General features: G+C 58.0%; 59 protein-coding genes and 4 tRNA genes (1 of these 63 only partly in view). 17 read left to right on the top strand and 46 right to left on the bottom strand.

Annotation, left to right across the window (positions count from 1 at the left end; translation table 11 throughout):
- The 21 genes from rplF to rpsL form a co-directional block, all read right to left on the bottom strand.
- Window positions 1-112: the 5' portion of a 50S ribosomal protein L6 gene (gene rplF, locus AT6N2_RS00850; protein ID WP_063948598.1), read on the bottom strand. Its footprint begins 422 nt before the window's first position; 112 of the gene's 534 nt are visible here — the first part of the coding sequence; it begins with the start codon at window positions 110-112; the stop codon falls past the left edge of the window.
- Window positions 113-155: 43 nt separating this feature from the next.
- Window positions 156-554: a 30S ribosomal protein S8 gene (rpsH, locus tag AT6N2_RS00845; protein ID WP_003521007.1), complete on the bottom strand. Its 399-nt coding sequence runs from the start codon at window positions 552-554 to the stop codon at window positions 156-158.
- 12 nt (window positions 555-566) lie between these two features.
- Window positions 567-872, bottom strand: coding sequence for a 30S ribosomal protein S14 (rpsN, locus tag AT6N2_RS00840; RefSeq protein ID WP_063948596.1), 306 nt, complete (start codon window positions 870-872; stop codon window positions 567-569).
- Window positions 873-905: 33 nt separating this feature from the next.
- Complete coding sequence (gene rplE / locus AT6N2_RS00835; protein ID WP_003495201.1) at window positions 906-1,460, bottom strand: 50S ribosomal protein L5; 555 nt, start codon at window positions 1,458-1,460, stop codon at window positions 906-908.
- On the bottom strand, window positions 1,453-1,761 hold the full coding sequence (gene rplX, locus AT6N2_RS00830) for a 50S ribosomal protein L24 (protein ID WP_209087688.1): 309 nt from the start codon (window positions 1,759-1,761) through the stop codon (window positions 1,453-1,455). Before rplX ends, rplE begins: the two co-directional genes overlap by 8 nt.
- A gap of 12 nt (window positions 1,762-1,773) precedes the next feature.
- The gene (gene rplN, locus AT6N2_RS00825; protein WP_003495199.1) at window positions 1,774-2,142 is read right to left on the bottom strand and encodes a 50S ribosomal protein L14; all 369 of its coding nucleotides are present in this window, start codon (window positions 2,140-2,142) and stop codon (window positions 1,774-1,776) included.
- A 234-nt stretch (window positions 2,143-2,376) separates the two neighbouring features.
- Entirely contained in the window at window positions 2,377-2,613 is a 237-nt protein-coding gene (gene rpsQ, locus AT6N2_RS00820; protein WP_003495195.1) for a 30S ribosomal protein S17, read from the bottom strand.
- 11 nt (window positions 2,614-2,624) lie between these two features.
- On the bottom strand, window positions 2,625-2,825 hold the full coding sequence (gene rpmC / locus AT6N2_RS00815; protein WP_003495193.1) for a 50S ribosomal protein L29: 201 nt from the start codon (window positions 2,823-2,825) through the stop codon (window positions 2,625-2,627).
- A gap of 12 nt (window positions 2,826-2,837) precedes the next feature.
- Complete coding sequence (rplP, locus tag AT6N2_RS00810; RefSeq protein ID WP_003495190.1) at window positions 2,838-3,251, bottom strand: 50S ribosomal protein L16; 414 nt, start codon at window positions 3,249-3,251, stop codon at window positions 2,838-2,840.
- 38 nt (window positions 3,252-3,289) lie between these two features.
- Window positions 3,290-4,021, bottom strand: a complete 732-nt coding sequence (gene rpsC, locus AT6N2_RS00805; RefSeq protein WP_004442600.1) for a 30S ribosomal protein S3 — start codon at window positions 4,019-4,021, stop codon at window positions 3,290-3,292.
- Window positions 4,021-4,410 carry a 50S ribosomal protein L22 gene (rplV, locus tag AT6N2_RS00800; RefSeq protein ID WP_006313972.1) on the bottom strand — a complete coding sequence of 130 codons (390 nt, stop codon included), beginning with the start codon at window positions 4,408-4,410 and terminating at the stop codon, window positions 4,021-4,023. Before rplV ends, rpsC begins: the two co-directional genes overlap by 1 nt.
- Window positions 4,411-4,412: 2 nt before the next feature.
- Complete coding sequence (gene rpsS, locus AT6N2_RS00795) at window positions 4,413-4,691, bottom strand: 30S ribosomal protein S19 (protein ID WP_003507772.1); 279 nt, start codon at window positions 4,689-4,691, stop codon at window positions 4,413-4,415.
- Between the two features lie 15 nt (window positions 4,692-4,706).
- Window positions 4,707-5,543: a 50S ribosomal protein L2 gene (gene rplB / locus AT6N2_RS00790; RefSeq protein ID WP_063948594.1), complete on the bottom strand. Its 837-nt coding sequence runs from the start codon at window positions 5,541-5,543 to the stop codon at window positions 4,707-4,709.
- A gap of 43 nt (window positions 5,544-5,586) precedes the next feature.
- Window positions 5,587-5,880 carry a 50S ribosomal protein L23 gene (locus AT6N2_RS00785; protein ID WP_063948592.1) on the bottom strand — a complete coding sequence of 98 codons (294 nt, stop codon included), beginning with the start codon at window positions 5,878-5,880 and terminating at the stop codon, window positions 5,587-5,589.
- Window positions 5,877-6,497 (bottom strand): 50S ribosomal protein L4, encoded by a 621-nt coding sequence (gene rplD / locus AT6N2_RS00780; RefSeq protein ID WP_063948590.1) that lies wholly within the window; start codon window positions 6,495-6,497, stop codon window positions 5,877-5,879. The genes AT6N2_RS00785 and rplD overlap by 4 nt, the downstream gene beginning before the upstream one ends.
- 12 nt (window positions 6,498-6,509) lie before the next feature.
- Window positions 6,510-7,151: a 50S ribosomal protein L3 gene (rplC, locus tag AT6N2_RS00775; RefSeq protein WP_003507769.1), complete on the bottom strand. Its 642-nt coding sequence runs from the start codon at window positions 7,149-7,151 to the stop codon at window positions 6,510-6,512.
- A 204-nt stretch (window positions 7,152-7,355) separates the two neighbouring features.
- Window positions 7,356-7,664 (bottom strand): 30S ribosomal protein S10, encoded by a 309-nt coding sequence (gene rpsJ, locus AT6N2_RS00770; protein WP_003507767.1) that lies wholly within the window; start codon window positions 7,662-7,664, stop codon window positions 7,356-7,358.
- 312 nt (window positions 7,665-7,976) lie between these two features.
- Complete coding sequence (gene tuf / locus AT6N2_RS00765) at window positions 7,977-9,152, bottom strand: elongation factor Tu (RefSeq protein WP_063948570.1); 1,176 nt, start codon at window positions 9,150-9,152, stop codon at window positions 7,977-7,979.
- Between the two features lie 65 nt (window positions 9,153-9,217).
- The gene (gene fusA / locus AT6N2_RS00760) at window positions 9,218-11,317 is read right to left on the bottom strand and encodes an elongation factor G (protein WP_063948588.1); all 2,100 of its coding nucleotides are present in this window, start codon (window positions 11,315-11,317) and stop codon (window positions 9,218-9,220) included.
- 34 nt (window positions 11,318-11,351) lie between these two features.
- Window positions 11,352-11,822 (bottom strand): 30S ribosomal protein S7, encoded by a 471-nt coding sequence (gene rpsG / locus AT6N2_RS00755; RefSeq protein WP_063948586.1) that lies wholly within the window; start codon window positions 11,820-11,822, stop codon window positions 11,352-11,354.
- A 75-nt stretch (window positions 11,823-11,897) separates the two neighbouring features.
- Window positions 11,898-12,269, bottom strand: a complete 372-nt coding sequence (gene rpsL, locus AT6N2_RS00750) for a 30S ribosomal protein S12 (RefSeq protein ID WP_003507760.1) — start codon at window positions 12,267-12,269, stop codon at window positions 11,898-11,900.
- 526 nt (window positions 12,270-12,795) lie between these two features.
- On the opposite strand from rpsL, the gene AT6N2_RS00745 reads away from it, so the two are divergent.
- The 3 genes from AT6N2_RS00745 (at window position 12,796) to AT6N2_RS00735 (ending at window position 14,633) form a co-directional block, all read left to right on the top strand.
- Window positions 12,796-13,089: a transcriptional regulator gene (locus tag AT6N2_RS00745; protein WP_144579308.1), complete on the top strand. Its 294-nt coding sequence runs from the start codon at window positions 12,796-12,798 to the stop codon at window positions 13,087-13,089.
- 11 nt (window positions 13,090-13,100) lie between these two features.
- Window positions 13,101-13,451: a VOC family protein gene (locus AT6N2_RS00740; protein ID WP_209087686.1), complete on the top strand. Its 351-nt coding sequence runs from the start codon at window positions 13,101-13,103 to the stop codon at window positions 13,449-13,451.
- A 96-nt stretch (window positions 13,452-13,547) separates the two neighbouring features.
- A complete protein-coding gene (locus tag AT6N2_RS00735) occupies window positions 13,548-14,633 on the top strand; it encodes a helix-turn-helix transcriptional regulator (protein WP_209087684.1) in 1,086 nt (361 codons plus the stop codon).
- A gap of 138 nt (window positions 14,634-14,771) precedes the next feature.
- Here AT6N2_RS00735 and rpoC read toward each other — a convergent pair whose 3' ends face one another.
- From rpoC to tuf (AT6N2_RS00680), 11 genes are all read right to left on the bottom strand, one after another.
- Entirely contained in the window at window positions 14,772-18,980 is a 4,209-nt protein-coding gene (rpoC, locus tag AT6N2_RS00730; protein WP_004442633.1) for a DNA-directed RNA polymerase subunit beta', read from the bottom strand.
- A gap of 181 nt (window positions 18,981-19,161) precedes the next feature.
- Complete coding sequence (gene rpoB, locus AT6N2_RS00725; protein ID WP_209087682.1) at window positions 19,162-23,298, bottom strand: DNA-directed RNA polymerase subunit beta; 4,137 nt, start codon at window positions 23,296-23,298, stop codon at window positions 19,162-19,164.
- A 262-nt stretch (window positions 23,299-23,560) separates the two neighbouring features.
- Window positions 23,561-23,938 carry a 50S ribosomal protein L7/L12 gene (rplL, locus tag AT6N2_RS00720; RefSeq protein WP_004442635.1) on the bottom strand — a complete coding sequence of 126 codons (378 nt, stop codon included), beginning with the start codon at window positions 23,936-23,938 and terminating at the stop codon, window positions 23,561-23,563.
- A 59-nt stretch (window positions 23,939-23,997) separates the two neighbouring features.
- Window positions 23,998-24,516, bottom strand: a complete 519-nt coding sequence (rplJ, locus tag AT6N2_RS00715; protein WP_063948576.1) for a 50S ribosomal protein L10 — start codon at window positions 24,514-24,516, stop codon at window positions 23,998-24,000.
- A 356-nt stretch (window positions 24,517-24,872) separates the two neighbouring features.
- Window positions 24,873-25,568, bottom strand: a complete 696-nt coding sequence (rplA, locus tag AT6N2_RS00710; protein WP_063948574.1) for a 50S ribosomal protein L1 — start codon at window positions 25,566-25,568, stop codon at window positions 24,873-24,875.
- 2 nt (window positions 25,569-25,570) lie between these two features.
- Window positions 25,571-26,002, bottom strand: coding sequence for a 50S ribosomal protein L11 (gene rplK / locus AT6N2_RS00705; protein WP_027677153.1), 432 nt, complete (start codon window positions 26,000-26,002; stop codon window positions 25,571-25,573).
- Window positions 26,003-26,146: 144 nt separating this feature from the next.
- A complete protein-coding gene (gene nusG / locus AT6N2_RS00700; protein WP_209087680.1) occupies window positions 26,147-26,677 on the bottom strand; it encodes a transcription termination/antitermination protein NusG in 531 nt (176 codons plus the stop codon).
- A gap of 44 nt (window positions 26,678-26,721) precedes the next feature.
- Window positions 26,722-26,922 carry a preprotein translocase subunit SecE gene (secE, locus tag AT6N2_RS00695; protein WP_003523719.1) on the bottom strand — a complete coding sequence of 67 codons (201 nt, stop codon included), beginning with the start codon at window positions 26,920-26,922 and terminating at the stop codon, window positions 26,722-26,724.
- 183 nt (window positions 26,923-27,105) lie between these two features.
- Window positions 27,106-27,181 (bottom strand) — tRNA-Trp (locus AT6N2_RS00690).
- Between the two features lie 148 nt (window positions 27,182-27,329).
- On the bottom strand, window positions 27,330-28,136 hold the full coding sequence (locus AT6N2_RS00685; protein WP_209087678.1) for a glycosyltransferase family 2 protein: 807 nt from the start codon (window positions 28,134-28,136) through the stop codon (window positions 27,330-27,332).
- A 339-nt stretch (window positions 28,137-28,475) separates the two neighbouring features.
- Window positions 28,476-29,651, bottom strand: coding sequence for an elongation factor Tu (gene tuf, locus AT6N2_RS00680; RefSeq protein WP_063948570.1), 1,176 nt, complete (start codon window positions 29,649-29,651; stop codon window positions 28,476-28,478).
- Between the two features lie 393 nt (window positions 29,652-30,044).
- Here tuf (AT6N2_RS00680) and AT6N2_RS00675 point away from each other — a divergent pair, with 393 nt between their 5' ends.
- Window positions 30,045-30,677, top strand: a complete 633-nt coding sequence (locus AT6N2_RS00675; protein WP_209087676.1) for a TerC family protein — start codon at window positions 30,045-30,047, stop codon at window positions 30,675-30,677.
- Window positions 30,678-31,142: 465 nt separating this feature from the next.
- Here the strand turns inward: AT6N2_RS00675 and AT6N2_RS00670 are convergent, their stop codons facing one another.
- Window positions 31,143-31,511: an MliC family protein gene (locus AT6N2_RS00670; protein ID WP_063948568.1), complete on the bottom strand. Its 369-nt coding sequence runs from the start codon at window positions 31,509-31,511 to the stop codon at window positions 31,143-31,145.
- A 582-nt stretch (window positions 31,512-32,093) separates the two neighbouring features.
- Entirely contained in the window at window positions 32,094-32,543 is a 450-nt protein-coding gene (locus tag AT6N2_RS00665; RefSeq protein ID WP_209087674.1) for a hypothetical protein, read from the bottom strand.
- 263 nt (window positions 32,544-32,806) lie between these two features.
- Here AT6N2_RS00665 and AT6N2_RS00660 point away from each other — a divergent pair, with 263 nt between their 5' ends.
- The gene (locus AT6N2_RS00660; RefSeq protein ID WP_063948564.1) at window positions 32,807-33,127 is read left to right on the top strand and encodes a BA14K family protein; all 321 of its coding nucleotides are present in this window, start codon (window positions 32,807-32,809) and stop codon (window positions 33,125-33,127) included.
- A 115-nt stretch (window positions 33,128-33,242) separates the two neighbouring features.
- Window positions 33,243-33,437: a hypothetical protein gene (locus tag AT6N2_RS00655; protein ID WP_209089569.1), complete on the top strand. Its 195-nt coding sequence runs from the start codon at window positions 33,243-33,245 to the stop codon at window positions 33,435-33,437.
- A 116-nt stretch (window positions 33,438-33,553) separates the two neighbouring features.
- On the opposite strand, the gene AT6N2_RS00650 is transcribed toward AT6N2_RS00655, so the two are convergent.
- Together AT6N2_RS00650 and AT6N2_RS00645 are read right to left on the bottom strand one after the other, a co-directional pair.
- Window positions 33,554-33,627, bottom strand: a tRNA-Gly gene (locus AT6N2_RS00650).
- Between the two features lie 25 nt (window positions 33,628-33,652).
- Window positions 33,653-33,737: transfer RNA gene (locus AT6N2_RS00645), tRNA-Tyr, on the bottom strand.
- Window positions 33,738-33,946: 209 nt separating this feature from the next.
- Between AT6N2_RS00645 and AT6N2_RS00640 the strand changes: the two genes are divergently transcribed.
- Window positions 33,947-34,834, top strand: a complete 888-nt coding sequence (locus tag AT6N2_RS00640) for a TrmH family RNA methyltransferase (RefSeq protein WP_209087672.1) — start codon at window positions 33,947-33,949, stop codon at window positions 34,832-34,834.
- Window positions 34,835-34,911: 77 nt separating this feature from the next.
- The gene (locus AT6N2_RS00635) at window positions 34,912-35,304 is read left to right on the top strand and encodes an acyl-CoA thioesterase (RefSeq protein ID WP_063949081.1); all 393 of its coding nucleotides are present in this window, start codon (window positions 34,912-34,914) and stop codon (window positions 35,302-35,304) included.
- 110 nt (window positions 35,305-35,414) lie between these two features.
- On the opposite strand, the gene AT6N2_RS00630 is transcribed toward AT6N2_RS00635, so the two are convergent.
- Window positions 35,415-35,891 carry a nuclear transport factor 2 family protein gene (locus AT6N2_RS00630; protein ID WP_209087670.1) on the bottom strand — a complete coding sequence of 159 codons (477 nt, stop codon included), beginning with the start codon at window positions 35,889-35,891 and terminating at the stop codon, window positions 35,415-35,417.
- A 12-nt stretch (window positions 35,892-35,903) separates the two neighbouring features.
- Window positions 35,904-36,515: an NAD(P)-dependent oxidoreductase gene (locus AT6N2_RS00625; protein ID WP_209087668.1), complete on the bottom strand. Its 612-nt coding sequence runs from the start codon at window positions 36,513-36,515 to the stop codon at window positions 35,904-35,906.
- A gap of 152 nt (window positions 36,516-36,667) precedes the next feature.
- Here AT6N2_RS00625 and AT6N2_RS00620 point away from each other — a divergent pair, with 152 nt between their 5' ends.
- A complete protein-coding gene (locus tag AT6N2_RS00620) occupies window positions 36,668-37,051 on the top strand; it encodes a winged helix-turn-helix transcriptional regulator (protein WP_063948554.1) in 384 nt (127 codons plus the stop codon).
- Window positions 37,052-37,210: 159 nt separating this feature from the next.
- Here AT6N2_RS00620 and AT6N2_RS00615 read toward each other — a convergent pair whose 3' ends face one another.
- On the bottom strand, window positions 37,211-37,672 hold the full coding sequence (locus AT6N2_RS00615; RefSeq protein ID WP_209087666.1) for a GNAT family N-acetyltransferase: 462 nt from the start codon (window positions 37,670-37,672) through the stop codon (window positions 37,211-37,213).
- A gap of 264 nt (window positions 37,673-37,936) precedes the next feature.
- Here AT6N2_RS00615 and uvrB point away from each other — a divergent pair, with 264 nt between their 5' ends.
- From uvrB to AT6N2_RS00590, 5 genes are all read left to right on the top strand, one after another.
- A complete protein-coding gene (uvrB, locus tag AT6N2_RS00610) occupies window positions 37,937-40,897 on the top strand; it encodes an excinuclease ABC subunit UvrB (RefSeq protein WP_209087664.1) in 2,961 nt (986 codons plus the stop codon).
- 58 nt (window positions 40,898-40,955) lie between these two features.
- Entirely contained in the window at window positions 40,956-41,906 is a 951-nt protein-coding gene (locus tag AT6N2_RS00605; protein ID WP_209087662.1) for an alpha/beta hydrolase, read from the top strand.
- 96 nt (window positions 41,907-42,002) lie between these two features.
- Window positions 42,003-43,058, top strand: coding sequence for a DUF4917 family protein (locus tag AT6N2_RS00600; RefSeq protein ID WP_209087660.1), 1,056 nt, complete (start codon window positions 42,003-42,005; stop codon window positions 43,056-43,058).
- 98 nt (window positions 43,059-43,156) lie between these two features.
- Window positions 43,157-43,612, top strand: a complete 456-nt coding sequence (locus AT6N2_RS00595) for a PRC-barrel domain-containing protein (RefSeq protein WP_063948546.1) — start codon at window positions 43,157-43,159, stop codon at window positions 43,610-43,612.
- A gap of 158 nt (window positions 43,613-43,770) precedes the next feature.
- Window positions 43,771-44,376, top strand: coding sequence for a DUF922 domain-containing Zn-dependent protease (locus AT6N2_RS00590; protein ID WP_209087658.1), 606 nt, complete (start codon window positions 43,771-43,773; stop codon window positions 44,374-44,376).
- Between the two features lie 6 nt (window positions 44,377-44,382).
- Here the strand turns inward: AT6N2_RS00590 and AT6N2_RS00585 are convergent, their stop codons facing one another.
- Window positions 44,383-44,985: a J domain-containing protein gene (locus tag AT6N2_RS00585; RefSeq protein WP_209087656.1), complete on the bottom strand. Its 603-nt coding sequence runs from the start codon at window positions 44,983-44,985 to the stop codon at window positions 44,383-44,385.
- Between the two features lie 393 nt (window positions 44,986-45,378).
- On the opposite strand from AT6N2_RS00585, the gene AT6N2_RS00580 reads away from it, so the two are divergent.
- Entirely contained in the window at window positions 45,379-45,732 is a 354-nt protein-coding gene (locus AT6N2_RS00580) for a nuclear transport factor 2 family protein (RefSeq protein ID WP_209087654.1), read from the top strand.
- Window positions 45,733-45,790: 58 nt separating this feature from the next.
- On the opposite strand, the gene AT6N2_RS00575 is transcribed toward AT6N2_RS00580, so the two are convergent.
- Window positions 45,791-46,360, bottom strand: a complete 570-nt coding sequence (locus AT6N2_RS00575) for a hypothetical protein (RefSeq protein ID WP_063949079.1) — start codon at window positions 46,358-46,360, stop codon at window positions 45,791-45,793.
- A gap of 743 nt (window positions 46,361-47,103) precedes the next feature.
- On the opposite strand from AT6N2_RS00575, the gene AT6N2_RS00570 reads away from it, so the two are divergent.
- The gene (locus AT6N2_RS00570) at window positions 47,104-47,793 is read left to right on the top strand and encodes a hypothetical protein (protein WP_209087652.1); all 690 of its coding nucleotides are present in this window, start codon (window positions 47,104-47,106) and stop codon (window positions 47,791-47,793) included.
- Window positions 47,794-47,998: 205 nt separating this feature from the next.
- Here AT6N2_RS00570 and AT6N2_RS00565 read toward each other — a convergent pair.
- Window positions 47,999-48,074 (bottom strand) — tRNA-Thr (locus AT6N2_RS00565).
- A 211-nt stretch (window positions 48,075-48,285) separates the two neighbouring features.
- Here AT6N2_RS00565 and AT6N2_RS00560 point away from each other — a divergent pair.
- Window positions 48,286-50,025, top strand: a complete 1,740-nt coding sequence (locus AT6N2_RS00560) for a GGDEF domain-containing protein (protein ID WP_209087650.1) — start codon at window positions 48,286-48,288, stop codon at window positions 50,023-50,025.
- Window positions 50,026-50,054: 29 nt separating this feature from the next.
- On the opposite strand, the gene AT6N2_RS00555 is transcribed toward AT6N2_RS00560, so the two are convergent.
- The 4 genes from AT6N2_RS00555 to AT6N2_RS00540 form a co-directional block, all read right to left on the bottom strand.
- Window positions 50,055-51,164, bottom strand: a complete 1,110-nt coding sequence (locus AT6N2_RS00555) for an endonuclease/exonuclease/phosphatase family protein (RefSeq protein ID WP_209087647.1) — start codon at window positions 51,162-51,164, stop codon at window positions 50,055-50,057.
- Window positions 51,165-51,238: 74 nt separating this feature from the next.
- Complete coding sequence (locus tag AT6N2_RS00550; RefSeq protein WP_209087645.1) at window positions 51,239-52,267, bottom strand: ABC transporter ATP-binding protein; 1,029 nt, start codon at window positions 52,265-52,267, stop codon at window positions 51,239-51,241.
- A complete protein-coding gene (locus AT6N2_RS00545) occupies window positions 52,255-53,949 on the bottom strand; it encodes an ABC transporter permease (protein ID WP_209087643.1) in 1,695 nt (564 codons plus the stop codon). Before AT6N2_RS00545 ends, AT6N2_RS00550 begins: the two co-directional genes overlap by 13 nt.
- 9 nt (window positions 53,950-53,958) lie before the next feature.
- Entirely contained in the window at window positions 53,959-54,942 is a 984-nt protein-coding gene (locus AT6N2_RS00540) for an ABC transporter substrate-binding protein (RefSeq protein WP_209087641.1), read from the bottom strand.
- Between the last annotated feature and the right edge of the window lie 246 nt (window positions 54,943-55,188).

The following is a 55,188-nucleotide window of genomic DNA, read 5'->3' as shown; positions in this document are numbered from 1 at the left end:
TAGCGACGAAAAACAGTTCACCCTTCGGGCCCTTCGCAGTGACCTTCTGGCCGTCGACATTGGCCGTCACACCTGCGGGAACCGGAACGGGCTTTTTACCGATACGAGACATTATTCAATCCTGTCTGTTCGTTATGGAGATCCTTGCTCGGGTCTTAGAAGACCGAGCAAAGAACCTCACCACCAACGTTCTGTTCGCGAGCCTGGTGATCGGCCATCACGCCCTTCGGGGTCGAAAGGATGGTGATGCCGAGGCCGTTCGCGACCTGCGGAATGGACTTTACCGAGACATAAACCCGGCGGCCCGGCTTGGAAACGCGGCCGATCTCACGGATCACGGACGCGCCTTCGTAGTACTTCAGCTCGATCGTGAACTCGGACTTGCCGTTTTCGAAATCGACCTTGGAATAACCGCGGATGTAGCCTTCAGCCTGCAGCACGTCGAGAACGCGTGCGCGGAGGCTGGAAGCAGGGGTGCTTACCGAAGACTTGCGGCGAGCAGCACCATTGCGGATGCGGGTGAGCATATCACCCAAAGGATCAGTCATGGTCATGTGCCCGTCTCCTTACCAGCTCGACTTGACAATGCCCGGCACCTTGCCGGAATTGCCCAGCTCACGAAGCGCGATACGCGACATCTTGAGCTTGCGATAGAACGCGCGCGGACGGCCCGTTACTTCGCAGCGGTTGCGGATACGCGTCTTCGAGCCGTCACGCGGCAGCGAAGCGAGCTTCAGAGTGGCCTTGAACCGTTCTTCGATCGGAAGGGACTGGTTCATCACGATCGCCTTGAGTGCAGCGCGCTTGGTGGCCTGCTGGGCGACCGACTTGCGGCGGCGCTTGTTCTTTTCAACTGCGCTTGTTTTCGCCATATCGGAGTTCCTTTTCTACGCTCGTCGTTACGGTTAGTGACGGAACGGGAAGTTGAACTCTGTCAGCAGAGCCCGAGCTTCGTCGTCCGACGTCGCCGTCGTGCAAACGATGATGTCCATGCCCCACATCTGATCAACCTTATCGTAGTTGATCTCAGGGAACACAATGTGTTCCTTGATGCCCATGGCGAAGTTGCCACGGCCGTCAAAGCTCTTCGGGTTCAGGCCCCGGAAGTCGCGAACGCGCGGCAGCGCGATGTTGACCAGACGATCAAGGAATTCGTACATGCGGGCGCCACGAAGAGTAACCTTCGCACCGATCGGCATGCCTTCGCGAACCTTGAAACCAGCGATCGAGTTGCGAGCGCGGGTAACGACCGGCTTCTGACCGGCAATCGCAGCCAGGTCACCGGCAGCAATCGTGGGCTTCTTGGAATCGGCGGTTGCTTCGCCAACGCCCATGTTGATCACGATCTTTTCAAGCTTCGGGATCATCATGACGTTTGCGTAGGAGAACTTCTCCTGCATGGCGCCACGGATACGGGAAACGTATTCCGTCTTGAGACGCGGCTCGTACTTATCAGCCATCGATCACTTCTCCCGAACGCTTGGCCACGCGGACCTTCCTGCCATCCACAACCGAGAAGCCAACGCGAGTCGGCTTGCCATCCTTGTCGACGATGGCGATGTTGGAGATGTGCAAGGATGCTTCCTTGTTGATGATGCCGGCTTCCTGAGCCTGGGTCTGGCGCTGGTGACGCTTCACCATGTTCACGCCACGCACAACGGCACGGTCTTCTTTCGGCATTACCTGGATTACTTCGCCGGTACGGCCCTTGTCCTTACCGGTCAATACGACAACCTTGTCGCCTTTACGAATTTTCTGCATCGCAATCGCTCCTTACAGTACTTCCGGAGCCAGCGAGATGATCTTCATGTGGTTCTTGGCGCGAAGTTCGCGCGGAACCGGTCCGAAGATACGGGTGCCGATGGGCTCTTTCTTGTTGTCGATAAGAACGGCTGCGTTGTTATCGAAACGGATGACGCTGCCGTCAGCGCGACGGATGTCCTTGGCGGTGCGCACGACAACCGCCTTCATCACGTCGCCCTTCTTGACGCGGCCGCGCGGAATAGCTTCCTTGATGGAAACGACAATAATGTCGCCAACAGAAGCATATTTGCGCTTCGAGCCGCCCAGCACCTTGATGCACATGACACGACGTGCGCCGGAATTATCCGCCACGTCGAGGTTTGTTTGCATCTGAATCATGTCAGGTCGCCTTCTTGTTGTTACCAGAACGGTTGGGCAAACTCTCCCGAGCGAGCCCCCTGCCCCAGCTTATGAATATCTCTTTTTTTGCGCGGAAAAATCGTGACAGGGTGGTTTCCCGAAGGACCTTCCGTGCGCATCAAAGCAAAAGACGCCCGGGTCACGAGCGTCCTTGCGCTGCTTCATACAGGAATTCGCGCCAAGTGCAAGACACAAGGCGCGATTCTGATGAAATTAAGCCTGGGCGGAAACAACCGTCCAGCGCTTGTCCTTGGAGATCGGTGCGCATTCCTCGATGGAAACGACATCGCCGACCTTATACTGATTGTTTTCGTCGTGTGCCTTGTACTTCTTCGAACGACGAACGGTCTTCTGAAGCAGCGGGTGAGCGAATCGACGCTCAACGCGAACTACGACAGTCTTCTCGTTCTTGTCGGACACAACGACGCCCTGCAGAATGCGTTTCGGCATATTATTCTTCCTTAGGCCTTGGCTTCTGCCGCCTTCTGGCGGGCAATGGTTTTTACGCGGGCGATATCCTTGCGGACTTCGTTGATGCGCGAGGACTTCTCCAGCTGACCAGTTGCCTTCTGGAAGCGCAGGTTGAACTGCTCCTTCTTCAGATCGGCGAGCTTGTCCTTGAGCTGGTCGGCGCTGAGGCCGCGAACTTCATCGGCTTTCATGTGCCTTGCTCCTTACTCTGCGATGCGCTGTACGAAGCGCGTCTTGACCGAGAGCTTGGCAGCGCCGAGACGAAGCGCCTCACGGGCGATCTCCTCGGACACACCGTCGATCTCGAACATCATACGACCGGGCTTGACCTTGCATGCCCAGTAATCGACCGAACCCTTGCCCTTACCCATACGAACTTCGGTCGGCTTTGCCGTAACCGGAACGTCGGGGAATACGCGGATCCACACGCGACCTGCGCGCTTCATGTAACGCGTGATCGCGCGGCGGGCCGCTTCGATCTCGCGTGCATTCACGCGGTTCGGTTCCTGCGACTTCAAGCCGAATTCACCGAATGCCAGGTCAAAGCCGCCCTTGGCGACGCCCTTGATGCGTCCCTTGAACTGCTTACGGTACTTAGTACGCTTTGGCTGCAACATTTTCTTACTTCTCCGAGCTTATCTTTCGCCAGCGTCAATCAAGCGTTTTCGCGACGACGATCGCCACGATCGCCACGCTCACGGCTTGCAGGGCCCTGTGCGTCGCCTTCGAGACCGCGACGCTCAGAGGCCATCGGATCGTGCTCAAGGATTTCGCCCTTGAAGATCCAGACCTTGATGCCGCAGATGCCGAATGCGGTTTCAGCTTCAGCCGTGCCGTAGTCGATGTCCGCACGCAGCGTGTGCAACGGAACGCGACCTTCGCGGTACCATTCGGTACGAGCGATTTCAGCACCGCCGAGACGGCCGCCGCAGGTGATCTTGATGCCTTCGGCGCCAAGACGCATTGCGGACTGAACAGCACGCTTCATCGCACGGCGGAAAGCCACGCGGCGCTCGAGCTGCTGAGCGATCGACTGGGCAACCAGCGTCGCGTCGATTTCCGGCTTGCGCACTTCAACGATGTTGAGGTGCGTTTCGGAGTTGGTCATCTCGGAGAGCTTCTTGCGAAGCTTCTCGATGTCCGCACCCTTCTTGCCGATGATCAGACCCGGACGAGCCGAGTGGATCGTGACGCGGCACTTCTTGTGCGGACGCTCGATAACGACCTTGGCGATACCGGCCTGCTTGAGTTCCTTGATCAGGTAAGCCCGGATCTTGAGGTCTTCGTGCAGCAGCTTGCCGTATTCTGCGGTGTCAGCGTACCAGCGGCTATCCCAGGTACGGTTGATGCCGAGACGGAAGCCGATCGGATTGATTTTCTGACCCATTATGCGGCCTCCCCTTTTTCCTCAACTTCACGAACAACGATCGTGAGGTGAGCGAACGGCTTTTCAATGCGGGAAGCACGACCACGGCCACGAGCGTGGAAACGCTTCATGGTGATGGACTTGCCAACATAGGCCTCGGCGACGACGAGCGCGTCGACGTCGAGGTCGTGGTTGTTTTCCGCATTGGCAATTGCAGATTCCAGCGTCTTCTTGACGGTGCCTGCAATGCGCTTGCGGGAGAATTCGAGCTCGGCGAGAGCGCGATCAACCTTCTTGCCACGGATAAGAGCGGCAACCAGGTTCAGTTTCTGGGGGCTGACGCGGAGCGTACGGGCAATGGCCTGAGCCTCATTGTCCTTCAGCCGGCGTTCGGTCTTAGCCTTCGCCATGATTACTTCCTCTTTGCCTTCTTGTCCGCGCCGTGACCGTAATAGGTACGGGTCGGAGAGAATTCACCGAACTTGTGGCCGACCATGTCTTCGTTGACCGAGACGGGCACATGCTTGCTGCCGTTGTAGACGCCGAACGTCAGACCAACGAACTGCGGCAGGATCGTGGAACGACGGCTCCAGATCTTGATAACTTCGTTACGTCCGCTCTCGCGCACCTTCTCAGCCTTTGTGAGAAGATAGCCGTCAACAAACGGACCTTTCCATACTGAACGAGCCATGAGTGACTACCTCTCTTACTTCTTACGCTGATGGCGCGAGCGCATGATGAACTTGTCGGTCGACTTGTTCGAACGGGTGCGCTTGCCCTTCGTGGGCTTGCCCCACGGAGTAACCGGGTGGCGACCACCCGACGTGCGACCTTCACCACCACCGTGCGGGTGGTCGACCGGGTTCATGACGACGCCGCGAACGTGCGGACGCTTGCCGCGCCAACGGGAACGACCGGCCTTGCCGTCGTTGATGTTGGCGTGGTCCGAGTTCGAAACAGCACCGATCGATGCGAGGCAGGAGCCGTGCACCAGACGCTGTTCGCCCGAGTTGAGACGCAGGATGGCCATGCCGGCATCACGGCCGACGAGCTGGACATACGTGCCGGCGGACCGAGCGATCTGACCGCCCTTGCCCGGCTTCATCTCGACGTTATGGATGATCGAACCGACAGGAATGTACTGAAGCGGCATGGTGTTGCCGGGCTTCACGTCCACTGCCTTCTCGGAGGCGATCACCTTGTCACCAGCAGCGAGACGCTGTGGCGCGAGAATGTAAGCCTGTTCGCCGTCGGCATACGTAACCAGCGCGATGAACGCGGTGCGGTTGGGGTCGTATTCCAGACGTTCAACGGTGCCTTCAACGTCGAACTTGCGACGCTTGAAGTCAACCAGACGGTAGGTCCGCTTGTGACCGCCACCCTGGAAACGGACGGTGATCCGGCCCTGGTTGTTACGGCCACCCTTGGAGCTGAGGCCCTGGGTGAGAGCCTTTACCGGCTTGCCCTTGTAGAGCGAAGCGCGGTCCACGATAACCAGCTGACGCTGGCTTGGCGTGGTCGGATTGAAACTTTTCAATGCCATTTTCTTGTTCCCTTTTGGGTCTTTGCCCGCTTGGGCCTAACCTTTAGAGTCCGGTGGACACGTCGATGGATTGACCTTCGGCGAGCGTGACGACGGCTTTCTTGACGTCCTTCAGCTTACCGGCGAACCCACGGAAACGACGGGTCTTACCCTTGCGGATAAGCGTGTTCACAGCCGTGACTTTGACGCCGAAGAGAGCTTCCACGGCAGCCTTGATTTCAGGCTTGGAAGCATCCTTGGCGACGTTGAATACGACCTGGTTCTGTTCGGATACCAGCGTCGACTTTTCCGTGATCGAAGGAGATACGATCACATCGTAGTGGCGAAGATCCGTCATTTGAACCGCTCCTCCAGAGCCTCTACAGCAGCCTTGGAAAGCACCAGCTTGCCACGGCGCAGGATGTCGTAAACATTGATGCCCTGAACCGGCAGAACGTCCACGTTCGGGATGTTCTGAGCAGCGAGCTTGAAGTTGCCATCAAGTTCGGCGCCACCGATAACGAGAGCGTTGGTCAGGCCAAGCGAAGCGAAGCTGCCCAGCAGAGCCTTGGTCTTTGCTTCGGACGCGACGAGCTGATCGACGATGATCAGATCTTCAGCCTTCAGCTTTGCAGACAGGGCGTGACGCAGAGCGAGCGCACGAACCTTCTTGGGAAGGTCATGAGCGTGGCTGCGAACGACCGGGCCGTGGGCCTTGCCGCCGCCGCGGAACTGCGGTGCGCGAGCCGAATGGTGACGAGCGCGGCCCGTACCCTTCTGCTTGTACATCTTCGCGCCGGTACGGGAAACTTCCGACCGGTTCTTGGACTTGTGGGTTCCCTGCTGCTTCTTTGCAAGCTGCCAGCGAACCATGCGGGCCAGGATGTCCTGGCGGGGGTCGAGGCCGAAGATCTCATCCGACAGAGAAACCTTGCCGGCGTCTTTTCCCTCGAGGGTTTTGACGTTCAATTCCATGATAAGGCTCCCTTACTTCGCAGCCGACTTGACGGCGTCGCGGACGATGATCCAGGAACCCTTCGAGCCGGGAACTGCACCCTTCACGAGGATGAGGCCACGGTCTTCATCGGTCGAAACGACTTCGAGGTTCTGGGTCGTAACGCGCGTCTGGCCCATATGACCAGCCATGCGCTTGCCCTTCCAGACGCGGCCCGGATCCTGGTTGTTACCGGTCGAACCGTGTGCACGGTGCGATACGGAGTTACCGTGCGAAGCGCGGCCACCACCGAAGTTGTGACGCTTCATAGCACCGGCAAAACCTTTACCGATCGTGGTTCCAGTGACGTCGACCAGCTGGCCGGACTGAAAATGATTTGCGGTCAGTGTTGCACCGATATCGATCAGGTTCTCGGGGGAAACCCGGAACTCGACGAGCTTGGCTTTCGGTTCGACATTGGCGGCGGCAAAGTGGCCGCGAAGTGCCTTCGTCGTGTTCTTGACCTTGGACTGGCCGGCACCGAGCTGAACTGCGGTGTAGCCATTCTTGTCTTCCGTGCGCTGGGCAACGACTTGTACGTTATCCAGTCGCAATACTGTTACAGGGATATGTTCACCTGCGTCGTTATAGACGCGTGTCATACCCACTTTCTGTGCAATCACACCTGAACGCATTGGTTCATCCTCTTGCGAGCCTTGAAGGGAAAACCCTCTCTGGCCTTTGTTAAGGAGTGCCCTTCGACATCTCACGATGTTTCCGGTCTCCGGTTTGGAAGTCGTTGGATTGCTCCACGTACCTTCCTTGTTATTGGCCCCCACCCGAAAGTGAGGTCCGGCCTTGTTACTTCAGCCCTCACCTTGGACGGTGCGGGCCGGGTCTTAGAGCTTGATTTCCACGTCAACGCCAGCAGCGAGATCGAGCTTCATCAGAGCATCGACAGTCTGCGGGGTGGGATCAACGATATCGAGAAGACGCTTGTGCGTCCGCATTTCGAACTGTTCACGGCTCTTCTTGTCAACGTGAGGAGAGCGGTTGACAGTAAACTTTTCGATGCGGGTGGGGAGCGGAACCGGGCCGCGAACGCTGGCGCCGGTGCGCTTTGCGGTCGACACGATTTCACGGGTAGAGGCATCGAGGATCCGGTGATCGAACGCCTTGAGGCGGATACGGATATTCTGGCCGTTCATTCGTCTTGTCCTTGTTCTTTGTTATTCGTTTCCGCACGCGGAAACACATGAACTTCTATTGATCGTGGCGCCGCAGATTTTCAAAAATCGAGAGGAATGCGCGTCGCACCCCAATCATTTCGTTAGTCTGTATTGCTAAAAACATCGCGTTTCGCAATCGCTTGCGAATCCAGCGGTGATTGTGAGTGCGCGTTTACGCGCTTTCACCGAATTTTTCAAGTCCTAAAAATGCAACGCCGCCAGGCATTTTATCAAAAGTCCGGCGGCGGTGTTTGTGACACCGCCGCCGGGCCAGAATTCTAAAAGTCGAATTTACTCGACGATCGAAGCGACGATGCCTGCGCCGACGGTACGGCCGCCTTCGCGGATAGCGAAGCGCAGCTTTTCTTCCATCGCGATCGGAACGATCAGCTCGACGTCAACCGTGACGTTGTCGCCAGGCATAACCATTTCCGTGCCTTCAGGAAGCGTCACGATGCCCGTCACGTCCGTGGTACGGAAGTAGAACTGCGGACGGTAGTTCGTGAAGAACGGCGTATGACGGCCGCCTTCTTCCTTCGTCAGGATGTAGGCTTCAGCCTTGAACTTCTTGTGCGGCTTGACCGAACCCGGCTTGCACAGAATCTGACCACGCTCGACGCCGTCACGGTTAACACCGCGAACCAGTGCACCGATGTTGTCGCCAGCCTGGCCCTGGTCGAGCAGCTTGCGGAACATTTCAACGCCGGTAACAGTCGTCTTCGAGGTCGGACGGATGCCGACGATTTCGACTTCTTCGCCAACCTTGACGATACCGCGCTCAACGCGACCCGTCACAACCGTACCACGGCCAGAGATCGAGAACACGTCTTCGATCGGCATCAGGAACGGCTGGTCGATCGGACGCTCAGGCGTCGGGATGTAGGCGTCAACCTGAGCCATCAGCTCGCGGATCGCGTCTTCACCGATCTTCTTGTCGCTGTCTTCAAGAGCAGCAAGCGCCGAACCCTTGACGATCGGAATGTCGTCGCCCGGGAAGTCGTAGGACGACAGAAGTTCGCGAACTTCAAGCTCGACGAGCTCGAGAAGCTCGGCGTCGTCAACCTGGTCCACCTTGTTGAGGAACACGACGATCGCCGGAACGCCAACCTGACGGGCAAGCAGGATGTGCTCGCGGGTCTGCGGCATCGGGCCGTCAGCGGCAGAGCAAACCAGGATCGCGCCGTCCATCTGGGCAGCACCGGTGATCATGTTCTTCACGTAGTCGGCGTGGCCGGGGCAGTCAACGTGCGCGTAGTGACGGTTCGCCGTCTCATACTCAACGTGCGCCGTCGAAATCGTGATACCACGGGCCTTTTCTTCAGGCGCGGCGTCGATCTGGTCATACGCCTTGAATTCGCCGAAGAACTTCGTGATCGCTGCCGTCAGCGACGTCTTGCCATGGTCAACGTGACCGATCGTGCCAATGTTGACGTGCGGCTTATTGCGCTCAAACTTGCTCTTTGCCATTAGTGGCTCTCCATTCTTGTCCCTTGACGGGAATAATCTTCAAAATTCGGTAGGGCGTACCCCGATCACTTCTGACCGGAGTACTTAGCCTGGATTTCCTGCGCCACGTTCGACGGAACCGGCGAATAGTGGTCGAACGTCATCGAGTACTGCGCGCGACCCTGCGACATGGAGCGCAGGTTGTCGACGTACTTGAACATGTTCGCGAGCGGAACATGTGCGTTGATGACAACGGCGATACCACGGCTTTCCTGGCCCTGGATCTGACCACGACGCGAGTTCAGGTCGCCGATAACGTCGCCGACATAGTCTTCCGGCGTGACAACTTCGACCTTCATCATCGGCTCGAGAAGCTGTGCACCAGCCTTCTTAGCGGCTTCACGGAAGCAGGCACGCGATGCGATTTCGAAGGCGAGAACCGACGAGTCAACATCGTGGAATGCACCGTCGAGCAGCGTCGCCTTGACGCCGAGCATCGGGAAGCCAGCGAGCGGACCGGAAGACAGAACGCTTTCGATACCCTTCTGAACGCCCGGGATGTATTCCTTCGGAACAGCACCACCGACGATCTTCGACTCGAACTTGAAGTCTTCGCCTTCGGGGTTCGGTTCGAACAGAAGCTTGACGCGCGCGAACTGGCCGGTACCACCGGACTGCTTCTTGTGCGTGTAGTCTTCTTCGTGCGACTTCGTGATCGTTTCGCGGTAGGCAACCTGCGGAGCACCGACGGTTGCTTCAACCTTGAACTCGCGACGCATACGGTCGACGATGATGTCGAGGTGAAGTTCGCCCATGCCGGCAATGATGGTCTGACCGGATTCGTCGTCGGTCTTGACGCGGAAGGACGGGTCTTCTGCAGCCAGACGGTTGAGCGCGAGGCCCATCTTTTCCTGGTCGCCCTTGGTCTTCGGCTCGATCGCGATCTGGATGACCGGCTCGGGGAATTCCATGCGCTCAAGGATAACCGGCTTCAGCGGATCGCAAAGCGTATCACCCGTGGTGGTTTCCTTCAGACCGGCCAGAGCAACGATGTCGCCTGCATAGGCTTCTTCGATGTCTTCACGGCTGTTGGAGTGCATCTGCAGCATACGGCCGACGCGCTCGCGCTTGTCCTTGACCGTGTTCATGACAGACGTGCCCTTTTCGAGCTTGCCCGAGTAGATGCGTGCGAAGGTGAGCGAACCGACGAAGGGGTCGTTCATGATCTTGAACGCGAGCATGGAAAGCGGCTCGGAGTCGTCAGCGTGACGCTCGATTTCGGCTTCCGTCTTGGCGTCGATGCCCTTGATCGCCGGGATGTCCAGCGGCGAAGGCAGGTAATCGACAACGGCGTCGAGGAGCGGCTGAACGCCCTTGTTCTTGAACGCGGTACCGCAGAACATCGGGTGGAACTTCACGTCGATGGTGCCGCGGCGAACAAGTTCACGAATCTTGTCGTTGTCCGGGTAGTTGCCTTCGAGGTAGGCTTCCATCGCTTCTTCGTCGATCTCGACAACCGTCTCGATCAGCTTTTCGCGATACTCTTCAGCCTTGGCCTTCATGTCCTCGGGGATCTCGACGACGTCCCACTGGGCGCCGAGCGACTCGTCGCGCCATACGAGAGCATTCATCTCGATCAGGTCGATAACGCCCTTGAACTCGGTCTCAGCGCCGATCGGCAGCTGCATGACAACGGCAGTGGCGCCGAGACGGGTCTTGATCATTTCTACCGAGCGGTAGAAGTCAGCACCGGTCTTGTCCATCTTGTTGCAGAAGATCATGCGCGGAACATGATACTTCTCAGCCTGACGCCAGACGGTTTCCGTCTGCGGCTCAACACCGGCGTTGGCGTCGAGCAGCGCAATGGCGCCATCGAGAACGCGCAGCGAACGCTCGACTTCGATGGTGAAGTCAACGTGGCCGGGGGTGTCGATGATGTTGAAGCGGCGGGTCTTGCCGTCACGGCCCTTCCAGAAGGTCGTGGTCGCAGCGGACGTGATGGTGATACCACGCTCCTGCTCCTGCTCCATCCAGTCCATCGTGGCTGCGCCATCGTGAACTTCGCCGATCTTGTGCGACTTACCGGTGTAATAAAGAATACGCTCGGTGGTCGTCGTCTTACCGGCGTCGATATGCGCCATGATACCGAAATTGCGGTAGTCTTCGATTTTATATTCGCGAGCCATAATGGACTGCCTTTCGATATGCGATCGGTTAAGATTACCAGCGGTAATGCGAGAATGCGCGGTTAGCGTCGGCCATCTTGTGCGTGTCTTCACGCTTCTTGACAGCGGAGCCGCGGTTGTTCGCAGCGTCCATGAGTTCGCCGGAAAGGCGATCGACCATGGTCGTTTCGTTGCGCTTGCGAGCGGCAGTGATCAACCAGCGGATTGCGAGGGCCTGGCGACGCTCGGGACGAACATCAACCGGAACCTGGTATGTCGCACCACCAACGCGGCGCGAACGCACTTCAACATGCGGCGCGACGTTGTCGAGGGCCGAATGGAACACGGTCAGCGGTTCCTGCTTCGTCTTGCCCTGAACGACGTCAAACGCGCCGTAAACGATGCTTTCTGCGACCGACTTCTTGCCGTGAAGCATGATGGCGTTCATGAACTTGGTGACGACCAGATCGCCGAACTTCGGGTCCGGGTTGATCTCACGCTTTTCTGCACTATGGCGACGGGACATACTCTTTGTCTCTCAATGTTATTGACGCTATACCACGCGGAGAACCTCGCGCAGCGCCGAATTGTTGTTGCCGAATTACTTCGGACGCTTTGCACCGTACTTCGAACGGCGCTGCTTGCGGTTCTTGACGCCCTGGGTATCGAGAACACCGCGGATGATGTGGTAACGAACGCCCGGCAAGTCCTTCACGCGGCCGCCGCGGATCATGACGACAGAGTGTTCCTGAAGGTTGTGACCTTCGCCAGGAATGTAGCCGATGACTTCGAAGCCGTTGGTGAGGCGGATCTTGGCAACCTTACGCAGAGCCGAGTTCGGCTTCTTCGGGGTCGTCGTGTAAACGCGGGTGCAAACACCACGCTTCTGCGGGTTTTCCTGCAGGGCAGGAACCTTGTTGCGCTTTACCTGTGCCTGGCGAGGCTTGCGGATCAGCTGGTTTACGGTAGGCATATAACCATCCCTTGCAAAAACTACTTTAGCCACCCTCACGGGTGGCGGCTATGCCGTTGCCGGCGACGATGCACGCATATATCCTCATGCGCAAAACGTGGCCCGATCCGGTTTCACGGATGGACCACCAAGAGCAGAGGACACCGGATGAGGCGTCTTGCGTGCAACATTCGTGTCTTCTACGTGCAATGGAGACCCGTTTGAGATGATGTTCGGGAAAAAGCTTACCGAACGGCCAGCACCCACAGAGGCTCCGATGGCGGGCGTACTACTGTTTTAGCCAGCTTTCGTCAAGGGTGAATCCGCATTTTGCGGCCCCAGCCTGGGCCGCCGGGCCTGCCTCCGCGCCATTTCCGCTTCCATCTATCATATGTCGGTGCAGATTGCAGCGATTTTGTCCTCACCGCTTTGGCTTTTCATAAAATCCGTCTATTGATTCCCTATTGGCGGGCCAACCGGCGTCGCCCTGCGCGGGAGCGATTCCATCGGCCCGCATGACCGCAACGAAAGATCAAGGAACCGCGTCATGAACACCCTCCCCGACAACGACAACGGACGCGACGAGCCGATGGTCTTCATCGTGATCGGCAAGGCCTACGAGCACGACAATTCCGACGGCATCGACATCCACGTCATCCTGCGCGCCCCCGACGACGACACGGCCGTGCGGGAAACGCTGAACGCGCTTTCTGAAGAAGGCTTCATCGAAGCCGACCTCGACCAGATCGGCATGCTGACCGAGATCCCGGATGAAGAGCCGCACGCCTCGGCCTATCAGGGCGCGCTCGAAGGCGAAGTCTCCATCATTCGCTTCGCCTGAGGCATAGCGCCATGACGGTCCGGCGCATCGTCGCCAACATAGCGACAACAGAGCCCGCGCGGGCGCAGGCCTTTTATGGCAATATTCTCGACATGCCCGTCCTGATGGACCATGGCTGGATCGTGACCCATGCAGCTTCAGGGGAAGCGACCGCACAGGTGAGCTTCGCGACTGAGGGCGGCTCCGGCACGGCCGTGCCGGACCTTTCCATCGAGGTCGATAATTTCGAGGAAGTCCACGCCCGGCTTATCAATGCCGGATTGCCGATCGAATACGGGCCAGTAACCGAAGGATGGGGCGTGCGCCGCCTGTTTGTGCGCGACCCTTTCGGAAGGCTGGTAAATATATTAAGTCACTTATAGATTATATACATCGCTTAAATAGTATTAATCCTTTATTGATTGAACAAATAGAAGAAGTAAGGCTATAGTAAATCCGCATAGAATGCCGGTGGCGGGTTGAATAATATTTCGGCGAAAGACATTATTGAGCGCATATATGAGGCCGCGCTTTTCCCCGATCGCTGGATCGCGGTCGTCGAAATGATTTGCCGCCATCTGGGTTTCTGGGGAGGTGTTATCACCTGGGGAAAGGGTGAAGAGGAGGTCTTGCTGTGTACCTCCAGCTTTCAGCAGCTCTCCAGGGAATTGGTCGCCGACGGCTGGGATTACCGGAAGGACCGTCTGGCGAAGGCCGCTTTCGAGGGCCCGTCCTCATTCGGGCGGGATTTGGACGTCCTTAACCGCGAGACCTGGGCGGCGCTGCCGGTTAACCGGGACGTCCTTATCCCACGCGCCCTTGGTTACGGCGTCGCCACTCGGATCACGCCACCAGGGCATCCAGAGATCACGATATCATTCGAGCGCGAGTTGGATGCCGGTGTGATCGGGCCCGAAACCATGGCTGTTCTTGCAGATCTGCGCCCCCACATTGCGCGCAGCCTCACGATTGCAGCCGGGCTCCAGCGCCAGAAGGCAGAGGCGATCACTCTTGGCCTCAATGCCATCGGTGCGCCAGCGGCCGTCTTGCAACGGAGCGGGCGCATCGTCGCTGCCAATGCTCTTTTTCGCTCGATAGGGGAATGTCTCTCCCCTCGCAGCAGGGACAGGATCGCCATCACCGACGACAGGGCGAACCGGCTTCTTTATAAGGCGCTCGCAGGACATGATGTAGCCTCCCTTCCCCTCCCCGAGGGCGACGATGGCGCGTGTGTTCTTCACGTCATCCCGCTGCGCAACAGCGTCAGTGATTTCCCTTCGAATGGCCATGCCATCGCATTGGTAGCGCAACCGACCGGCACCATTGCCGACGCCACAGCGCTGCTGAAAGGGCTATACGGCCTGACAAAGGGCGAGGCGCGCATTGCTCTGGAGATCATCAAGGGGCTTTCGCTGCCCTCCGTGGCACGGCAACTGAGTATCTCGCACGAGACGGTGCGCAGCAATGCGAAGTCGATTTACGCGAAGACCGGCAGTACCGGCAAGACGGACCTCATGCGCCGCCTTTCCGTGCTGACCCGTTACAATATTCTGGAGCAGCGTTGACGCGCGAGGACCGACCTCGCCGCGCGCGGTCACATCACCAGTGCCAGTCACGATAATCCACGAAAGCAAAAACGCCCGGATTGCTCCGGGCGTTTCTCAATCTCGGCGGGGCTTCAGAGAGCCCCTGCACTGCCCGCCTTATTCGGCGGCCGGAGCCTGATCCGTCATGTCCTGCAGCATCTGGTTCGCAGAACCTGCACCGGTGCCCTTGCGGCGTTCCTCGAGAATGAGGTCGTCGCGCGAGGTGGCGATGCGGCGGATCTGCGTCATGGTGCCGCCGGTACCGGCCGGGATGAGACGGCCGACGATGACGTTTTCCTTGAGGCCCTGCAGCGTGTCCGTCTTGCCGGCAATCGCAGCTTCCGTGAGAACCTTGGTGGTTTCCTGGAAGGATGCGGCCGAGATGAAGGACGGCGTCTGCAGCGAAGCCTTGGTGATGCCGAGCAGAACCGGCTCGCCATAGGCAGGCTTCTTGCCCTCTTCGATCAGGCGGTCGTTGTTGTCATCGAGCTCGATACGATCAACGTTGTCACCAACGATGTACTGGCTGTCGCCAGCATCGGTGATTTCAACCTTCTGCAGCATCTGGCGAACGATCACCTCAATGTGCTTGTCGTTGATCACAACGCCCTGCAGACGATAGACTTCCTGGATTTCGTTCACGAGGTAGGAAGCCAGAGCCTCCACGCCCTTGATCGCCAGAATGTCGTGCGGCGCCGGGTTACCGTCGAGGATGTATTCACCCTTTTCGATATAGTCGCCTTCCTGAAGGTGGAAGGGCTTGCCCTTCGGGATCAGGTATTCGACCGGCTCGACGCCGTCTTCCGCCGGCTCGATCATCACGCGACGCTTGTTCTTGTAGTCGCGGCCGAGGCGGATCGTACCATCGATCTCAGCGATGATGGCGTGATCCTTCGGACGACGGGCTTCGAACAGTTCCGCAACGCGCGGCAGACCACCGGTGATGTCCTTCGTCTTGGCGCTTTCCAGCGGCGAACGTGCAAGCACGTCACCCTGGGAGACCTTCGCACCCGGCTCGACCGACAGGATGGCGTCGACCGAGAGCTGGAAGCGGGCTTCACCACCACGGGCAAGCTTCGCAACAGCGCCGGACGCGTCCTTGATGACGATCGCAGGCTTCAAGTCCGAACCGCGCGGCGTCGAACGCCAGTCAATGACCTGACGCTTGGTGATGCCGGTGGATTCGTCGGTTGCTTCCAGAACGGAGAGACCATCGACGAGGTCTTCGAAGTGAACGGTACCTTCCACTTCCGTCATCATCGGACGGGTGTAGGGGTCCCACTCTGCAAGACGCTGGCCACGCTTCACCTTGTCGCCATCATCAACGAAGATCTTCGAACCGTAAGCCACACGCTGTGTGGAACGTTCCGCGCCGCGCTCATCCAGGATCGTAACGGACATGTTACGGCCCATGGCGATGAGAACGCCTTCGGAGTTCCGCAGGATGTTGCGGTTCTTGATCTGGATCGTGCCTTCATAAGACGCTTCGAGGAACGACTGGTCGACCACGTTTGCCGTGCCACCAAGGTGGAACGTACGCATGGTGAGCTGCGTGCCCGGTTCACCGATCGACTGAGCGGCGATAACGCCAACGGCTTCGCCCATGTTGACAGGCGTACCGCGTGCAAGGTCACGACCGTAGCAGACGCCGCAGACACCGACCTGCACTTCGCAGGTGAGCGCCGAACGGATGCGAACGGACTGAATGCCAGCCTTCTCGATGGCAGCCACATCGGCTTCGTCGATCAGCGTACCGGCCTTGACGATGTTCTCGCCGGTGACCGGGTTGTCGATGTCGTCGAGAGCCGTACGACCGAGGATACGCGCGCCAAGCGAAGCAACCACCTGACCGGCATCGACGATGGCCGTCATGGTGAGGCCCTTATCGGTGCCGCAATCCCTGGAGTTGACGATGCAGTCCTGCGCGACGTCGACGAGACGACGCGTCAGGTAACCCGAGTTCGCGGTCTTCAGGGCGGTGTCTGCGAGACCCTTACGGGCACCGTGGGTCGAGTTGAAGTACTCGTTAACGGTCAGGCCTTCCTTGAAGTTCGAGATGATCGGCGTCTCGATGATTTCACCCGACGGCTTCGCCATCAGGCCGCGCATGCCGCCCAGCTGACGCATCTGGTTCGGAGAACCACGAGCACCCGAGTGAGACATCATGTAGATGGAGTTCATCGGCTTCTGGCGGCCCGTTTCCGGATCGAACTCAACAGCCTTGATGCGTGCCATCATCTCCTCGGCGACCTTTTCGGTAGCCTTGCCCCAGGCGTCGACAACCTTGTTGTACTTTTCGCCCTGGGTGATGAGACCGTCATTATACTGCTGTTCGTATTCCTTCACGAGAGCTTCGGTGTCGCCAACGATCTTCACCTTGCTGTCAGGAATGACCATGTCGTCCTTGCCGAACGAAATGCCGGCGCGGCAGGCATGGGCAAAGCCGAGCTGCATGATGCGGTCACAGAAGATGACCGTGTCTTTCTGGCCGCAATGACGGTAGACCGTGTCGATCATCTTGGAGATGTTCTTCTTGGTCATTTCCTGGTTGCAGACGTCGAAAGGCACGTTGACGTTCTTCGGCAGAAGTTCGCCAATCAGCATACGGCCGGGGGTCGTCTCATGGATCTTCGAAACCGGCTTGCCATCGGCATCCACGGTCTTGAAGCGACCACGGATCTTGGCATGCAGCGTCACGACCTTGTTTTCAAGCGCGTGATGCAGCTCACCAATGTCGGAGAAGGCCATGCCTTCGCCCGGCTCGTTCTGGTTCATGATCGACAGGTAATACAGGCCGAGAACCATGTCCTGCGAAGGAACGATGATCGGGTGGCCGTTTGCCGGATGCAGGATGTTGTTGGTCGACATCATCAGCACGCGCGCTTCCAGCTGGGCTTCCAGCGAAAGCGGTACGTGAACAGCCATCTGGTCGCCGTCGAAGTCGGCGTTGAAGGCCGTGCAGACGAGCGGGTGCAGCTGGATGGCCTTGCCTTCGACCAGCATGGGTTCGAAGGCCTGGATACCCAGACGGTGCAGCGTCGGTGCACGGTTCAGCAGAACCGGATGTTCGCGGATGACCTCGTCGAGGATATCCCAGACCTCTGGCTTTTCCTTTTCAACCAGCTTCTTGGCCTGCTTGACGGTCGAGGAGTAACCCTTGGCGTCGAGGCGGGCGTAGATGAACGGCTTGAACAGTTCGAGCGCCATCTTCTTCGGCAGGCCGCACTGGTGCAGCTTCAGTTCCGGACCGGTCACGATAACCGAACGGCCGGAATAGTCGACGCGCTTGCCGAGAAGGTTCTGGCGGAAGCGGCCCTGCTTGCCCTTGAGCATGTCGGAGAGCGACTTCAGCGGACGCTTGTTGGCACCCGTGATGACGCGGCCGCGACGGCCGTTGTCGAACAGCGCATCGACGGATTCCTGCAACATACGCTTTTCGTTGCGGATGATGATGCCAGGCGCACGAAGCTCGATCAGGCGCTTCAGACGGTTGTTACGGTTGATGACGCGGCGATAGAGATCGTTGAGGTCGGACGTCGCAAAACGGCCGCCATCCAGCGGAACCAGCGGACGCAGGTCCGGCGGGATCACGGGAACAACCTTCATGATCATCCATTCCGGACGGTTGCCGGATTCCATGAAGTTCTCGACGATCTTCAGGCGCTTCATCAGCTTCTTCTGCTTGAGATCAGACGTGGTCTCAGCAAGTTCGGCACGCAGGTCGCCGGCGATCTTTTCAAGGTTCATCGAAGCCAGCATCTCATAGATGGCTTCAGCGCCGATCATGGCGGTGAACTGGTCTTCGCCGAACTCGTCGACGGCGATCATGTACTCTTCTTCCGACAGAAGCTGGTTCTGCTTCAGCGAAGTGAGGCCGGGCTCGGTGACGATGTAGTTCTCGAAATAGAGAACGCGTTCGACATCCTTCAGCGTCATGTCGAGCAGGGTCGAGATACGCGAAGGAAGCGACTTCAGGAACCAGATGTGGGCAACCGGCGCTGCGAGCTCGATGTGGCCCATGCGCTCACGGCGAACGCGCGACAGCGTGACTTCGACGCCGCACTTTTCGCAGATGATGCCCTTGTACTTCATGCGCTTGTACTTGCCGCACAGGCACTCGTAGTCCTTGATCGGTCCGAAGATGCGCGCGCAGAAAAGACCGTCACGTTCAGGCTTGAACGTACGGTAGTTGATGGTTTCCGGCTTCTTGATCTCGCCGTAGGACCACGACAGGATTTTTTCCGGCGAAGCAATCGAGATCCGGATGGAATCGAAATGCTGCGCAGGCACCTGAGGATTGAAAAGATTCATGACCTCTTGGTTCATGCCTTGTCTCCTTGAGAGGCTAGCTGCTGCCCCTGTTTGCATCTGGACCGGCTTCTTCCCGGGTCGCCGTCCAGAGCTCTAAATACGGATTAACCGCACAATGCGGCGAAAGTGTCCCGAGCCGGCAACGACCGCCCGGGAAACCGGCAGGCGCCCTTGCAGGCGCCCGCCTCTCTCAATTTTATTCCGCCGCGTCGGGCAGCTGGTCTTCCGGCTGGTTCTCGAGCTTCGAGTTTTCCAGCTCGACGGACAGGCCGAGCGACCGCATTTCCTTGACGAGAACGTTGAAGCTCTCGGGGATACCGGCTTCGAAGGTATCGTCACCACGGACGATTGCTTCGTAAACCTTGGTGCGGCCGGCCACGTCGTCCGACTTGACGGTGAGCATTTCCTGCAGCGTGTAAGCCGCGCCGTATGCTTCCAGAGCCCAGACTTCCATTTCCCCGAAGCGCTGACCGCCGAACTGCGCCTTGCCGCCCAGCGGCTGCTGGGTAACGAGCGAGTAAGGGCCGATCGAGCGAGCGTGGATCTTGTCGTCGACAAGGTGGTTCAGCTTGATCATGTACATGTAGCCGACGGTCACCTTACGGTCGAACGGCTCACCGGTACGGCCGTCGTAAAGAACGGACTGACCGGATTCATGCAGACCTGCCTTTTTCAGCATCGCGGCAACGTCAGGCTCATGCGCGCCGTCGAAGACCGGGGTCGCGATGGAAACACCGCGCTTGGCTTCTTCGGCAAGCTTGACGAGCGAGTCGTCGTCGAAACGCTGAACCTCGTCATTCGCTTCAGACGCGTAGATTTCCGTCAGCTCGCTGCGAAGCTCGCTGATGTCCATCGTCTTGCGATACTCTTCGAGCATCTCGCCGATCTTCTTGCCCATGCCTGCGCATGCCCATGCGAGGTGGGTTTCGAGGATCTGGCCGACGTTCATGCGTGAAGGCACGCCGAGCGGATTCAAGCAGATGTCGACATGCGTGCCGTCTTCGAGGAACGGCATGTCTTCGACCGGAACGATACGCGAAACGACGCCCTTGTTACCGTGACGGCCGGCCATCTTGTCGCCCGGCTGGATCTTGCGCTTAACCGCAACGAAGACCTTGACCATCTTCATCACGCCCGGAGGCATTTCATCGCCGCGCTGGACCTTTTCAACCTTGTCCATGAAGCGCTGTTCAAGGCGCGACTTGGACTCGTCGTACTGGCCGCGGAGTGCTTCGATCTCGGCCTGAGCCTTCTCGTCCTCGACGGCGAACATCCACCACTGCGAGCGGGGATATTCGGAGACGACGGCGTTGGAGAGCTCGACGCCCTTCTTGAAGCCCTTCGGACCGGCAATCGAAACCTGGCCACGCAGCATGTCGATCAGACGGCCGTAAACGTTACGGTCGAGGATCGCCTGCTCGTCGTCGCGGTCCTTTGCCAGACGCTCGATCTCTTCGCGCTCGATAGCCATCGCGCGCTCATCCTTCTCCACACCGTGACGGTTGAAGACGCGGACTTCGACGACCGTACCGAACGTGCCCGGAGGCATGCGCATGGAAGTGTCGCGAACGTCGGAAGCCTTTTCACCGAAGATGGCGCGCAGAAGCTTTTCTTCCGGCGTCATCGGGCTTTCGCCCTTCGGCGTGATCTTGCCGACGAGGATGTCGCCCGGCTGAACTTCCGCACCGATGTAAACGATACCGGCTTCGTCGAGGTTCTTCAGCGCTTCTTCCGAAACGTTCGGAATGTCGCGCGTGATTTCTTCCGGACCAAGCTTCGTGTCACGGGCCATCACTTCGAATTCTTCGATGTGGATGGAGGTGAACACGTCGTCGGAAACGATACGTTCCGACATCAGGATCGAGTCTTCGTAGTTGTAGCCGTTCCAGGGCATGAACGCGACAAGCGCGTTGCGGCCGAGAGCCAGGTCACCGAGGTCGGTCGACGGGCCATCCGCGATGATATCACCCTTGGAGATGATGTCGCCGACGGCGACCAGCGGACGCTGGTTGACGCAGGTGTTCTGGTTCGAACGCTGGAACTTCTGCAGACGGTAGATGTCAACGCCGGACTTGCCTGCATCGAGATCTTCCGTAGCGCGGATAACGATACGCGTCGCGTCGACCTGATCGACGACACCGCCGCGGCGAGCCGCGATGGCAGCGCCGGAGTCCCGCGCAACGATCGGTTCCATGCCGGTGCCCACGAAAGGCGCCTCGGCGCGCAGAAGCGGAACAGCCTGACGCTGCATGTTCGAGCCCATGAGAGCGCGGTTGGCGTCGTCGTTTTCCAGGAACGGAATGAGAGCCGCTGCGACCGAAACGAGCTGCTTCGGTGAAACGTCCATCAGGTTGATGTTGTCCCGCGGTGCGAGCATGACTTCGCCCGAGTGACGGCAGACGACGAACTCTTCCGAGAAAGAACCGTCTTCATTAAGCGGCGCGTTGGCCTGCGCGACGTAATACTTCGCCTCTTCCATCGCGGAGAGGTAGATAACGTCATTGGTGACCTTGCCCTCGGTGATCTTGCGGTACGGGCTCTCGATGAAACCGTACTTGTTGACGCGGGCAAAGGTTGCAAGCGAGTTGATCAGACCGATGTTCGGGCCTTCCGGCGTCTCGATCGGGCAAATACGGCCGTAATGGGTCGGGTGAACGTCGCGGACTTCGAAGCCGGCGCGCTCACGGGTCAGACCACCCGGTCCAAGAGCCGAAAGACGGCGCTTGTGGGTGATTTCCGAAAGCGGGTTCACCTGGTCCATGAACTGCGACAGCTGCGAGGAACCGAAGAACTCGCGAACGGCAGCAGCTGCCGGCTTCGCGTTGATCAGGTCCTGCGGCATCACGGTGTCGATTTCGATCGAGGACATACGTTCCTTGATCGCACGTTCCATGCGCAGAAGGCCCAGACGATACTGGTTTTCCATCAGCTCGCCGACCGAACGGACACGGCGGTTGCCGAGGTTGTCGATGTCGTCGATTTCGCCCTTGCCGTCGCGCAGCTCGACCAGCATCTTGACGACCGCGAGGATGTCTTCCTTGCGCAGGGTGCGCACGGTGTCTTCCGCGTCGAGGTCGAGACGCATGTTCATCTTCACGCGGCCAACGGCCGAAAGATCGTAACGCTCTGCATCGAAGAACAGCGAGTTGAACATCGCTTCCGCCGAATCCATGGTCGGCGGCTCACCCGGACGCATGACGCGGTAGATGTCGAACAGCGCTTCCTGACGGTTCTCGTTCTTGTCGGCAGACAGCGTGTTGCGGATATAGGCGCCAACATTGACGTGGTCGATGTTGAGAACCGGGATCTCGTCAAAACCGGACTGCAGGATCAGTCCGAGCGTCTTCTCGTCGATTTCGTCACCAGCTTCGAGGTAGATTTCACCCGTCTCGTAGTTGACGATGTCTTCGGCGAGATAGTTGCCGTACAGGTCTTCGTCGGTCGCCTTCAGCGCCTTGAGGCCCTTTTCGGAGAGCTGGCGGATCACGCGCGGCGTCAGCTTCTTGCCGGCCTCGACGACGACTTCGCCGGTATCGGCGTCGATCATGTCGGTGACGACCTTGGCGTTCTTAAGCGCTTCGGGCTGGAACGGAATGCGCCAGCCGTCGCCGTCGCGCTCATAGGAAGCCTTGGTGTAGAAGGTCGACAGAATGTCTTCGCCGTCCATGCCAAGCGCCATCAGGAGCGAGGTTACGGGCAGCTTGCGGCGGCGGTCGATACGCGCATAGACGATGTCCTTGGCGTCGAATTCGATATCGAGCCAGGAACCGCGATAAGGGATCACGCGCGCAGCGAAGAGCAGCTTGCCGGAAGAGTGGCTCTTGCCCTTGTCGTGGTCGAAGAACACGCCCGGCGAACGGTGCATCTGCGAAACGATGACGCGCTCGGTGCCGTTGACGATGAACGTGCCGTTATTGGTCATGAGTGGCATGTCACCCATGTAAACAGACTGTTCCTTGATGTCCTTGATAGACTTCGCACCCGTATCTTCGTCGATATCGAACACGATGAGGCGCAGCGTTACTTTCAGCGGCGCTGCATAGGTCAGATCGCGCTGACGGCACTCCTCGACGTCGAACTTCGGCGCTTCGAATTCGTAGGATACGAATTCAAGCATGGACGCGCCCGAGAAATCGGTGATCGGGAATACGGATTTGAATACGGCATTCAATCCCTCGTCGGGACGGCCACCCTTGGGCTCGTCAACCATGAGAAACTGGTCATACGAAGCCTTCTGAACCTCGATGAGGTTCGGCATTTCCGCTACTTCTGGAATTTTGCCGAAAAACTTGCGTACGCGCCTGCGACCGTTAAACGAAAGGGTCTGAGCCATCGTCGCTCCTTTAAAATTGCATCCGGGCCTGCAACGGACGGGAACCGATGGCCAGTCGATCCCGTCAAGCAATGGGTATCATCAATCTCGTTCCACATCCCGGATCGATCAGGCCGGATTGCCTAGATGAGCCGGTTCGGAACCATTCTCTTGAAGAACCCATTACCCAAAAGCCGTTTTCAAGCGGCTTTTGGGTAATAAGTTTCAGAAACGATGACGACGGAAAGGGGCATTAAACCCCTTCCCGCCAGCAATCGCAAGATTACTTAACGTCAACCTTGGCGCCTGCGTCTTCAAGCTTCTTCTTGAGATCAGCAGCTTCAGCCTTGGAAACGGCTTCCTTGACCGGCTTCGGAGCGCCTTCAACGAGGTCCTTGGCTTCCTTGAGGCCGAGGCCGGTGATGCCGCGAACTTCCTTGATGACGTTGATCTTGTTGGCGCCAGCGTCAACCAGGATAACGTCGAACTCGGTCTTTTCTTCTTCCGGAGCAGCAGCAGCAGCAGCGCCGCCAGCAGCAGCAACGGCTACCGGAGCAGCAGCGGAAACGCCCCACTTTTCTTCGAGAAGCTTGGACAGTTCTGCAGCTTCCAGAACGGTCAGCGAGGAGAGGTCTTCTACGATCTTTGCGAGATCAGCCATTTTGATAGTTCCTTTTGTTCAGTTCGAACCAGTTTGAATATTTACAGCGAAAAACCGCCTTAAGCGGCTTCGTCCTTCTTGGCGTAAGCCGAGAACACCCGTGCCAGCTGGCTTGCAGGTGCAGCGACAACCGTAGCGACGCGCGTTGCCGGGGCGTTGAGAAGGCCCAGCAGCTTTGCACGCAGCTCGTCGAGCGAAGGCAGGGTCGCAAGCGACTTGACTGCTTCGGCGTTGAGCGTGGTTGCGCCCATGGCGCCGCCCAAAACAACGACCTTGTCGTTGGTCTTGGCGAAATCCATGACGACTTTCGGAGCGATCATCGGGTCAGTGCTGTATGCAATCAGCGTCTGGCCCTTGAAGAGATCTGTCATCCCTTCCGACTCCGTACCCTGAAGAGCGATCTTGGCCAGGCGGTTCTTCGCGACCTTGACGGTGCCTCCGGCAGCGCGCATCTTCGAACGGAAGTCGTTCATCTGCGCAACGGTGACACCAGCATAGTGGGCCACGACAACCGAACCGGAAGCCTTGAAGACTTCGTTCAGCTCCGTGACGAATTCGCGTTTTTCCGCTCTTTCCACTGTCTGTCTCCAGTAGACGGGACCACATGATTGTGAACCCGTCGGGTTTGCCTTTGCCCCAAGGGACCTTTTTACAAAGATCCCGAGCGACGCTCGAGGATCCTGTCCCCCGCTCTGTCGCCGCAAACGGCTTCAGGCACAGGCACACCAGGTTCGAACCGGACAGTCAGGCATCGACAGATGCCTCAAATCCAGCCTCACCCGTCTCATGCGGGTTGAATGATTAAGGCCAAATCCCGAAAGACAAGGCCACCCGCAATCTCGGACAGGAGTTCCGGGTTTCCCCGGAAATCTCCGGCTCCCTGGGAGCCGGAAATTCGTTTATTCACACCTCCGTCAGGAAGCGCGAGAATTGATTAAGCCGTAACCGACGAAGGGTCGATCTTAACGCCTGGACCCATGGTCGAGGAAATCGCGACGCGCTTGACGTAGTTGCCCTTGGCACCCGTCGGCTTTGCCTTGATGACAGCATCGGCAAAAGCCTTGATGTTTTCTTCAAGAGCCTTGGCGTCAAACGAAGCCTTGCCAACGCCAGCGTGTACGATACCGGCCTTTTCGACGCGGAATTCGACAGCGCCGCCCTTGGATGCCTTGACAGCACCGGCAACGTCCATGGTCACGGTTCCGACCTTCGGGTTCGGCATCATGCCGCGCGGGCCGAGTACCTTGCCGAGACGGCCGACGAGCGGCATCATGTCCGGGGTCGCGATGCAACGATCGAAGTCGATCTTGCCGCCCTGGACGATTTCAACCAGTTCTTCCGCACCAACAACGTCAGCGCCGGCAGCCTTGGCTTCGTCAGCCTTGGCGCCACGGGCGAAAACGGCGACGCGAACGTCACGGCCGGTGCCGTTCGGCAGGTTGACAACGCCACGAACCATCTGGTCCGCATGGCGCGGGTCAACGCCGAGGTTCATCGAAACTTCAACGGTTTCGTCGAACTTGGCGACAGCACGTTCCTTGACCATCGAGATGGCGTCGGTGAGAACGTAGAGCTTGTTGGGATCCACACCTTCGCGGATCTTCTGAATGCGCTTTGCTACCTTGGCCATGATCAACCTACCACTTCCAGGCCCATGGCGCGGGCAGAACCCTCAACCATTGCCATTGCGCCTTCGATGTCGGCTGCGTTCAGATCCTTCATCTTGGCTTCAGCGATCGTCTTGACCTGAGCCTTGGTGATGGAGCCGACCTTGGCGCCCTTGCCAGGCGTCTTGGAGCCAGAGGTGATCTTCGCTTCCTTCTTCAGCCAGTAGGTCATCGGCGGCTGCTTCATGACGAAGGTGAAGGACTTGTCCTGGTAGTAGGTGATGACGACCGGGATCGGCATACCCTTTTCCATTTCCTGCGTGGCGGCATTGAACGCCTTGCAGAATTCCATGATGTTAATGCCACGCTGACCAAGTGCCGGACCGATCGGCGGGGACGGATTGGCCGACCCAGCCTTTACCTGCAACTTGAGCTGGCCTGCAACTTTCTTAGCCATATCTCTCTGCCTTTCAATTCAAACCGGTTGCCCGGCTTCTCTTAAGCCGGATTGCTCCGGCGGCTGCGGTTGCGTGGTGCGGCGCCCTGCCCCGGCTTAAAGAGCCAGTTTGCCTTCCACGCGCTTGGGGCTTCGCCCCGCCAATCAGACCTTCTCGACCTGATTGTATTCCAGCTCGACCGGCGTAGCGCGGCCGAAAATCGAAACTTCCACCTTCAGGCGCGAACGCTCTTCGTCGACATCCTGAACCACGCCGTTGAACGACGCGAACGGACCGTCGGAAACGCGAACCTGTTCGCCGACCTCGAACGAAACCGACGACTTCGGACGCTCGACACCTTCCTGAACCTGACCGAGAATACGCTCGGCTTCATAATCCGGGATCGGAACAGGCTTGCTGTCCGAACCGAGGAAACCGGTAACCTTCGGCGTGTTCTTGATGAGGTGGTAGGCCTCATCCGTCAGGTTGGCGCGCACCAGCACGTAACCTGGAAAGAACTTGCGCTCGCTATCGACCTTGCGACCGCGACGCACCTCGACAACCTTTTCGGTCGGCACGAGGATTTTTTCAAAAAGATGATCCAGACCCTTCTGACGGGCTTTTTCTTCGATCGACTCAGCGACCTTCTTTTCAAAATTCGAATAAGCGTGAACGATGTACCAGCGCGCTGCCATTTTTTTCTCCGTTCGATCCTTCTACCGGGCCTTTGAGCGTGCCGTTACCGGCCGACGTTCAACACCAGGCTGAGCAGCCAGCCGATGAGCTGGTCCGCAGCGAAGAAGAACAGAGCCGCAAAAATGACCATCACCAGCACCATTGCCGTCGAAATCATGGTCTCGCGGCGCGACGGCCAAGTGATCTTTGACGCTTCGGCGCGAACCTGCTGCAGAAACGTAAACGGGTTGGTTTTGGATGCCATTGACTGCCCACGCAATTACGGCGCGTAAAGCCGAACTAATCAGCCCCACGCACCGCGTGTCTGTTTTGACCCTACATAAACACCGATTCCGCTTTTAACAAGAGGAAATCGACATTCGGCGAAATTCGCCGGTAAACCGGCCCCATCTGCCATGCAGCGAAAACCGCGCTTGCGAATGGAAAGTGGCAGGGGCAGAGGGGCTCGAACCCCCGACCTGCGGTTTTGGAGACCGCCGCTCTACCAACTGAGCTATACCCCTTCGTCACCTAAATCGACCGCGAAATCGCTTGGCCAATTCGGTATGCGCTCCTTTAAGGTGCAGGGAAAAGAATGGCAAGAGCTTTTTGTCACTTGTCCGAAGTTTATCCCCGCCGCGCTTTACCCTCTTCAGGCAACGCCATGCCAGCTCAAGGTTCGACCTGTGAACGATCGACTGGATATGCGGCCCCGGCACCGCGCTTGCGTTTGGCATGGGCGATCCGGCGCGCGACCGAGCGCTTCCACTTCTTCAGCGTCGCGAGCGAAAAGAATCGTTGCGCCTGCAGCATCCACCCGGCAATGCCGCGCGGTGTCTTGGAGCCGTAATTGCTTCTGCCATAACCGAGGTGGGTGACCTTCGTATCGGAAAGCCACGCCATGATTACCCCTTGATCCTTGTAATAGAGGCTGATCTCGGCTTCGCTGGCGAAACCGGCATAGCCATGCGGAAGCTTTCGATAATCGGCCAGCCGCTTCAGCGTCGGATTGAAGGTAAAGCTGTGCCAAACCCGGTGAGCGGCCGGCGGTATCTTCCAGTATTCGCGATCGCCCGGCCTCGCCGATATCTTCTTGATGGCAGCAGGCATGTCCTCATCGGTCCGCAACTGGACAAGCCCGACCTCGGGCTCACGCTTCAACACCTCAAGGCCCCGCGCAACAATTCCCTCGACCGGAAAAGTCCAGTCATCTTCAAGGTGAAGGATGTAAGGTGTCTGAACCTGCGAATAGGCCTTATCGATGGAGCGGTGCTGGCCAAGATTGACGCCGTTCAGGATAACCCTGAGCGGCTGGTCAGGGTAACGGGCGGGAATATCCAGTACCGTCGCATCGTCCGAATCTTCGATGACGATGAACTCATGCAGGGGATAATCATTCGTCGCAAAAAAAGCGTCCAGCGTTGCGACCAAAAGGTCCGGACGACGGTGACTCGTCAGAACCGCGGTTAAATCAGACATTGGAATACGCCCCTCCCAAGCGACGCACGCCGCACTTACACGCAATCGAGACGCCAGTCCTGTGGCGACCCAAAGCCAGTTGAACCCGGCCGATTTCGGCGGAACCTAAAAATTTTTGGTGTCATTATCAAGTATAAAAGCCCAGCCAGGAGAGCATACAAACAAAAACGGCGGCACCCATGGCGCCGCCGTTTTTTGTTTTATTCCACATCCGGTCGCCCGGCTGAAAGATTACTCGACGATCGAAGCAACGATGCCTGCGCCGCGTGCAAATCGCGCTTGCGCGCCATTTGCACATCTTGACTGCCGTCGGCAGGCTTACGGCATCGTTAGCGATCGTTACTCGACGATCGAAGCGACGATGCCTGCGCCGACGGTACGGCCGCCTTCGCGGATAGCGAAGCGCAGCTTTTCTTCCATCGCGATCGGAACGATCAGCTCGACGTCAACCGTGACGTTGTCGCCAGGCATAACCATTTCCGTGCCTTCAGGAAGCGTCACGATGCCCGTCACGTCCGTGGTACGGAAGTAGAACTGCGGACGGTAGTTCGTGAAGAACGGCGTATGACGGCCGCCTTCTTCCTTCGTCAGGATGTAGGCTTCAGCCTTGAACTTCTTGTGCGGCTTGACCGAACCCGGCTTGCACAGAATCTGACCACGCTCGACGCCGTCACGGTTAACACCGCGAACCAGTGCACCGATGTTGTCGCCAGCCTGGCCCTGGTCGAGCAGCTTGCGGAACATTTCAACGCCGGTAACAGTCGTCTTCGAGGTCGGACGGATGCCGACGATTTCGACTTCTTCGCCAACCTTGACGATACCGCGCTCAACGCGACCCGTCACAACCGTACCACGGCCAGAGATCGAGAACACGTCTTCGATCGGCATCAGGAACGGCTGGTCGATCGGACGCTCAGGCGTCGGGATGTAGGCGTCAACCTGAGCCATCAGCTCGCGGATCGCGTCTTCACCGATCTTCTTGTCGCTGTCTTCAAGAGCAGCAAGCGCCGAACCCTTGACGATCGGAATGTCGTCGCCCGGGAAGTCGTAGGACGACAGAAGTTCGCGAACTTCAAGCTCGACGAGCTCGAGAAGCTCGGCGTCGTCAACCTGGTCCACCTTGTTGAGGAACACGACGATCGCCGGAACGCCAACCTGACGGGCAAGCAGGATGTGCTCGCGGGTCTGCGGCATCGGGCCGTCAGCGGCAGAGCAAACCAGGATCGCGCCGTCCATCTGGGCAGCACCGGTGATCATGTTCTTCACGTAGTCGGCGTGGCCGGGGCAGTCAACGTGCGCGTAGTGACGGTTCGCCGTCTCATACTCAACGTGCGCCGTCGAAATCGTGATACCACGGGCCTTTTCTTCAGGCGCGGCGTCGATCTGGTCATACGCCTTGAATTCGCCGAAGAACTTCGTGATCGCTGCCGTCAGCGACGTCTTGCCATGGTCAACGTGACCGATCGTGCCAATGTTGACGTGCGGCTTATTGCGCTCAAACTTGCTCTTTGCCATGTGAATTGCTTCCTGTGAACGTGAAGTAGTTTCCCCGGCGAACCGGTTTGGTGTCGCCGTTTAAGGCTTTGTAAGCGAATGCGCAAGACTTAATTGCGAAAGCGCCTGCGCGCGCGGCTTAAGTGCACCTCGAGCCGCGTATATGGTGCACACCTGGAGGCATTTAAAGCCCGACAGGCCGTGACGCCATGGCGATACGCCGATGGCCATCCCCTCCCCTCGCGATCACTAATCAAGATATTTCATCACAACTTCTTTACCGCTGCGGCCTTCTTGGCTTAAGGACAATTTATCGCCGGGGGGAGACGGGCGATCAGACGGGCGTGCCGGTTGGCGCCATCCATTGATCCGCCGCTTCCCCCCGCGTCCTTCTTTCCGGTTCAGGACCAACCCATGGAAATTTTTACAGCCGCCGGCTTCACGGCATTCTTGCAGGTCATCGCAATTGACCTCGTCCTGGCGGGCGACAACGCCATCGTCATCGGCCTTGCGGCCGCCGGCCTGCCCGCCCATCTCCGCCGCAAGGCGATCCTCGTCGGCATCATCGCCGCCACCGTGCTGCGCATCGGTTTTGCCGCCATCACCGTGCAGTTGCTCTCGATCGTCGGTCTCCAGCTTTTCGGCGGTCTGTTGCTCGCCTGGGTGTGCTGGAAGATGTGGTCGGAACTGCGCGAGGCCGCAGGCTCGATGGAAGACGAGGTCACCGACGACGAGGCCGACCTGACGAAGGGTCACAAGACCTTCTTCCAGGCGGCGACCCAGATCGTGATTGCCGATGTTTCGATGTCCCTCGACAACGTCCTCGCCGTCGCCGGCGCTGCGCAGGAACATGTCACCGTGCTGATTATCGGCCTTGTTGTTTCGATCGCGCTCATGGGGCTCGCCGCCAACTTCGTCGCCAAGCTGCTGCACCGTTATCGCTGGATTTCCTATCTCGGCCTCATGGTCATTATCTATGTGGCGCTGAACATGCTCTATCACGGCACGGTCGAGGTTCTGCCTTATATCAGGCCCTACCTCGGCTGAGACCGCCATTCAAGATGACACCACAAAGGCCCGGAGACGCCCGTTTCCGGGCCTTTTCATTGGCCAATCGGCGCGTACGGCCGCTCCCGTTTCGACCGGCTGCAGAACAGGAAGAATCGGTCGCCGCGGCGGCTTTCGAAAATGGACAAGACAGGGAAATCATCAATTTTTGCCAATGGTTTCTGGCAGTTGAGGTCAGCCACGGGCAAGCCTAGGGAGTTAGTTAGAGAGTCATAATAATAAAAAGAAAGGTAAAGCTGCCAATGGCTTATGACTGGAGTGGCGGGCGAACCCGCCGCCTTCGCAGGGTAAGGCTCGGCGTTGTCGCCAGCTCCCTTATCCTGCTGGCGCTTCTAGCGTCGCTCGTTCTTGGTTGAACGCGCCACGCGCGCACTTCCACGCTGACCGGCGGCACGGCAAGGTTTCAGAAACCGCCCTGCCGCCGCTCCATGGCTCCGCCGCCGCTCAGGATTTCTTCACATCCACGCAGTGAGTCGGCTGTTTCATCTCCGGATCAGCCATCACGTCGTAGAGATCCGCCTCGTCCCCCTTCGACCACCAGACATAGACGCCGCTCTCATATCGCGCGCCGGAACCGGAAATGACATTGGCGGCAACGGTCACGCCACTTTTCAGCCCAAGCCGCACGAGACTGATATCACCCGCATTGAAATAGACGGCCTCGACCTTGTCGGACCCGCACTGGTACGTGGCCTCAACCTTCTCGACCACCGTGTCTTTCGTGAGCGGAATCACCAGATCGTCCGCCATGGCGGCGGGCGCGGCGAACAGGCTGACGGTTGCGAAGGTGAGCAGGGTTGCTGATTGTTTCATGATGGCCTCTCCGGTTTCGTGACATAGGTGACGCCAGTATAGCCAAAATATGGCAGCGGCCCTTACGTATAAAATATGCATTACGACAATACCCCGGCCACACTGACGCAGGGATACTCATGAATTTTCTTTAATACATATATATCGAGGCAGATTCAGCGAAACAGCCAATAAACGACGCCAAGGATAACGGTCCACATCAGCAGGGATATGGCGAGAACCGTGAGATAATTTCGAAATCGTCTTGTCATCCGCCCACTTGCCGGCGGGACCTATTGGAATGCCGCCGAAGTTGAATTGCTGGATGCGGGTCGAGCCGCAGCGTCAACCCGTCTTTATCAAGAGAATAAATCGCAAGCCATTCACAGATCTTACCCCTAAAACGGGGTGCTCCAAGCCACGCTGTTTCCGACAGCAAGACGTCCGCAAGCCCGTCCTGAGCGGGGATGTTACGCCACCCTTGTTCGCCGGCAACGGCAGAAAGGGTATAAACATCAAGGCCGGCGCAGTTCGGACACGCCCCGACCGTCCTGGATTAAGCACTGGCGCGGGTAGACACTGATCAACCCGCGCCAGCTCACGTCAGCTCTTGAGCGCCGTATTGCACAGGCTCCAATAACCGCCACCCTTCTGGATCCACTTGAGATCACCGAGCGTGCCGTCATTCTTGTTCTTGTGATAGGAGTCGACGCAGGTCTTCAGCCGGGCCTTAGCCGGGGTCTCGCTGGAGTATTTTTTATCGACAGCACTCGGGAAAGCCACGCCCTTCGGGGCCTTCATCGTCGCTTTTTCAGGCTCTTTTTCAGTCGTCGCCGCGACCTGCTTGTCATCGGCTGCATCTTCGGCGGCGGCTTCGCTGCCGCAGAACTTCGCTCGATAGTCGTTCCACTTGATATCCTTGGCGGAACCGTCGGCTTTCGCCGCCTGATATTTCACGCTGCACTCTTTCATGGTGAGTGCGGCCGCGGGGGAAACGAACGCTGCCGATGCCAGCAGCGCGAATGAGGAGAGAATGACAGCCTTGTTAAACATGGAAGACTCCCGTGTGCATGATTGCCGGGCGACTATCCGACCGGATTTTCCACTTGTCAACGAGCAGCGCAGCAGGCGCGCAATGCCCTGATGAAGCCGGATAAAACGGCCTTGCTGGGCGTGAGATGCGATCGCCGTCGCATGCAACGTGTAGCCGGGATAACCTCCATCAAGAATCACGTATTCGTGTGAAGTCAATCCCTCACCGGAACGAAATTCCTAAATTTTCGTTAGCATCTCGAACGAATAACGAGGATTTATCGATGTTGAGGATGCCGAAGACTATCTCCGCGCTCGCTCTTGGCGTCGCATTATCTGCCGCTTCAATCGCGCCCGCCAATGCCCTGAGCCTTATTCAGCCTGCCTACGAAACGAAGGCCCAGCCGTCCGACCAGCGAGGCTACCCCGCGACCGCTTTTGCTGCCGGAAAAGGCGAAGACGCCACATCGGAGGGCTATGCCCTCTCACAGAGCGAAATCAACCACGTCAAATGGTGCGCCGCGCGTTACGCATCCTACCACCCGACAGACAACAGCTATATGGCGCCCACCGGCAGCCGCACCCAGTGTCGCTCGCCCTATTAATGGGCAAGCGGCGCAACGCTTCCGCGAAAACAAGATAAAATTTACCTTAAATTCTATTGATCTGAACCTTTTCAGCCGGCCGCCGTTTGACACGCAAGCGAATGGGGAAAGCATGATGTTGTGGAATTTGGACAAACTGGATCAAGAGCGCATTGACCTGATTGAGGTTATCGGCGCGCTGCGTCGTGCGGAGCGCATGGCGACCCATGATCGTGCGACGATCTTCGAGGAAATAACTGCTCATATGAGCAGGTTGAGCGAATTGGATGCCGAAAGATTGCGGCTTCAGTCGACCCTGGAGCCCTCCTAAAGCGAAGAATGTTCGCTTCCTGGCCAGGCCGCCGCGTCAGGTTGCGCGCACACGATAAGCCCGAAAACCAAACGAACGCGTAAACACCAGCTGATTGTATAAATTTTTGGAGAGTTTGGAGCGGGTAGCGGGAATCGAACCCGCGTATTCAGCTTGGAAGGCTGCTGCTCTACCATTGAGCTATACCCGCGGTGGTGATTTCGATCCGTGCAGAATGGTGGAGGGAGTTGGATTTGAACCAACGTAGGCGTAGCCAACGGATTTACAGTCCGTCCCCTTTAACCACTCGGGCATCCCTCCAGCTTTCTGCTAGGATCGAGCGACCAAGCTCTTCAGATTTCGCTGCGGCGAAGCGCCGTTGCGTCGTCTGTGGCGCGTATATGACGGCCTCATTCGTTTCTGTCAACACGCCCTTTCACGAATTTTCTGGAAAAAATTCAAACCGCTTTGCCGCCCTGTGGATTATCGCGGGGGCTGGTGCGCGGCTGCTCGCGGAGATATAAGGCGCCATGAGCAAAGACGATACCAATAACAAATCCACCCGCGACACGCACTACGCCAACCTGCGCCGTGCCGTGCGCGACGCCAAGCGTGAGCGTGGCGAAATTCCGACCCCGCAGCAGCCGAAGCGCCGCAACCGTGGCGCTGACGACTGGAAGCCGCCGCAGCTGGCGCCGGATCAGGTTCATCTCTATGGCCTACACACCGTGCGCGCCGCGCTCGCCAATCCCGAGCGGCAGATCGTCAAGCTCTCCGTCACCCAGAATGCCTTCGCGCGGCTGGACATCGGTGAAGCGGAGGCGCAGCCATTCCCGGTTGAGATTGTCTCGCCTCAGGATATCGACCGCGTGCTCGGCCCGGAAGCGATCCATCAGGGCGTAATGCTGGAAACCCGACCGCTGCCGGTCAAGCGGCTCGGCGCGCTGAAGGACAGCCCGCTCATTCTCGTGCTCGATCAGGTTACCGATCCGCACAATGTCGGCGCCATCATGCGCTCGGCAGTCGCCTTCAACGCCGGGGCGGTCATTACCACGATGCGTCACAGCCCGACCGAGTCGGGCGTGCTGGCGAAATCGGCATCCGGTGCGCTGGAACTCATTCCCTATATCCAGATCACGAACCTGGCGGATGCGCTGGGCGAGTTGCATAAACTCGGTTTCTTCTCCGTCGGACTGGATTCGGAAGGCCCTGCCCCCATCGAGCAGACGTTCAGCGGTGAAAAAATTGCGCTGGTTCTCGGCGCCGAGGGCAAGGGGCTGCGGCAGAAGACCCGCGAAACAGTGTCCGCGCTCGCCCGTCTCGATATGCCAGGCGAGATCAAATCGCTCAACGTGTCGAATGCCGCAGCGATCGCGCTTTACGCAACGCAGCAATTTCTGGGCAAAGCGTCGGCCTGACGCTTTCCCTTCCTTGCGAAATGGAAACGCGCATCGCATGCTGCGCCTTTGTGATTGCGCACGGAGAAAATCTCAACATGACTGAGCAGACCATTAAACCGACCGGCGAGCTGACGTTGCGAACGCTCGCCATGCCGGCCGACGCCAATCCGGCCGGTGATATTTTCGGCGGCTGGGTCATGTCTCAGATGGACTTGGCGAGCGGCATCCGCGCCGCAGAACGGTCCCGCTGTCGCGTGGTCACGGCCGCAGTCAAGGAAATGGCCTTTGAACTGCCGGTGAAGATCGGCGATACGCTATCCATCTACACCGATATCGCCCGCGTCGGACGCACCTCCATCACGCTGACTGTCGAAGCCTGGGCGCAGCGCTCCCGCTACGATAAGCTGGAAAAGGTAACGGCTGGCACCTTCATCATGGTGGCCATGGACGAAAACGGACAGCCGACCCCCATTCCCGCTGCGGAATAACCACCGCGAACTCGGGTGGCGACGTCGCCACCCATCGCTTATTGGAAACCTAAGGTGCCAAGCGCCCCCTCACGCCTGGCCGACAATTGGCGCCGAGGGAAACGCCGCGCTCAGAACATCGTGTTGCTGTTCGCTGCATTTTCCGGAACGGGCTGGATCACGTCCCAATGTTCGGTGATCTTGCCGTCGGTCACACGGAAAATATCGACGATGGCCCTGCCGCGGTCACCATCATTTTCCGTCGAATGAATGTGCAGATAGACCAGATCACCATCCGTCGCGCTGCGCACGATCCGGGCTTTCGACTGAGGATTTTCCTTGAAGAAACCGGTGAAGTAATTGACGAAGGGCGCCTTTCCATCCGGTACCATGGGATTGTGCTGCTTGTAGCTATCGACAAGCACCGTAGCTCCCTTCTCCACCTCATGCTTGTTGAAGACCGTGTCGTAGAACTCGATCACCAGCTTGCGATTGGCTTCTTCCTGGCCGAAATCCCGCTTTGCGGTTTCGGCCAGCAGCGGTCCGGCAATTAACCCCGGTCCAAGCGCGAGCGTGACGACGGCGAGGCGACGTGTGAGAAAATTCATGGATCGCACCTTTCAATAACCGACGGTAAAACGCTGACGGGAATGCTGCGGCTTCTCGATTTCATCGACAAGCGCGACGGCATAATCTTCAAAGGAAATGCGGCTCCCCGCCTCGTTGCTGAGAAGACTATCCTTGCCGATGCGGAATTTGCCCGTTCGGTCCCCCGGCACGAATTCGGCTGATGGTGACAGGAAGGTCCAATCGAGTTTCTTTTCCTGCTTCAGCAGATCCAGAAACTCGGCGCCCTTGGTCGCCTCGGCCTTATAGGCAGCCGGGAAATCCGGCAGGTCGACCACGCGCTGGCCGGGTGCGATTTCGAGGCTTCCGGCACCACCGACTACAAGATACCGCGGAACGCCGGAGGCCCGCACGGCCTCGATCAGCGTCTTCGGATCACTCGCCGTAAAATGGACCGAGCTGATCACGGCATCGTGACCCCTCAAAAGCGCGGCAAGCGCTTCACCATCGAACACATCGCCCGTCTTTGCCACCACGCCGCCCAGGGTGGCAATTTTTTCGGGGTGGCGGGCGATCGCCGTCACCTCATGTCCCCGGTCGGAAAGCTCCTTGAGAATACGGGACCCGGCGTTGCCGGATGCACCGATGAGCGCGACTTTAGCCATGACATCTTTCCTCTTGTGAATATCGTTATCGGTCTAATTTATAGACCGCAAGAAACAGCTATGGTATCGCAGCGCTGGCCGCAAGAAGTCAGCGGCGGCTGATCTGGTCACATGGCAATGACCTACATGGGCGACGGGCACAGGAACAGGATATGGCGGAAACGCAAACCAAAGAGGCATTCACCTTTGAGCAGCCCTGCCCTATCCGGGATGTGCTGGACCGTATTGGCGATCAATGGAGCCTGCTTGTTCTGGAAGCCCTGCAGGGCGGCGTGCAGCGTTTCAACGAGTTGAACCGCAAAATTGACGACATTTCCAAGCAGATGTTGTCCCGCACGCTCAAGCGGCTGGAAGAAGACGGCTTCATCCGACGCACGGTTTACGCCGAGGTTCCTCCGCGGGTGGAATATGAACTGACCAGTCTCGGCCGCTCGTTTCTGGTGCCGATGCAGCTGCTCGTGCAATGGGCAGACGAGAACCATGTCCGCATCTGCAAGGCCCGCCTGCACTATTCCGAGAACGATAGTCGGAGTTGACGGAAGCGCCGCGGAGTGCGTCGTGCTCCATGGTCTCCTCGAGGATCTCGAGAAACAGCTCGTCGCGCCGCTCAAGGATAACTATCGTCAAAACTTGGCGTCGTTTCAGCAATCATCCCTTGGAGGAACTTCCGGGCGCTCCCTGAAAACCAGCCGCGTCTATCCCAGCCGGTAAGCCTTACAAACCAACCCGTCCGGCTGGCGATAGGTCGTGAAGCCCATGGCCTCATAATAGGCCTGCCCCAGCAGGTTGTCGGCACCGATGCTGGCGTCGATATTCTGGAGACCTTTCGCATCCGCCGCCTGACGCGTCGCCGCAAACAGTGCGGAACCGACGCCTTTTCTCGCCGCCCGCGGACTTACGTGGGTTCCGATGATACCCCAGCCTTGCGCAACACCATAGGGATTGTCCGGTCGCGCATAGCGCAACGACTGAAACCCAAGGATACGCCCATCCTCGTCTTCGGCGACCGAGCATTCGATACGGTCGGCGTGCTCGATATAATTTGCCAGCACCGTGGTGACATCCGTGGGCGCTTTGCGCAGGCCAGCCGAAAATATCTCGTTCTGGACCTCGGCCATCGCTGCTGCATCATCGCTCGTTGCGGGCCGTATTTTCATCGGCGAATTACCTCACATATCTTGAGATCAATCTCGAATCGCGATCAAGCCGCTTTTGCTTCGGCGCGGTGTCCGCACCAGTTTATGGCTCGAAATCGCCGTTCGCCAAAGCGGAATCGATTTCCGCCGAGTTCAAGGGACCGACACCATCCGCGCCGCAACGCATTCGCGCGGATATCGTTCCCGACTCTCCGTTTCCTTTTTGTACTCATTTTTTCATCGCCTCCCCTTCACTTTGCGACTGACTCCCTCCATATTTCGCCCATGGCCAGATCACCGAAAAACTCCACCTCATCGCGTCAAGGCTTCGAGGAAGCTCCGCAATCGTCCTTAGAAGGTGCGCCGCTCAGCGGCAGCGTCGCCGATTGGGTGAAGCAGCTGGAGGCCGAAGCCGAAGCCGGCTCCGTGGAAACGCAACGGGAAATTGCTTCGAAAGCGGGCAAGCACCGCAAGAAGATCGAGATCGAAGCGCGCAAGGAAGCACAGAAAGCGGCTTCGAAGACGGCGAAAAACACGACGGCCTCCAAGACGGCGCGCGGTGTATCGATCGGCGCATCAAGCGACCCGAAGACCCGTGCCGCCGCCGGTCTTAACCCAGTCGCGGGCATGGATGTTTCCCTTGAAGAAGCGGCGAGCCTCGCACCCGGCTCTGTGACCGCGACTGTCGATGCGCTGTCGAAGCTGATCGAGAGCGGCAACCCGCTGTTCAAGGACGGCAAGCTGTGGACGCCGCACCGCCCGGCCCGCCCGCCGAAATCCGAAGGCGGCGTTCCGATCCGCATGGCTTCGGAGTACAAGCCCGCAGGTGACCAGCCGACAGCCATTGCCGACCTTGTCGAAGGCATCAATTCAGGCGAGCGCAGCCAGGTGCTGCTGGGTGTTACCGGCTCGGGCAAGACTTTCACCATGGCAAAGGTGATCGAGGAAACGCAGCGACCAGCCGTCATCCTCGCGCCCAACAAGACGCTGGCGGCGCAGCTCTATTCGGAGTTCAAGAACTTTTTCCCCGACAATGCGGTGGAATATTTCGTCTCCTACTACGATTATTATCAGCCCGAAGCCTATGTGCCGCGCTCCGACACCTTCATCGAGAAGGAATCCTCGATCAACGAGCAGATCGACCGGATGCGCCACTCCGCCACCCGCTCGCTGCTGGAACGCGACGACTGCATCATCGTCGCCTCGGTCTCGTGCATCTATGGTATCGGCTCGGTTGAAACCTATACCGCCATGACCTTCCAGATGCAGGTGGGCGACCGCTTGGACCAGCGCCAGCTTCTCGCCGACCTCGTTGCCCAGCAATACAAACGCCGCGATATGGATTTCCAGCGCGGCTCCTTCCGCGTGCGCGGCGATACCATCGAAATCTTCCCCGCCCACCTTGAGGATGCCGCCTGGCGCATCTCGATGTTCGGCGACGAGATCGATTCGATCACGGAATTCGACCCGCTGACCGGCCAGAAGACCGGCGACCTGCAATCGGTCAAGATTTACGCCAACTCGCACTATGTCACGCCGCGTCCAACCCTGAACGGCGCGATCAAGTCGATCAAGGAAGAGCTGAAAGGCCGCCTTGCCGAGCTGGAGAAGGCAGGACGCCTGCTGGAAGCCCAGCGACTGGAACAGCGCACGCGCTACGACATCGAGATGCTGGAAGCGACCGGTTCCTGCGCCGGGATTGAAAACTATTCGCGTTATCTCACCGGCCGCAACCCCGGTGAGCCGCCGCCGACTTTGTTCGAATATATCCCTGACAATGCACTGCTGTTCATCGATGAAAGCCATGTTTCCGTCAGCCAGATCGGCGGCATGTATCGCGGCGACTTCAGGCGAAAGGCGACGCTGGCCGAATATGGCTTCCGCCTGCCCTCCTGCATGGACAACCGCCCACTGCGCTTCGAGGAATGGGATGCAATGCGCCCGCTCACCGTCGCGGTTTCGGCCACCCCCGGCTCATGGGAACTGGAACAGTCCGGTGGCGTCTTCGCCGAACAGGTCATCCGTCCGACAGGACTGATCGATCCGCCGGTGGAGGTACGCTCCGCCCGCAGCCAGGTGGACGACGTTCTCGGCGAAATCCGCGAGACCGCCGCCAAGGGTTACCGCACGCTCTGCACCGTGTTGACGAAACGCATGGCCGAGGACCTCACCGAATATCTGCATGAACAGGGCGTTCGCGTCCGTTACATGCACTCCGACATCGATACGCTGGAGCGCATCGAGATCATCCGCGACCTGCGCCTTGGCGCTTTCGACGTTCTCGTCGGTATCAACCTGCTGCGCGAAGGTCTCGACATCCCGGAATGCGGTTTTGTCGCGATCCTCGACGCCGATAAGGAAGGTTTCCTGCGTTCGGAAACCTCGCTGATTCAGACTATCGGCCGCGCCGCCCGTAACGTTGACGGCAAGGTCATCCTCTATGCCGACAATATCACCGGTTCGATGAAGCGGGCGATGGAGGAGACCGCCCGCCGCCGCGAAAAGCAGATGGCCTACAATGCGGAACACGGCATTACGCCGGAATCGGTGAAGGCGAAGATTTCCGATATTCTCGATTCGGTTTACGAGCGCGACCACGTCAGGGCCGATATATCGGGCACATCAGGCAAGGGCTTCGCCGATGGCGGCCACCTCGTCGGCAACAATCTTCAGGCCCACCTCAACGCGCTGGAAAAATCCATGCGCGACGCCGCGGCCGACCTCGACTTCGAAAAGGCCGCCCGCCTGCGCGACGAAATCAAACGCCTCAAGGCCGCCGAACTCGCCACTATGGACGACCCCATGGCCAAGGAAGAGGCACGCGCTATTGAAGGCGGCGGTAAAAACAACAGACGAAGCCACTCGTCTATCTCCTCCGCTGAGGTGGAGACGTCCGCTAGAACAGAGGGGGGTGAGCCACACGCCGCAACCTCCCTCTTCGCCAAACCCTCGCTGGACGAAATGGGCCCCGGCTCGGACGCGGGGAAGCCGCTGTTCCGCAGGAATACGCTGGACGAAATGACCGTGGGCAGAACCGAAAAGCCCGTGCGCGGCGCGGTGCCCGACAAGCCCGAAACCCAGGCAGGAAAACGCTTCTCACCGCGGCTGGAGGGACAGCCGGAGCGCGCCACGGACGATCCACGACCGTTGGTCCGCGGCAAAATCGGTGCGGGCTCCTATGAGGATGCCGGAGAGCAGAAGCGCAAAAGCAGGACAAAGGGCAAGACGGGCCGGCCGGGTCGGTGAGCGGTAGGTGACGTGGGAAGAAAGTAATCGGGACGACAGAATACGGGGAGGAATATTAATGCATCGACATGGCCTCGCCGCATCGCTCCTCCTCCTTTTCGCCAGCTCGGCTCTTGCCGGACAAATCGAAGATGCCACCTTCCATAGTGCCGCCCTCAATGCGCCGCTTGCCGTGAACATCTACCGCCCCGATGGCGCTCCGCCTGACAATGGCTGGCCCGTACTTTATCTGCTGCACGGCCATGATGGCGACGAGAACAGCTGGCGTGACCTCGGCAATATAGAGAAGACGCTTGATACGCTCATAGCAGCAGGCGCTATCCGTCCGCTCGTTGTCGTGATGCCGGGCGTGAAGAATAGTTGGTATGTGGATTCCGCGGCCGTCGGCGGCCCCGGCGATTACGAAACGGCCTTGACCAGCGACCTCCGTCACCAGATTGAGAAAACGCTTCCGGTGCGGAAAGATCGGGAAGGTCGCGCCATCGCCGGGCTTTCCATGGGCGGTTTCGGCGCGCTGCATCTCGCCTATGGCCACGAGGACCTTTACGGCGCCGTTGCAAGCCTCTCCGGCGCCATATGGCAGAATGTTCCCGCATCCGATCTGGACAAGACCCCGGCCGAACTCAAGCTCATTCAGGACAGCGCCTTTTTTCATCAGGTCGATCGCACCACCTTCACAAGCGGTATCGTCCTGCCGTCAACCGGCGACCACTTCTCCGGTGCTTTCGGCACCCCTTTCGATGCGCGTCTGTTCAATGAAAAGAACGTTTTCACCCTCGTTGCCCAGCATGTTGCCGAGAGTGAGGATTTGCCTGCCACCTATCTGACGGTTGGCGACGATGACGGTTTCTTCCTCTGGCGCGGCGCCATCGCCCTGCACGAGACATTGCAGGCCGACAAGCGCAAATCCGAACTGCGGGTCACCGACGGCGACCACGTCTGGTCCGTCTGGAAGGTCTCCATCATCGATGCCTTGAAATTTATAGATGGGGAATGGGACACCAAGTAAGCAACAGCACGAACATGGCAATATGGGCGCCTATCAATAAGTTGCATTTTCTATTATCAAACCATAAAATAGAAAATGCAACTTAAGGAGAAGGCCGTGGATTCGATAAAAAGCTTTGACGACATAAAAGAAATCATAACTCGCCGAGGCGTCCCCGCGAACCTGCTTTTGGGAAATGGGTTCAGTATCGGGGCTTTTCCCGAAAAATTCTCGTATAGCAATATATTTCGGAACGCTGATTTTTCAGGCCACGAAATAATCAGAAAAGTTTTTGAGCGCTTAGACACGCATGACTTCGAGAAGGTTATTTCATACCTTTCGAACATGCAAAAAACTCAAGATTTGTTTGGTAGTAATTCCACGGATTTTAAAAAGGAAATTGAGTTTTTGAAAGAAATACTTATTAAGACGATCTCCGCCAGCCATCCAGATAGGCCAGACAGTATTCCCGTTGATCAATACAGAAAAGCCGGAGATTTCTTGCAGTTTTTTCGAAAAACAAAAAAAGCTTGGAACGGCGGAAAGATATTCACACTAAACTATGACCTACTTCTATATTGGATAATTAACAAAGCTGAAATAACAAAAGAATGCAACGATGGGTTTGCATCGGCGTTAAATACAGATAAATATCTGATTTGGAGCGGAGAGTACAGTGCTCACTTCGCGGACGTATGGTTTCTACATGGAGCACTTCATATCTTTGATGCAGATACGTCGATCAAAAAGAACGCTTGGAATAGGACCGACGTGGGGCTCATTGATCAGACGAGATCAGCACTAGACAGTGATTACTTCCCCATTTTTGTGACAGAAGGATCTAGCGCTGAAAAAAAGGAAAAAATACTTCACAACCCTTACCTCTACACAGGGTTTCGGCAATTTAGCTCTGATATGAGTCAATCTTCAGACAAAGAAAAGGAAAAAGCTTGCCTCGTAATATATGGGCATTCCCTCGATGATTCAGACAACCATATACTAGAAGCAATATATAGAGGCAAAGTCAAATCCGTGTACGTATCTATACACGGAGAAGAAAAATCAGAGAAAAATCAAACAATATTTGATAAATGCAAATACCTGAAATCGAAATCAAAAACTGATATCGATTTCACGTTCTTTCAATCTGAGACAACGGGTCTGTGGAGTTAATCTGGTTTCCTAAAATCAAGAAGGGTCCGGGAACCAAATGCGCCTCCCATCGTTTCCTCCCCGAACGCAATGTTCAGCATACAAAGGGAAGAAACATCATGAAAATCAATGTCATCGCTCTCGCTGCCGCAGCAGCGCTTACCTCTTCCGTGGCCTTTGCCCAGACGGCAACCACGGCCCCTGCTGCTGGCGCGGACGCCACCCTGTCCGGCCCTGGAATCACCATGGGCACCAAGGCAAACGGCCCGCTGAAGTTCATCAACGTTCAGAAGACGGACCTCACGGCCTCCCAGCTTGATGGCATGGACATCTACAATGCCCAGAACGAAAACATCGGCGAGATCGAAGATGTCGTTATCGGCGACGGCAAGACCGTGATCGGTCTGGTTGCCAGCGTCGGCGGCTTCCTCGGTATCGACAAGAGCTACGTCGTTCTCGACCCGGCCTCGGTCGCCGTCAATAACGATAACGGCACGTGGAAGGCCTATGTCGACACGACGAAGGACGCGCTGCAGAACGCTCCCAAGCTCGATTATGACAAGCTGGACGACTGATTACCCCTGCGGTCGCACACTTGTCTCCCCCGCGCCGAGGCGCGGGGGTTTTCGTATGAGCATTATCCGGACCGAAATCCCATCGGCGGCCAACATTTCCTTGTCTGGCCCGCCTGCCCTCGACTATCTTCGGCACGCAAATCACCAAGGATCAATGCGTGCCCGCCCATAAGTTCTTACCCCTTTTCGTCAGCGCCGCCCTTCTCGTGAGCGCGATTCCCCTCTCGGCGCAGACCGGCTGGAAACCCGCCGAGCAGATAAAGACCTATGCCATCAGTGGCGGTTCGGGCGGGGCGCTGTATCAGTCAATCGGCGAACGCGGCCCGACGGCCGGTGTACAGGCCATTGCCCACACCACCTTCAAGCTCACCTGGCGTCGGGATTATCGCCCGCAGCCGGATGGCGCCTGTGTGCTCGCCAGCGCCAGACCCAATCTGACGATCATTTACACGTGGCCGAAAGCGCCTGCCAATCTGCCGCCCGCCGTCGCTGCCAGCTGGAAAACCTTCATCACGGGTGTCGAAACCCATGAGCGCGTGCATGGCGACCATATTCTCGACATGGTGAAGAAGATCGAGGCCTTCAGCATCGGCCTGAGGGCGGAAGACGATCCAAAATGCCAGAAGGTGCGCGCCGTGTTGCAGCAGCGGCTTGGCGAACTCTCCAACGAACAGCGCCAGCGCGGTCGCGATTTCGACCGGGACGAGCTTTCTCCCGGTGGACGGGTGCACCAGCTTATTCTCGCGCTCGTCAACGGTCCCTGAAACGGGCTATTCCGCCGCCTCGCCTTTCAGCAGCGGCTCTGCAAGCGTGACGCTCTCCAACTCGTAGGAGTAGCCCTCGAGCATCGTGTAAGCCTGCTCAATCGCCTCGATCTGCGCTTCGGCATTGCGGATCGCTTCAGCGATAGACTGGCTGCGGGCGCGCAGCATGGAGCTCAGCACGTCGGTGTCGGGCTTGCGGCCGAGGCGGTCCATATGCTTGCGAACCCGGGTACGGTGCCGTTCGAGCTCTAGGATATGAAAGCGACTTTTCAGAATGTCGTCGGTCAGCTTGCGCCGCATGGCGACGACGGGATCGAAGCTGCCGGGCTCGCGCTCGTCCAGAATGAATTCATTGACCAGCGTCTCCAGCATCAGCAGGCCCTTCAGGTCCTTGGCGTCGGCCAGCTGCGGATCATAGCCGGTATCGTCGAATACCTTGCGCCGCACGGGATCCTTGAGAAGCTCATAGGCGGTTTGCAAACGTGCGAACTGTTCGGCATCGCCGCCGCTGTCAGGATGCGCCGCCTTGGCCATCTTGCGGTAGGCAGACTTGATCGCCGCCTCGTCGGCATCGCGCTCCACGCCAAGCAAAACATAGGGATCAATCACAAAAACACCTTCCGACGCATACTCTCACCCGCAGACCTGCCATCAATCTCGCATACCTTGCAGATGGATCATAAGCCAAATCCACCCAACGCGGCACCCCGCGCCGGCGGTTAAACCGGCAAAGCCCACATAAAAGCCTCGCGTCGCGCCGCGGTACGACCGGCGCAATGCCCTTGATGCCGAAATTTGTCGGACCCAAGGCGACTATAGCGACAGGCGGGACAAAATTGTGGAAAGCGGCAGCAAAACATATCCCGCGCTTCATCACGGCATACGCCGGAAACGTTTGCAAACAACACAGGAAAGGTGGCAGACGACCGGTTTTCAAGGGGTTATGGCAGAAATGTGCCAACAGGTGTAAGCTTGTTTTTTGGATCAAGGGAGGACGATCCGGTGCCGCAAACCATTACCCAGACCGTGACGGACTATGTGCATGCCATGGCCTATGCCGATGAAAGCCTGATGCGTGATGTCTTCGACCCACGCGCCAGTATCGTCGGAAATTTCCGGGGTGAAGTCGAATGGCTGTCTCTGGAGGACTTCATCGATCAGTTGCGCAGCAGCGAACGCGGCCTGCCCGATCATGATCCCGCTTTCGAGATCATCGGCATTGACAAGGAGGGCGACAGCGCCTCGGTCAAGGTGACGACGCGCTTCGACGGCAAGGACTTCTATGAATATCTGTCGCTGCTGGAACGTGACGGCAATTGGTCAATCGTCCACAAGCTTTATCATATCAGGCCATAGGCAGGACTTGCGCCGGCGCAACATCATCAGCTTCTCGACTGTCGCGGCAGGCAACGACCTAAAAAAGGTCGCTGTAAATTGCCGTGATCCAGATCGCGTCGAAAAGCAGCCATACCACACCGAGCCACATGATCGTGCGGCTATTGTCGGTCCTCATCGCCACGAGTGCGATGAGCAGACCGCAGACGATCCGCACGAGATACCATGGCCCAAGCTGTTCGAAATGCTGCCTTCCCTTGATGTAAGTATCCATCAGATCGAACACAAAGGAGGCCGCAAAAAGCGCAAAAAAAGCATGTCGCCGTCGCAGGAAAAAACTCTCCCGCTCAGCCGATTCCTGAATATGGTCGGGGTAAAGCAGCGTCGACATCAGGAAGAAAAGCGACGTGTAAACAAGGACAAAAATGTAAATCCAGAAATTCCAGTTCTGGATGAGCCGCAAGGCAAATTCCCACCACCAGAAATGCACGGCCCCGAGAAGCAGGGCAATCGACCAGACGATCTGGGCATGGGTGCGGTCGGTTTTCTGCGGCTCCTGCAGCCGCCTTGAAAGGCCGGACAACACGCGGGTAATTGCAAGGCCGAGGATTAGGCTGACCAATATCCGCAAGTGACCATAGGCATCCATCACAACCGCCGCTTCTCGTCCATCTCTTGATCGAGAAGATACGCTGAATGCAACCGGCTTTACAACTCTGGCGGATACCCAGCGCGAAGTTCCCTCGTCTTCTGGTGGGCCCACGGCGCGGTGTTTTCATCAAATGGATTAAACAGGTCCGTGCGGCTGCCGAGCAGCAGGCGCAGTCAACCAGACATAGTGCGGTGAAAGGATTGATTTCACTGGTGCCCCCGGCAGGGTTCGAACCCGCGACCCCCTGATTACAAATCCCATCGCATTCTCAACGATTTCAGGTTTGTGGGTACGCGTAAAATGTAAAATGAGGCCTAAAAGAACCTAATGCTTCCAGTGACCTCAATATCTGATTGTAAAATGAAATCCACAGATAACGACGCCTGTGGAAAACCGCTCGCCGCAACGTATGAATGTTTACAACGGCAAACTTGAAGCCCAGGTTGCGGTGAGTTAACCCAGCAGAAACAGCGGCCATAATGAATACGATGAAACTGCTTTGGAGATGCACTACCTAAAACCGGCATCGGCACATGGCCCAAGGTTTTGGCATGAGTTGATCAGTCTTTGGGTCGGGGGCCTAAAACGGCGATAAGTTATGGAATTCGTTCCTCGGAAGGATGATTATTAAGAATATGAGAATAGCTGTGCCCTATCAGGAAGCTACGAACTGAAGCCTGACGAAATGCACAGACGCCCTAGCTTACGGTTTGGGCAGTTAGCGCTTTAGGAGATGTTAAGTGATTTGGCCATTTCGTAAAAAGATAGATTTCATGGCGTCCTTGGGGACGAACTGCGAAATGGCGTACAATTTGCGGCAAACATATGGTTTGCAACAGACTGGTCTCCTTGACTGGATGATTACACCTCTATCGGCCATTCCGACCTTGATCGGATCTCATTTCGATTTAATTGGGAACGATTTTGAAAAGCAAGTTGAGCATGTTGAACTTGCGGGTGGCGCAGATAGCATAATGCACATGAAGACTGGTATCCTGCTACACCATGCTTTCCCGCGTGATAGCAACGATCGGATAGCCGACGATTGGAAAGATAAAATACCGGAAGTGGTCTCGAAGTACCGCTTTTTGGGTGAGAGAATGCACCTTTCCATCCTTGCTGCGAAACGCCCAATTTTCTTTTTGAACCGCGCCGGGTTACATGATGCGTTGCCATCTCACATGGTAAAAGTTTCAACAGATTCCGACATATATTGCGTGATATTCGAGGCATTAATCAAAGCATACCCAACCTCTCGGCTTGTGATCATGAATGGGGACAAGAAAGCTATAGAGAAATTAGGTCGAAGGCCGCGAGTTTTGGTGGCCGATGTTGCCGATCAGGGTGACTGGCATGAGGGAGTGCAAGGCCACTTCGGTGGGCGTCGAGAAGAATGGTACAATTCATTAAAAAAACTTAAGCTTCAATAAGAGTCGGTGGTTTGCCTTCGGAGATTTCCGGACATTCCAGAGAGGATGCAGAGGGGATTATTCGGCGTCACTATCTGGCAGGCCAGGAGGTCATTGACGCCATCAAGAAGGGAACGCGCTAGCAACAAAATGTAAAAAGCGCGGTATGCTGTAAAATGGATGTTTTTGAAATTTCACGTAAATGATTGATTTCAAAGGTAAAAACTGGTGCCCCCGGCAGGGTTCGAACCCGCGACCCCCTGATTACAAATCAGGTGCTCTACCAACTGAGCTACAAGGGCAAGCCAGTGCCTTGCCAACTATCAGATTCTGACCTGGTGTAAAGCGAAAATTGTGTCCGGGCAGCCAGACGCGCTCTTTTCCACACCGGGCCCTACGCCTTTCCGCGGCGTGATCGCTATCGGATCAAAGACGACAAAATAAGCGAAGTGTTTACGCGGCGTTGCTAAAATGGCGATGTACCATAACCATTCCAGCGAGAATACGCATCCGATGCGCGCGAGCATACAGAAAATCCAACTGACCGGCACTATCGTCATCGCCGTCAGCGCCATATTGCTGGCGACCCTTGCCGCGCTGCCGAGCGTTTCCAACTACCTGCGTTACAGGACAAACGCCCAGCAACTTGTCCGCTTTGAAACCGCGCTTCAATCGGCCTGGCTGGTCTCGGCCGAGCGTGGCCCCGCCAACAATCTGATGGCGGCGTCTTCAGTGGATGCCAAGCTGATCGACGCTCTTGCCGCTGCGCGCAAAGCTACGGACGACAAGCTTTCCCAAGTCGAGACGTCCTTCGCCGAAGAAATCAAGATGCAACCCGGCTTTGCAAAATCGCTGCTCGAAACCCGCCAGAGGCTTGCTGAATCACGCCGGCTCGTGGACGACGTCGCGGCTCTTTCCCCTCAGGCGCGCAGCTATAGCGCCATGGCAAACGCCATTCAGTCGATGTTCAAGGCCGCCGATAGTGTGAACCTGCTGCGCGGCAGGGCCGCCCGCGCCATCATAACGAAAACGCCTGACGTAGCGATCGACGTTGCCATGACGGGCACGGCCGGTGTGATGCGTGACAGGATCGGCCGCCTTGGCTCCTACGTCGTCATGAGCATGCAGGCTAACCGGCAGGACACGCTCAGCTATCGCGCAAAATTCGATACCGAGATGCAAAGCCTGCTGTTGATAAAGTCCTCGCTGTGGAACTACACGGCTGCCTATCTGTCGACCCCGCGTCTGGATGCCGCATTCCGTGAATTCGAGTCCTACTATTTCGGTCAGGCGCTTCGCTATGCACAGAACACGATTGCCATCGTGATGCCCTCTGCCCGCCCGAGCGTACGGGAATTTTCCGAAAGCTATATTCAGGGCATGCGCTCCTCGGACAAGCTGCGCGACCTCATCCTCTCCGAGACACGGGCGAGGATCGAAAACAACAAGGAAAGAGCGCTGGTCTACGGCGCGTCGTCTCTGCTTCTTGCCCTCATTGCAGTTCTCGTCCTGCTTCGCCTGACCTGGGTCTACAGAACGGCGCTCTTCCAGCCGATGCAGTCCGTGCGTGCGCAGATAGCGGCGATAGCCGCCGGCGATCTTTCGGAAGTCGACCAAAAGGACGGTGTTGCGCCGGAAGTCAAAAAAATGTTCCAGGAGCTTGATTTCCTGCGTGAACAGCTCCGCCAGAAAGTTGAAATGGAAGATCAGCAACGTGCGCTGGCCGAGCAGCTGCGTGCCCTTTCCGAAACCGATGCCCTCACCGGTGTCTTCAATCGGCGCGCGCTGGAAAAATCGGTGCGCTCCATCCTGAGCAGCGGCGAGCAATGTCCGGCGCTCGGCGTGATGATCGTCGATATCGACCACTTCAAATCCATCAACGACCGCTACGGCCACGCCATGGGCGACCTCGCGCTGCAGAAGACCGCGAGCCTTCTGAAAAGCGCGTTGCGCAAGGGCGACATTCTGGCCCGATATGGCGGTGAGGAATTTGTCGTCGTGTTGCAGGATGTCAGCCACGCCCTGGCCACCGCCACCGCCGATCGGCTTCGCCGCATGATCGAAGCTCAGATCATCGATGAACAGAGCGGTCTATCGCTGACAGCAAGTTTCGGTGTTGTCTGGCAGGAAGCACGCGCCATTGGCAATTGGGACGAATTAATCGCCATAGCCGACGACAGGCTCTATGAGGCAAAGCGCGCCGGCAGAAACCGCGTGTGGGCGACCTATTTCCCGAAGGTCGCAAACGGCTAAGCGATAATGCAGGCCTGACGGAATATCCGCTAGACCAGATCCAGCGTCATGACCACAGGGCAATGATCTGAAGCCTTCGGACGATCCCAGCCGGTGCGCGGATAGCGCTCCACCTCCTGGCCCGGCGGAAAGACCGTGCGGAAGGGCTGGCCGTTTCGAATGATTTCAGGAACATGGGTGGCATTCGTTTCCGCCAGGCGCGGCGAAAGCCAGATATAGTCAAGCTGGCAAAGATGCTGCTCCTGCGGCCCGCGCGAATGGTAGAGCGTCCAGCGATCCATGACGTCGCGGCGCGTCATCGGATTGACGACGAAACCATCGGCCGTGAAGATATCGAGAGCGCTCAGCTCTTCCCGGATCGGCGTGAAACTGTAACCGTTGCGCCTGTCGCCGGAAATCGCAACGCGCTCCTGATAGTCGTTCATATCGCCGCAGATCGCGAAATTCTTGTTATGCGTGTTACCCACGCCCCAGCGATTTTCGATGATGCGGCGAACGGCGCGGGCTTCCGCCTCGCGAACAGGCATGGTGCCAAGCCTAGCATCCACCGCGTCCCGTGAGTTGGTCATGGATTTAAGATGGGTGACATAGAGCGTCAGCGGCTTTCCGCCGATGCGCAGGTCGATTTCCAGACAGTCCCGTTTGAAAATCTTGTCGTCGATCTGGTTTGTCGTCGCCAGCTCGGGACTGAAGAGATCGAGATTGCGATAGGTGAGCGCCGCATGGCTCTTGATGTCGACCACTTCGATCTTGTGGCCGTCTCGCGTCTCCTCACGCATCACGACGGCGACATCGATGCCGCGGCTGTCATTGCCCTCTACCAGATATTTCTGCATGTAGCCGTTGCCGACCATGCGGTAGAGATAACCATATTCGAAGGCCTGCAACGCCGCCATGTTGTCGACCTCCTGCAGGCAGAGAATATCGGCATCCGCATCAGCGATGGCGAGCGCCGAAAGCTGGCGCGTATCGTCGGTGGATGACACCATCCGCGCACCTTCCAGCGCCTGATAGGTGGCCTCATCGCGGATATCGAAAAGCTGCATCGCCCTGTCGCGCCGCGTCTGGTTGCGAAAGCCGGTGAAATCGAAACGGGTGAGAAGGTTTTCGATATTGAAGGTGGCAAGCCGAAGCGACATGAATCAATCCCATTGCTACGGCCGCAGCTTAGCTGGTGTCGTTCCGCCTTTCCAGCGTTCGGGTCGCGTGCGCTCTAAAGCCGCCACCCGCTGCGAATGGCAACCGGGAACTTGTCACCCACCGTCACCGCCTCGCGCGAATAGGCCCTCAGCACCTGCCCATCCGGCAGATCGAGACGCAGAGCATATCGTTCGCCCTCATAAAGAACCGACGTCACCGTGCAGCCAATGCCTTCCGGATCCCGCAACACATCCTGCGGCCGCACGAGAACATCCGCCTGAGGCAATTGCGTGACCCCTTCCATCGCCGCCCGAAGCATCGCCCAGTCAAGATCGCGCCCGCCCCCTTCCGGCAGCGACAGGTTGAGGATCGCCCCCTGCCCCACCAGCGAACCGACCAGCCTGCCCTCCGGTCGCACATAAAGCGCCGCCGGCGCGGCGACCTGCAGCAGCCTGCCCTGCGACATGACGGCGACATCGGTCGCCAGCGCCATGGCCTCGGCCTGGTCATGGGTGACATAGATCATCGTTGCGCCGGAACGGACGTGGAATTCGCGAAACGTCTCCTCCATCTCCTGACGGAGGTGCCGGTCGAGATTGGCGAGCGGCTCGTCGAGCAGCACCACATCAGGCTCGGTCACAAGGCAGCGGGCGAGCGCCACGCGCTGCCGCTGGCCGCCGGATAGTTCGGCGGGGCGGCGATCGGCAAAACTCTCGAGACGGACGGCGGCCAGCGCCTGGCGCACCTTCTCTCGATATTTTTCTCCCGATATGCCGCGCACCTTGAGAGGATAGCCGGCATTGTCGGCAACCGACATATGCGGCCAGAGCGCATAAGACTGGAACACCATCGCCATGTTACGCCGCTCGGGGGGCACCATGCTGCCGGCATCGGCCAGCACGCGCTCGCCGAGAAGGATGGAACCATCGGTCGGCTGTTCGAAGCCGGCGATCATGCGCAGCACCGTCGTTTTGCCGCAGCCGGAAGGCCCAAGCAAAGCGAGAAAACCACCTTCGCGAACCGTTAGCGATACATCGTCCACGGCGGGCTTCGCTCCCGCACCAAAACTTTTAGAGAGGCGGTTGAGGATCAGTTTCGCCACGGAACGACTCCTTTTGGCAGATAGCGCCCCAGAATTTCGAGCAGCAGCATAAGGACAATGACCATGATGACGACGAGCACCGAAAGTGCTGAGGCGAGATCGAAGCTGCCGCTGTCATCGAGATTGTAGATGAGCACGCCGAGCGTCTGTGTGCCGGCAGACCAGAGGAGCGCCGAGACCGTCAGCTCGTTACATGCGATCAGGAATACGAGAATGACGGAAGCACCGGCCGCAGGACCGACCAGCGGCAGGATGATATCCCGGAGCCGCCGCCAGAAACCGGCGCCGGAGAGCCTTGCGGCCTCTTCCAGCGATGGATCGAATTGCAGGAAGGCGCTGACCATGGGCTTGAGGCTGACGGCGAAGAAGGAGGAGAAGTATGCGAGCAGGATGATCCAGATCGTGCCGTAAAGCGTGAAGCCCAGCAGCGGGATGGGGGCTGCGAATAGCAGCACGAAGGAAACGGAGATCACCACGCCTGGCAGGGCATAGGGGATATCCACCAGCGCCGAGAGCAGGAACATGAAACGGCTCTTGCCACGCACCAGGAAATAGGCCGTCAGCACCGTCACCGCCAATAGGCACAATGATGTGACTGTTGCCAGAAACAGCGAATTGCGGAAGGCCGTGCGGGTGACGCTCTGCCGATACAGTAGCTCCTCATAGGCATGCAGCGTTGCGGTCTTGAGGCTGAGCGGCACGCCATAGGCTGGGGCCAGCGAGCTCGCCACCAGCGCCGTCAACGGCGCGACCAGCATGAAGAACAGCGCAAGCCACAGGACAAGCTCTGCCGGCACACGCCACCGCGCCAGCCCGAAAGTCGCCGCCTTGCCGGAAAGGCCGATGATGCGATAGTCCCTGCCCTTCATCGCCCGTTCCTGCAAAGCGAGCCCGGCCACGGAAATGATCGCGATCATGGTCGAGAGAATGGCGATATCACCGAAGGTGCTGGTGCCGAAACTGGCAAAACGGCTGTAGATCAGTGTCGGCAAAGTGAAGATCGAGGCGGGGATGCCGAGGATCGCCGGAATGCCGAAATTGCCGACATTCGAGACGAAGGAGATTGCCGCACCGGCGATCAATCCCGGCGTCGACAGCGGCAGGATAATATCGAACAGCACGCGGCGCGGCGAGGCACCGGAAAGCTTGGCAGCCTCGATGCCGTCCTGCGGCAAGGCGAGCAGACCGGCGCGCAGCGACAGATAGACGAGCGGCGCATGCTGCACGCCAAGCAGAAGTGCGATGCCGGCGATGGAATAAAGCGGCTGCGGCGAGCCCATCGCCGGCGCAAGGCCGATCGCCTTCAACAGCGTGCTCGACGGGCCGGTCATGCCGATCCACGACAGCGCCGTCACCTGCGGCGGGATCATCATCGGCAGCATGAACAGGAAGCTCAAAATCGACTTCCCGCGGATGTCACACAGCGTCAGCGAAAGCGCGAAGGAGCCGCCAATCGCCAGGGAAATCAGCATGCCGAAGAACGAGGTGGAGAGCGTATTCAGCGCCGCATCCCAAAGGGCCGGATCGGCGAGAAGCCGCCATATGTCACCATTCAGGGACGAGATGATGCCGGTATAGGCGAGCCGGCCGAGCGGCAGGGCGCTGAGTGCGAAGACGACACTCACCACAAAGGGAAACAGCCAGCGCGGCTGGCTGCTTCCATAAGCCTTGGAACGGGTCATTCCGAACTATCAGCCCTTGGAGCCGAAGATATCGGAGAAGGTCTTCAGATCCTGCTCGGAGTTCTTCAGTGCATCAGCAGCGCCGAGCGGCAGAACCTTGATCTTGTCGCGGGCCGGGAAACCTTCCGGCATGCCGGCGTCTGCACGCGCGGGGATGTAACCGAGCTTGACGAAGCCCTGCTGGCCCTTTTCCGAAAGCACGTAATCGACAAATTTCTTGGCCGCTTCTTCATGCTTGGTGCCCTTGATGATCGCGACCGGCTCGGTGACGGCCGACACGCCCTCTTCCGGGAAAACGAACTCGACCGGTGCGCCCTTGGCCTTTTCGCGGATCGGCATGTAATCGACGACCACGCCATAGGCCTTTTCACCCGAAGCGACGGACTTCAGCACCGCGCCGTTGCCACCGCCGGCAATGGCTTCATTGGCCTTCAGCGCCTTGTAGTAGTCCCAGCCGAGGCCGTTTGCGGCGGCAAGCGTCTGCGCGTGGATCAGTGCGGCACCCGAGGTGAGCGGGCTCGGCATAGTGACCAGACCCTTGGCTTCCGCCTTGGCCAGATCCTTCCAGCTCGTCGGCTTCATCGCGGCGGCGGTGTTGTACGTGATACCGGTCGTGATGAGCTTGGTGGAATAATAATAGCCGTCCGCATCATAAAGCGAGGCATCGATATTCTTGGCTTCGGCAGACTTGTGGGCAAGAAGCTGGCCGGCCTGCTTCATGCGCTCCAGCGTCACGGTGTCGGCGATCAGAAGGACGTCGGCAACCGGATTGCCGGCATTGATCTCGGCCATCAGCTTGGCCATGATCTTCGGCGTTCCGTCACGCACCCATTCGACGTCGAGACCCGGATTGGCGGCCTTGAACCCATCAACGGTCGCCTGCGCGTCCTCGTTCGGCTGGCTGGTATAAAGTACCAGATCGGCGGCATTGGCCGCGGTGGCGATGAAGCCGAGCGATACGATGGCGGTGAAAGCGGAGAGCAGCGTTTTCATGGATCCAGTCCCTGTTGTTTCATGGGACCGCTTAAACATGCTTGCATAACATGTATGTGACAGGCAGGATTTTGATACCGTTATCTTCTATCGGCAAGGGTTGAGACCGCGGCCAACCCCCTCTGCCCTGCCGGGCATCTCCCCCTCAAGGGGGAGATCAGCAAGAAGCTTTGTCCGCACTTCATTATCAAGCGTCGAGATAGGCGGGGGCCTACCCGCAAGTCGATCTCCCCCCTTGAGGGGGAG

Origin of the sequence: Agrobacterium tumefaciens (assembly GCF_017726655.1) — a bacterium.
GTDB lineage: Bacteria > Pseudomonadota > Alphaproteobacteria > Rhizobiales > Rhizobiaceae > Agrobacterium > Agrobacterium tumefaciens_B.
The sequence above is the reverse complement of the archived record's forward strand: the minus strand, read 5'-3'. Positions and strand labels throughout refer to the sequence as shown.

Excerpts from the sequence above, each read along its gene's own strand:
- rpsH (WP_003521007.1), bottom strand. The coding sequence starts at position 554 with ATGACCATGACTGATCCTTTGGGTGATATGCTCACCCGCATCCGCAAT.
- rpsN (WP_063948596.1), bottom strand. The coding sequence starts at position 872 with ATGGCGAAAACAAGCGCAGTTGAAAAGAACAAGCGCCGCCGCAAGTCG.
- rplE (WP_003495201.1), bottom strand. The coding sequence starts at position 1,460 with ATGGCTGATAAGTACGAGCCGCGTCTCAAGACGGAATACGTTTCCCGT.
- rplX (WP_209087688.1), bottom strand. The coding sequence starts at position 1,761 with ATGCAGAAAATTCGTAAAGGCGACAAGGTTGTCGTATTGACCGGTAAG.
- rplN (WP_003495199.1), bottom strand. The coding sequence starts at position 2,142 with ATGATTCAGATGCAAACAAACCTCGACGTGGCGGATAATTCCGGCGCA.
- rpsQ (WP_003495195.1), bottom strand. The coding sequence starts at position 2,613 with ATGCCGAAACGCATTCTGCAGGGCGTCGTTGTGTCCGACAAGAACGAG.
- rpmC (WP_003495193.1), bottom strand. The coding sequence starts at position 2,825 with ATGAAAGCCGATGAAGTTCGCGGCCTCAGCGCCGACCAGCTCAAGGAC.
- rplP (WP_003495190.1), bottom strand. The coding sequence starts at position 3,251 with ATGTTGCAGCCAAAGCGTACTAAGTACCGTAAGCAGTTCAAGGGACGC.
- rpsC (WP_004442600.1), bottom strand. The coding sequence starts at position 4,021 with ATGGGTCAGAAAATCAATCCGATCGGCTTCCGTCTCGGCATCAACCGT.
- rplV (WP_006313972.1), bottom strand. The coding sequence starts at position 4,410 with ATGGCGAAGGCTAAGACCGAACGCCGGCTGAAGGACAATGAGGCTCAG.
- rpsS (WP_003507772.1), bottom strand. The coding sequence starts at position 4,691 with ATGGCTCGTTCAGTATGGAAAGGTCCGTTTGTTGACGGCTATCTTCTC.
- rplB (WP_063948594.1), bottom strand. The coding sequence starts at position 5,543 with ATGGCATTGAAAAGTTTCAATCCGACCACGCCAAGCCAGCGTCAGCTG.
- AT6N2_RS00785 (WP_063948592.1), bottom strand. The coding sequence starts at position 5,880 with ATGACGGATCTTCGCCACTACGATGTGATCGTATCTCCTTCGATCACG.
- rplD (WP_063948590.1), bottom strand. The coding sequence starts at position 6,497 with ATGGAATTGAACGTCAAAACCCTCGAGGGAAAAGACGCCGGCAAGGTT.
- rplC (WP_003507769.1), bottom strand. The coding sequence starts at position 7,151 with ATGCGTTCAGGTGTGATTGCACAGAAAGTGGGTATGACACGCGTCTAT.
- rpsJ (WP_003507767.1), bottom strand. The coding sequence starts at position 7,664 with ATGAACGGCCAGAATATCCGTATCCGCCTCAAGGCGTTCGATCACCGG.
- tuf (WP_063948570.1), bottom strand. The coding sequence starts at position 9,152 with ATGGCAAAGAGCAAGTTTGAGCGCAATAAGCCGCACGTCAACATTGGC.
- fusA (WP_063948588.1), bottom strand. The coding sequence starts at position 11,317 with ATGGCTCGCGAATATAAAATCGAAGACTACCGCAATTTCGGTATCATG.
- rpsG (WP_063948586.1), bottom strand. The coding sequence starts at position 11,822 with ATGTCCCGTCGCCATAGTGCAGAAAAGCGTGAGATCAACCCGGACCCG.
- rpsL (WP_003507760.1), bottom strand. The coding sequence starts at position 12,269 with ATGCCTACCGTAAACCAGCTGATCCGCAAGCCTCGCCAGGCACAGGTA.
- AT6N2_RS00745 (WP_144579308.1), top strand. The coding sequence starts at position 12,796 with ATGAACACCCTCCCCGACAACGACAACGGACGCGACGAGCCGATGGTC.
- AT6N2_RS00740 (WP_209087686.1), top strand. The coding sequence starts at position 13,101 with ATGACGGTCCGGCGCATCGTCGCCAACATAGCGACAACAGAGCCCGCG.
- rpoC (WP_004442633.1), bottom strand. The coding sequence starts at position 18,980 with ATGAACCAAGAGGTCATGAATCTTTTCAATCCTCAGGTGCCTGCGCAG.
- rpoB (WP_209087682.1), bottom strand. The coding sequence starts at position 23,298 with ATGGCTCAGACCCTTTCGTTTAACGGTCGCAGGCGCGTACGCAAGTTT.
- rplL (WP_004442635.1), bottom strand. The coding sequence starts at position 23,938 with ATGGCTGATCTCGCAAAGATCGTAGAAGACCTCTCCTCGCTGACCGTT.
- rplA (WP_063948574.1), bottom strand. The coding sequence starts at position 25,568 with ATGGCCAAGGTAGCAAAGCGCATTCAGAAGATCCGCGAAGGTGTGGAT.
- rplK (WP_027677153.1), bottom strand. The coding sequence starts at position 26,002 with ATGGCTAAGAAAGTTGCAGGCCAGCTCAAGTTGCAGGTAAAGGCTGGG.
- nusG (WP_209087680.1), bottom strand. The coding sequence starts at position 26,677 with ATGGCAGCGCGCTGGTACATCGTTCACGCTTATTCGAATTTTGAAAAG.
- secE (WP_003523719.1), bottom strand. The coding sequence starts at position 26,922 with ATGGCATCCAAAACCAACCCGTTTACGTTTCTGCAGCAGGTTCGCGCC.
- AT6N2_RS00685 (WP_209087678.1), bottom strand. The coding sequence starts at position 28,136 with ATGTCTGATTTAACCGCGGTTCTGACGAGTCACCGTCGTCCGGACCTT.
- tuf (WP_063948570.1), bottom strand. The coding sequence starts at position 29,651 with ATGGCAAAGAGCAAGTTTGAGCGCAATAAGCCGCACGTCAACATTGGC.
- AT6N2_RS00675 (WP_209087676.1), top strand. The coding sequence starts at position 30,045 with ATGGAAATTTTTACAGCCGCCGGCTTCACGGCATTCTTGCAGGTCATC.
- AT6N2_RS00670 (WP_063948568.1), bottom strand. The coding sequence starts at position 31,511 with ATGAAACAATCAGCAACCCTGCTCACCTTCGCAACCGTCAGCCTGTTC.
- AT6N2_RS00665 (WP_209087674.1), bottom strand. The coding sequence starts at position 32,543 with ATGTTTAACAAGGCTGTCATTCTCTCCTCATTCGCGCTGCTGGCATCG.
- AT6N2_RS00660 (WP_063948564.1), top strand. The coding sequence starts at position 32,807 with ATGTTGAGGATGCCGAAGACTATCTCCGCGCTCGCTCTTGGCGTCGCA.
- AT6N2_RS00655 (WP_209089569.1), top strand. The coding sequence starts at position 33,243 with ATGTTGTGGAATTTGGACAAACTGGATCAAGAGCGCATTGACCTGATT.
- AT6N2_RS00640 (WP_209087672.1), top strand. The coding sequence starts at position 33,947 with ATGAGCAAAGACGATACCAATAACAAATCCACCCGCGACACGCACTAC.
- AT6N2_RS00635 (WP_063949081.1), top strand. The coding sequence starts at position 34,912 with ATGACTGAGCAGACCATTAAACCGACCGGCGAGCTGACGTTGCGAACG.
- AT6N2_RS00630 (WP_209087670.1), bottom strand. The coding sequence starts at position 35,891 with ATGAATTTTCTCACACGTCGCCTCGCCGTCGTCACGCTCGCGCTTGGA.
- AT6N2_RS00625 (WP_209087668.1), bottom strand. The coding sequence starts at position 36,515 with ATGGCTAAAGTCGCGCTCATCGGTGCATCCGGCAACGCCGGGTCCCGT.
- AT6N2_RS00620 (WP_063948554.1), top strand. The coding sequence starts at position 36,668 with ATGGCGGAAACGCAAACCAAAGAGGCATTCACCTTTGAGCAGCCCTGC.
- AT6N2_RS00615 (WP_209087666.1), bottom strand. The coding sequence starts at position 37,672 with ATGAAAATACGGCCCGCAACGAGCGATGATGCAGCAGCGATGGCCGAG.
- uvrB (WP_209087664.1), top strand. The coding sequence starts at position 37,937 with ATGGCCAGATCACCGAAAAACTCCACCTCATCGCGTCAAGGCTTCGAG.
- AT6N2_RS00605 (WP_209087662.1), top strand. The coding sequence starts at position 40,956 with ATGCATCGACATGGCCTCGCCGCATCGCTCCTCCTCCTTTTCGCCAGC.
- AT6N2_RS00595 (WP_063948546.1), top strand. The coding sequence starts at position 43,157 with ATGAAAATCAATGTCATCGCTCTCGCTGCCGCAGCAGCGCTTACCTCT.
- AT6N2_RS00575 (WP_063949079.1), bottom strand. The coding sequence starts at position 46,360 with ATGGATGCCTATGGTCACTTGCGGATATTGGTCAGCCTAATCCTCGGC.
- AT6N2_RS00560 (WP_209087650.1), top strand. The coding sequence starts at position 48,286 with ATGCGCGCGAGCATACAGAAAATCCAACTGACCGGCACTATCGTCATC.
- AT6N2_RS00555 (WP_209087647.1), bottom strand. The coding sequence starts at position 51,164 with ATGTCGCTTCGGCTTGCCACCTTCAATATCGAAAACCTTCTCACCCGT.
- AT6N2_RS00545 (WP_209087643.1), bottom strand. The coding sequence starts at position 53,949 with ATGACCCGTTCCAAGGCTTATGGAAGCAGCCAGCCGCGCTGGCTGTTT.
- AT6N2_RS00540 (WP_209087641.1), bottom strand. The coding sequence starts at position 54,942 with ATGAAAACGCTGCTCTCCGCTTTCACCGCCATCGTATCGCTCGGCTTC.